General features: G+C 38.7%; 64 protein-coding genes, 1 other RNA gene and 3 pseudogenes (1 of these 68 running past the window's edge). 57 read left to right on the forward strand and 11 right to left on the reverse strand.

Annotated features, from left to right (window positions below; translation table 11 throughout):
- The 5 genes from lysA to ffs all read left to right on the forward strand — a co-directional run.
- On the forward strand, positions 1–547 hold the final stretch of the coding sequence (gene lysA / locus RU93_RS06450) for a diaminopimelate decarboxylase (protein WP_071874793.1). It extends 752 nt beyond the left edge of the window; 547 of the gene's 1299 nt are visible here — the last part of the coding sequence; the start codon falls outside the window, past its left edge; it ends in the stop codon at positions 545–547.
- Positions 548–634: 87 nt separating this feature from the next.
- Positions 635–1345, forward strand: a complete 711-nt coding sequence (locus RU93_RS06455) for a zinc metallopeptidase (RefSeq protein WP_071874851.1) — start codon at positions 635–637, stop codon at positions 1343–1345.
- Between the two features lie 105 nt (positions 1346–1450).
- Positions 1451–1786, forward strand: a complete 336-nt coding sequence (locus RU93_RS06460) for a hypothetical protein (protein ID WP_071874794.1) — start codon at positions 1451–1453, stop codon at positions 1784–1786.
- A gap of 72 nt (positions 1787–1858) precedes the next feature.
- On the forward strand, positions 1859–2383 hold the full coding sequence (gene tadA / locus RU93_RS06465) for a tRNA adenosine(34) deaminase TadA (protein WP_071874795.1): 525 nt from the start codon (positions 1859–1861) through the stop codon (positions 2381–2383).
- A gap of 40 nt (positions 2384–2423) precedes the next feature.
- Positions 2424–2508, forward strand: an RNA gene (gene ffs, locus RU93_RS06470) — signal recognition particle sRNA small type.
- A gap of 106 nt (positions 2509–2614) precedes the next feature.
- On the opposite strand, the gene RU93_RS06475 is transcribed toward ffs, so the two are convergent.
- From RU93_RS06475 to RU93_RS06490, 4 genes are all read right to left on the reverse strand, one after another.
- A complete protein-coding gene (locus RU93_RS06475; RefSeq protein WP_071874796.1) occupies positions 2615–3760 on the reverse strand; it encodes a tyrosine-type recombinase/integrase in 1146 nt (381 codons plus the stop codon).
- A gap of 106 nt (positions 3761–3866) precedes the next feature.
- Positions 3867–4508 carry a YajG family lipoprotein gene (locus tag RU93_RS06480; RefSeq protein WP_071874797.1) on the reverse strand — a complete coding sequence of 214 codons (642 nt, stop codon included), beginning with the start codon at positions 4506–4508 and terminating at the stop codon, positions 3867–3869.
- 92 nt (positions 4509–4600) lie between these two features.
- Positions 4601–4948 carry an ImmA/IrrE family metallo-endopeptidase gene (locus RU93_RS06485; RefSeq protein WP_071874798.1) on the reverse strand — a complete coding sequence of 116 codons (348 nt, stop codon included), beginning with the start codon at positions 4946–4948 and terminating at the stop codon, positions 4601–4603.
- Positions 4949–4959: 11 nt separating this feature from the next.
- Positions 4960–5280, reverse strand: coding sequence for a helix-turn-helix domain-containing protein (locus RU93_RS06490; protein ID WP_071874799.1), 321 nt, complete (start codon positions 5278–5280; stop codon positions 4960–4962).
- A 293-nt stretch (positions 5281–5573) separates the two neighbouring features.
- Between RU93_RS06490 and RU93_RS06495 the strand changes: the two genes are divergently transcribed.
- Genes RU93_RS06495 through RU93_RS12080 form a run of 12 tightly spaced genes read left to right on the forward strand, consistent with a single transcriptional unit; the run spans position 5574 to position 12034 of the window.
- Entirely contained in the window at positions 5574–5777 is a 204-nt protein-coding gene (locus tag RU93_RS06495; RefSeq protein ID WP_071874800.1) for a hypothetical protein, read from the forward strand.
- Between the two features lie 11 nt (positions 5778–5788).
- A complete protein-coding gene (locus RU93_RS06500) occupies positions 5789–6037 on the forward strand; it encodes a hypothetical protein (protein WP_071874801.1) in 249 nt (82 codons plus the stop codon).
- Between the two features lie 2 nt (positions 6038–6039).
- The gene (locus RU93_RS06505) at positions 6040–6231 is read left to right on the forward strand and encodes a hypothetical protein (RefSeq protein WP_084131245.1); all 192 of its coding nucleotides are present in this window, start codon (positions 6040–6042) and stop codon (positions 6229–6231) included.
- Between the two features lie 10 nt (positions 6232–6241).
- On the forward strand, positions 6242–6475 hold the full coding sequence (locus tag RU93_RS06510; protein ID WP_071874803.1) for a hypothetical protein: 234 nt from the start codon (positions 6242–6244) through the stop codon (positions 6473–6475).
- A 3-nt stretch (positions 6476–6478) separates the two neighbouring features.
- Positions 6479–6643 carry a hypothetical protein gene (locus RU93_RS12075; RefSeq protein ID WP_169818096.1) on the forward strand — a complete coding sequence of 55 codons (165 nt, stop codon included), beginning with the start codon at positions 6479–6481 and terminating at the stop codon, positions 6641–6643.
- 4 nt (positions 6644–6647) lie between these two features.
- A complete protein-coding gene (locus tag RU93_RS11965; RefSeq protein ID WP_143139421.1) occupies positions 6648–6821 on the forward strand; it encodes a HypC/HybG/HupF family hydrogenase formation chaperone in 174 nt (57 codons plus the stop codon).
- A gap of 14 nt (positions 6822–6835) precedes the next feature.
- Positions 6836–7222 carry a YopX family protein gene (locus RU93_RS06515; RefSeq protein ID WP_071874804.1) on the forward strand — a complete coding sequence of 129 codons (387 nt, stop codon included), beginning with the start codon at positions 6836–6838 and terminating at the stop codon, positions 7220–7222.
- Between the two features lie 56 nt (positions 7223–7278).
- Complete coding sequence (locus RU93_RS06520; RefSeq protein ID WP_071874805.1) at positions 7279–8634, forward strand: AAA family ATPase; 1356 nt, start codon at positions 7279–7281, stop codon at positions 8632–8634.
- On the forward strand, positions 8634–9662 hold the full coding sequence (locus RU93_RS06525) for an ATP-binding protein (RefSeq protein WP_071874806.1): 1029 nt from the start codon (positions 8634–8636) through the stop codon (positions 9660–9662). Before RU93_RS06520 ends, RU93_RS06525 begins: the two co-directional genes overlap by 1 nt.
- 14 nt (positions 9663–9676) lie before the next feature.
- Positions 9677–10264 (forward strand): hypothetical protein, encoded by a 588-nt coding sequence (locus RU93_RS06530; RefSeq protein ID WP_071874807.1) that lies wholly within the window; start codon positions 9677–9679, stop codon positions 10262–10264.
- Between the two features lie 15 nt (positions 10265–10279).
- The gene (locus RU93_RS06535; RefSeq protein WP_071874808.1) at positions 10280–11869 is read left to right on the forward strand and encodes a DEAD/DEAH box helicase; all 1590 of its coding nucleotides are present in this window, start codon (positions 10280–10282) and stop codon (positions 11867–11869) included.
- A 15-nt stretch (positions 11870–11884) separates the two neighbouring features.
- Complete coding sequence (locus tag RU93_RS12080; RefSeq protein ID WP_169818097.1) at positions 11885–12034, forward strand: hypothetical protein; 150 nt, start codon at positions 11885–11887, stop codon at positions 12032–12034.
- Here RU93_RS12080 and RU93_RS06540 read toward each other — a convergent pair.
- The gene (locus RU93_RS06540) at positions 12018–12719 is read right to left on the reverse strand and encodes a DUF4145 domain-containing protein (protein ID WP_071874809.1); all 702 of its coding nucleotides are present in this window, start codon (positions 12717–12719) and stop codon (positions 12018–12020) included. The genes RU93_RS12080 and RU93_RS06540 overlap by 17 nt on opposite strands.
- 57 nt (positions 12720–12776) lie before the next feature.
- Here RU93_RS06540 and RU93_RS06545 point away from each other — a divergent pair, with 57 nt between their 5' ends.
- The 32 genes and pseudogenes from RU93_RS06545 to RU93_RS12255 form a co-directional block, all read left to right on the forward strand.
- The gene (locus RU93_RS06545) at positions 12777–15014 is read left to right on the forward strand and encodes an AAA family ATPase (RefSeq protein ID WP_071874810.1); all 2238 of its coding nucleotides are present in this window, start codon (positions 12777–12779) and stop codon (positions 15012–15014) included.
- A gap of 245 nt (positions 15015–15259) precedes the next feature.
- Positions 15260–15532 carry a hypothetical protein gene (locus RU93_RS06550; RefSeq protein WP_071874811.1) on the forward strand — a complete coding sequence of 91 codons (273 nt, stop codon included), beginning with the start codon at positions 15260–15262 and terminating at the stop codon, positions 15530–15532.
- Entirely contained in the window at positions 15525–15935 is a 411-nt protein-coding gene (locus RU93_RS06555) for a RusA family crossover junction endodeoxyribonuclease (RefSeq protein ID WP_071874812.1), read from the forward strand. Before RU93_RS06550 ends, RU93_RS06555 begins: the two co-directional genes overlap by 8 nt.
- Positions 15936–15939: 4 nt before the next feature.
- Complete coding sequence (locus RU93_RS06560; RefSeq protein WP_071874813.1) at positions 15940–16182, forward strand: hypothetical protein; 243 nt, start codon at positions 15940–15942, stop codon at positions 16180–16182.
- Complete coding sequence (locus tag RU93_RS06565; RefSeq protein WP_071874814.1) at positions 16183–16401, forward strand: hypothetical protein; 219 nt, start codon at positions 16183–16185, stop codon at positions 16399–16401. It abuts the gene before it with no gap.
- Positions 16398–16811: a sigma-70 RNA polymerase sigma factor region 4 domain-containing protein gene (locus RU93_RS06570; RefSeq protein ID WP_211272568.1), complete on the forward strand. Its 414-nt coding sequence runs from the start codon at positions 16398–16400 to the stop codon at positions 16809–16811. The genes RU93_RS06565 and RU93_RS06570 overlap by 4 nt, the downstream gene beginning before the upstream one ends.
- Positions 16812–16814: 3 nt before the next feature.
- The gene (locus RU93_RS06575; RefSeq protein ID WP_071874815.1) at positions 16815–17129 is read left to right on the forward strand and encodes a hypothetical protein; all 315 of its coding nucleotides are present in this window, start codon (positions 16815–16817) and stop codon (positions 17127–17129) included.
- Positions 17130–17276: 147 nt separating this feature from the next.
- Positions 17277–17618 carry an HNH endonuclease gene (locus RU93_RS06580; protein WP_010050491.1) on the forward strand — a complete coding sequence of 114 codons (342 nt, stop codon included), beginning with the start codon at positions 17277–17279 and terminating at the stop codon, positions 17616–17618.
- Between the two features lie 151 nt (positions 17619–17769).
- The gene (locus RU93_RS06585; RefSeq protein ID WP_071874816.1) at positions 17770–18996 is read left to right on the forward strand and encodes a phage portal protein; all 1227 of its coding nucleotides are present in this window, start codon (positions 17770–17772) and stop codon (positions 18994–18996) included.
- Positions 18997–18998: 2 nt separating this feature from the next.
- Complete coding sequence (locus RU93_RS06590; RefSeq protein WP_071874817.1) at positions 18999–19778, forward strand: hypothetical protein; 780 nt, start codon at positions 18999–19001, stop codon at positions 19776–19778.
- A gap of 5 nt (positions 19779–19783) precedes the next feature.
- Positions 19784–19966: a hypothetical protein gene (locus RU93_RS06595; protein ID WP_084131248.1), complete on the forward strand. Its 183-nt coding sequence runs from the start codon at positions 19784–19786 to the stop codon at positions 19964–19966.
- A gap of 14 nt (positions 19967–19980) precedes the next feature.
- Positions 19981–20253 carry a DUF2829 domain-containing protein gene (locus RU93_RS06600; protein ID WP_071874818.1) on the forward strand — a complete coding sequence of 91 codons (273 nt, stop codon included), beginning with the start codon at positions 19981–19983 and terminating at the stop codon, positions 20251–20253.
- Positions 20254–20267: 14 nt separating this feature from the next.
- On the forward strand, positions 20268–20432 hold the full coding sequence (locus RU93_RS12085) for a hypothetical protein (RefSeq protein WP_169818098.1): 165 nt from the start codon (positions 20268–20270) through the stop codon (positions 20430–20432).
- A gap of 125 nt (positions 20433–20557) precedes the next feature.
- Positions 20558–21967, forward strand: coding sequence for a DEAD/DEAH box helicase family protein (locus RU93_RS06605; protein WP_071874819.1), 1410 nt, complete (start codon positions 20558–20560; stop codon positions 21965–21967).
- Positions 21968–22048: 81 nt separating this feature from the next.
- On the forward strand, positions 22049–22513 hold the full coding sequence (locus RU93_RS06610; protein ID WP_071874820.1) for a capsid assembly scaffolding protein Gp46 family protein: 465 nt from the start codon (positions 22049–22051) through the stop codon (positions 22511–22513).
- Positions 22514–22519: 6 nt separating this feature from the next.
- The gene (locus RU93_RS06615) at positions 22520–23419 is read left to right on the forward strand and encodes a phage major capsid protein (RefSeq protein ID WP_071874821.1); all 900 of its coding nucleotides are present in this window, start codon (positions 22520–22522) and stop codon (positions 23417–23419) included.
- 16 nt (positions 23420–23435) lie between these two features.
- Positions 23436–23735 (forward strand): hypothetical protein, encoded by a 300-nt coding sequence (locus RU93_RS06620; protein ID WP_071874822.1) that lies wholly within the window; start codon positions 23436–23438, stop codon positions 23733–23735.
- Between the two features lie 4 nt (positions 23736–23739).
- On the forward strand, positions 23740–24159 hold the full coding sequence (locus tag RU93_RS06625; protein ID WP_071874823.1) for a phage Gp19/Gp15/Gp42 family protein: 420 nt from the start codon (positions 23740–23742) through the stop codon (positions 24157–24159).
- Positions 24122–24460: a hypothetical protein gene (locus tag RU93_RS06630; protein WP_071874824.1), complete on the forward strand. Its 339-nt coding sequence runs from the start codon at positions 24122–24124 to the stop codon at positions 24458–24460. Before RU93_RS06625 ends, RU93_RS06630 begins: the two co-directional genes overlap by 38 nt.
- Positions 24453–24692, forward strand: coding sequence for a hypothetical protein (locus tag RU93_RS06635; RefSeq protein ID WP_010050511.1), 240 nt, complete (start codon positions 24453–24455; stop codon positions 24690–24692). Before RU93_RS06630 ends, RU93_RS06635 begins: the two co-directional genes overlap by 8 nt.
- Entirely contained in the window at positions 24692–25033 is a 342-nt protein-coding gene (locus tag RU93_RS06640; protein ID WP_071874825.1) for a hypothetical protein, read from the forward strand. The genes RU93_RS06635 and RU93_RS06640 overlap by 1 nt, the downstream gene beginning before the upstream one ends.
- Before the next feature lie 13 nt (positions 25034–25046).
- Complete coding sequence (locus RU93_RS06645; protein WP_071874826.1) at positions 25047–25622, forward strand: phage tail tube protein; 576 nt, start codon at positions 25047–25049, stop codon at positions 25620–25622.
- Positions 25622–25891 carry a hypothetical protein gene (locus RU93_RS06650; RefSeq protein WP_071874827.1) on the forward strand — a complete coding sequence of 90 codons (270 nt, stop codon included), beginning with the start codon at positions 25622–25624 and terminating at the stop codon, positions 25889–25891. The genes RU93_RS06645 and RU93_RS06650 overlap by 1 nt, the downstream gene beginning before the upstream one ends.
- An 11-nt stretch (positions 25892–25902) precedes the next feature.
- The gene (locus RU93_RS06655) at positions 25903–26283 is read left to right on the forward strand and encodes a DUF5361 domain-containing protein (RefSeq protein ID WP_071874828.1); all 381 of its coding nucleotides are present in this window, start codon (positions 25903–25905) and stop codon (positions 26281–26283) included.
- Positions 26283–28799, forward strand: a complete 2517-nt coding sequence (locus tag RU93_RS06660) for a phage tail protein (protein WP_071874829.1) — start codon at positions 26283–26285, stop codon at positions 28797–28799. Before RU93_RS06655 ends, RU93_RS06660 begins: the two co-directional genes overlap by 1 nt.
- Positions 28796–29500 (forward strand): hypothetical protein, encoded by a 705-nt coding sequence (locus RU93_RS06665; RefSeq protein WP_071874830.1) that lies wholly within the window; start codon positions 28796–28798, stop codon positions 29498–29500. Before RU93_RS06660 ends, RU93_RS06665 begins: the two co-directional genes overlap by 4 nt.
- Before the next feature lies 1 nt (position 29501).
- Positions 29502–31073 (forward strand): phage tail spike protein, encoded by a 1572-nt coding sequence (locus RU93_RS06670; RefSeq protein WP_071874831.1) that lies wholly within the window; start codon positions 29502–29504, stop codon positions 31071–31073.
- A 6-nt stretch (positions 31074–31079) separates the two neighbouring features.
- Positions 31080–32831 carry an SGNH/GDSL hydrolase family protein gene (locus RU93_RS06675; RefSeq protein ID WP_071874832.1) on the forward strand — a complete coding sequence of 584 codons (1752 nt, stop codon included), beginning with the start codon at positions 31080–31082 and terminating at the stop codon, positions 32829–32831.
- Positions 32832–32914: 83 nt separating this feature from the next.
- Positions 32915–33181: a hypothetical protein gene (locus tag RU93_RS06680; protein WP_071874833.1), complete on the forward strand. Its 267-nt coding sequence runs from the start codon at positions 32915–32917 to the stop codon at positions 33179–33181.
- A gap of 36 nt (positions 33182–33217) precedes the next feature.
- On the forward strand, positions 33218–33538 hold the full coding sequence (locus RU93_RS06685) for a holin (RefSeq protein WP_071874834.1): 321 nt from the start codon (positions 33218–33220) through the stop codon (positions 33536–33538).
- 1 nt (position 33539) lies between these two features.
- A pseudogene (locus RU93_RS06690) lies at positions 33540–34331 on the forward strand (N-acetylmuramoyl-L-alanine amidase); the annotation flags it as partial.
- A gap of 51 nt (positions 34332–34382) precedes the next feature.
- Positions 34383–34571: pseudogene (locus RU93_RS12255) on the forward strand (N-acetylmuramoyl-L-alanine amidase); the annotation flags it as partial.
- 50 nt (positions 34572–34621) lie between these two features.
- Here the strand turns inward: RU93_RS12255 and RU93_RS06695 are convergent.
- From RU93_RS06695 to RU93_RS06710, 3 genes are all read right to left on the reverse strand, one after another.
- Complete coding sequence (locus RU93_RS06695; RefSeq protein WP_071874836.1) at positions 34622–35176, reverse strand: hypothetical protein; 555 nt, start codon at positions 35174–35176, stop codon at positions 34622–34624.
- A gap of 330 nt (positions 35177–35506) precedes the next feature.
- On the reverse strand, positions 35507–35794 hold the full coding sequence (locus RU93_RS06705) for a DUF5960 family protein (RefSeq protein ID WP_071874838.1): 288 nt from the start codon (positions 35792–35794) through the stop codon (positions 35507–35509).
- A 120-nt stretch (positions 35795–35914) separates the two neighbouring features.
- Positions 35915–36214 (reverse strand): hypothetical protein, encoded by a 300-nt coding sequence (locus RU93_RS06710; protein ID WP_071874839.1) that lies wholly within the window; start codon positions 36212–36214, stop codon positions 35915–35917.
- 580 nt (positions 36215–36794) lie between these two features.
- On the opposite strand from RU93_RS06710, the gene RU93_RS06715 reads away from it, so the two are divergent.
- The 4 genes from RU93_RS06715 (at position 36795) to RU93_RS06730 (ending at position 40237) form a co-directional block, all read left to right on the forward strand.
- Complete coding sequence (locus RU93_RS06715) at positions 36795–38183, forward strand: bifunctional metallophosphatase/5'-nucleotidase (RefSeq protein ID WP_071874854.1); 1389 nt, start codon at positions 36795–36797, stop codon at positions 38181–38183.
- A 68-nt stretch (positions 38184–38251) separates the two neighbouring features.
- A complete protein-coding gene (locus RU93_RS06720) occupies positions 38252–38836 on the forward strand; it encodes a YutD family protein (protein ID WP_071874840.1) in 585 nt (194 codons plus the stop codon).
- Complete coding sequence (locus RU93_RS06725) at positions 38836–39600, forward strand: TIGR01457 family HAD-type hydrolase (protein WP_071874841.1); 765 nt, start codon at positions 38836–38838, stop codon at positions 39598–39600. The genes RU93_RS06720 and RU93_RS06725 overlap by 1 nt, the downstream gene beginning before the upstream one ends.
- A gap of 4 nt (positions 39601–39604) precedes the next feature.
- Complete coding sequence (locus tag RU93_RS06730) at positions 39605–40237, forward strand: TIGR01906 family membrane protein (protein ID WP_071874855.1); 633 nt, start codon at positions 39605–39607, stop codon at positions 40235–40237.
- Between the two features lie 49 nt (positions 40238–40286).
- Here the strand turns inward: RU93_RS06730 and RU93_RS06735 are convergent, their stop codons facing one another.
- Positions 40287–40781, reverse strand: coding sequence for a phosphatidylglycerophosphatase A family protein (locus RU93_RS06735; protein WP_071874842.1), 495 nt, complete (start codon positions 40779–40781; stop codon positions 40287–40289).
- An 87-nt stretch (positions 40782–40868) separates the two neighbouring features.
- Here RU93_RS06735 and RU93_RS06740 point away from each other — a divergent pair, with 87 nt between their 5' ends.
- The gene (locus RU93_RS06740; RefSeq protein ID WP_071874843.1) at positions 40869–41111 is read left to right on the forward strand and encodes a DUF1450 domain-containing protein; all 243 of its coding nucleotides are present in this window, start codon (positions 40869–40871) and stop codon (positions 41109–41111) included.
- Between the two features lie 47 nt (positions 41112–41158).
- Here the strand turns inward: RU93_RS06740 and RU93_RS06745 are convergent, their stop codons facing one another.
- On the reverse strand, positions 41159–42139 hold the full coding sequence (locus RU93_RS06745; protein WP_071874844.1) for an NAD(P)/FAD-dependent oxidoreductase: 981 nt from the start codon (positions 42137–42139) through the stop codon (positions 41159–41161).
- A gap of 120 nt (positions 42140–42259) precedes the next feature.
- Here RU93_RS06745 and RU93_RS06750 point away from each other — a divergent pair, with 120 nt between their 5' ends.
- Entirely contained in the window at positions 42260–42850 is a 591-nt protein-coding gene (locus tag RU93_RS06750; RefSeq protein ID WP_071874845.1) for a peptidylprolyl isomerase, read from the forward strand.
- A gap of 74 nt (positions 42851–42924) precedes the next feature.
- Here RU93_RS06750 and RU93_RS06755 read toward each other — a convergent pair.
- Positions 42925–44099 (reverse strand): annotated as a pseudogene (locus tag RU93_RS06755) (MalY/PatB family protein).
- Positions 44100–44184: 85 nt separating this feature from the next.
- On the opposite strand from RU93_RS06755, the gene RU93_RS06760 reads away from it, so the two are divergent.
- Entirely contained in the window at positions 44185–44571 is a 387-nt protein-coding gene (locus RU93_RS06760) for a CvfD/Ygs/GSP13 family RNA-binding post-transcriptional regulator (protein ID WP_071874846.1), read from the forward strand.
- A gap of 55 nt (positions 44572–44626) precedes the next feature.
- Positions 44627–44992, forward strand: a complete 366-nt coding sequence (locus RU93_RS06765) for a hypothetical protein (RefSeq protein WP_071874847.1) — start codon at positions 44627–44629, stop codon at positions 44990–44992.
- Positions 44993–45328 lie beyond the last annotated feature (336 nt).

The following is a 45328-nucleotide window of genomic DNA, read 5'->3' on the forward strand; positions in this document are numbered from 1 at the left end:
AGATATTCGCCAACCGTATCGCTACTTTTTAGATCCTTTAATGGCATTGACAGAAAAATTTTGTCAGACCCACCAGTTACGTCGTCCAACGATTGTGATTGAACCAGGTCGTAGTTTAATTGCGGAAGCGGGTATCACATTGCACCGGATTGGAAGCATCAAGGAAGTTCCTGGTATTCGTAAGTACGTGGCGATTGATGGCGGGATGACCGATAATATTCGTCCAGGGTTGTATCAAGCAAACTATACTGGAGTGTTAGCGAACAAAGCGTCAGAAAAAGCCACAGAAATCGTGACAATCGCAGGAAAAGCTTGCGAGAGTACCGATATTCTCGTTAAAGATCTTGCCCTACCAAAAGTCGAAACCGATGATCTATTTGCGACTTTTTCAACCGGGGCTTACGGATATGCGATGGCGAGTAACTATAATAAGCTCTTGATACCGGCTGTTGTCTTGGTGAAAGACGGTCAAGCAGACGTGATTGTCAAACGTCAATCTTATCAACAATTGTTACAAAATGAAGTGCTTCCGAATCATTTGCACTAAACGACTTTATTATTTCAAACTTCATTCTTTTGTCATATAATGAAGGTATAATAGAAATAGAAATTAGGAGGAGGAATCGCCAATATGATGTACGGTTATGGATTATTTTTTGATTCAACGTTTATTTTAGTCATTATCGGAATGGTTATTTCGATGGCGGCATCAGCTTATGTCAAAAGTACCTTTAACAAATATGATAAGATACTGAGTAAAAATCAAGTGACGGGTACGCGAGCCGCACAATTTATTTTAGAAAAACAAGGCATTCATGATGTCGGGGTGCAAGGGATTTCCGGAAATTTGACGGATAATTACAACTCTCGCACGAAAATATTGAGTTTATCCCAATCAACTGCTCAATCGACTTCCGTAGCAGCGATTGGTGTCGCTGCCCATGAGTGTGGCCATGCCGTTCAAGATGCTGTTGGTTATAGCCCGTTAAAATTGCGTGCTGCGATTGTGCCGGTAGCAAATATCGGTTCTAGTTTAGCGATGCCGTTAATTTTAATTGGATTGTTAATTAGCGGGGATAGTGGCAGTATGATTATTAATTTAGGGTTATTGGCATTTTCAATGGCTTTTGTTTTCCAATTAGTCACGTTGCCGGTTGAATTTAATGCTTCAAGAAGAGCACTCACTATTTTGAGTGAGGGTGGTCTGTTAACAAAAGAAGAAGTTCCAATGGCTAGACGGGTCTTGTTCGCAGCGGCACTCACTTATGTTGCTGCAGCAATTGCGACATTGTTACAACTTTTACGCTTAGTTATATTATTTGGAAACAATAATCGCCGTCAGTAAAAAATGATTTAATCTGCAGGAAAAGAACGTGGGAGTGTATCGGTATTCTTATTGAGATAATCATGTTATCATAGTAGTAGATTAATTAAAGGAGCTGATTTTTAAATGAAAACATCAACAAAAGTTACAGTAGGTTTAAGTGTTGCTGCCATTGCGGGAATTGCGACAACTGTGATTGTGACTGATCAGGTCGTTAAAAAAGTTCTTCAGTTATCCAATCGCCGTAAAGTTAAAAATTTTGTGAAAGTAAAACTTAAAGGCAATGAAAAATTACTTGATCTCGTAGATCATCTTGACGATGACGATATTTCAAACCTGATCAAAACAGGCGAGAAAATCGGCAAAAGTTATGATCGTGTGACGCATTATGGTGAGAATGTCAAAGAAAATACCGTTCAAGCGAAAGAAAAATTAACGGATATTGTGACATCAATCTTTTAAATCGTGTAAAATAAGGTGCAGAGTCGAGATACTCTCGCCTTATTTTTTTATGAATTTTTTTGAGGTGGAAAAGTGGAAAAGAAAAGTACGTTAACAAACGAAGAAAAAGAAACCTTTATGCGAGCAGCGATAGAAGAAGCCAAAAAAGCACAGGCACTTGATGAAGTCCCCATTGGTGCGGTGGTTGTTTGGAATAAAAAAATCATTGGTCGTGGTTATAATTTACGTGAAACGACCCAAGATGCGACGACGCATGCCGAAATGATGGCGATTCAAGAAGCGTGTAGGCAAGTCAATAATTTTCGTTTGGAAGAGGCGCAGCTATTTGTGACTTTGGAACCTTGTCCGATGTGTAGTGGCGCGATTTTACTTTCGCGAATTGAAGAAGTTTATTTTGGCGCCTATGATCCAAAAGCAGGAGCTGCAGGCAGTTTGATGAATCTGCTTGAGGACCAACGGTTTAATCATTGGTGTTATCTTGAATCTCGCATCTTACAAGAAGAATGCGGGCAATTGCTTACGACTTTTTTCCGTGAATTACGCCAACGAAAAAAAGAAGAAAAAGCAAAAAGAAAAGAAAATAACAAAAAAGACTAGCACTCAATCTGAAAATGAGGTATACTAAGTTTTGCCGAAAGGCTAGGACAATGGGGACGTTGTGAAGCGTGTCAGATCTGGAAGGAAGCAGCACTAAACAGCGGTTCTCATGTGTCTGAATAAAACACTATAACACTAGTAGTTACAGAGTTTTCATAACTCAAATAACAGTCTAGTGGGGCAAAAGTGGGGAAATACTACATTTTTATAACTCAAATCAAACCTGGGAAATCACATTCCGAGGTTATTTAATTTTTCTATGACATCTGTCTTTTGACCTTCCGTCACGTGCGTGTAAATTTGGAGTGTCGTTTTTTCGTCCGCATGGCCCACACGTTGCATGATAGCTTTGATAGGTACATTTAGTTCAGCTAGTAGTGAAATGTGGCTGTGGCGGAATATGTGAGACGTTAAACGCTTGTTTATCCTTTGTTTGCCTAATTTCTCGTTATTGTAAGCAAGTGAGTTGTTAACGGTATTAACTTGAATAGGTAAACCCGTTTTTCCTACAAAAATATAACTGTCTTGTGAGTAGTCATCGAATTTCAATTCGTTTTCGACAATCACCTGATCCAAAATAAACATAGCGCGTTTTGACAATCCAATTTCTCGAAACGAGGCGTTTGTTTTTGTCATTTCTTTTTCAGCGTTTTTATATCCAGCGGAGTAATCTAACGTTCCATGGATATTTAGTTGTGCGGAGTGTTTTTGGTAATCATGTACCTTCAAACTAATTGCTTCTCCAACTCTTAATCCAGTTAAGTACATAAATTCAATCAGATAGCCCATTCGCACTGATTGGTGAGCGCTGTAGTAGCATTTAAGCAATCGGTCAACTTCTTCCTTCTCTAAGTAGCTTTCCTCGATTCTGGCGTACGTCTCAAGCGTTACGGGTGGCTTTGGTATCTTTGTCTTAACCAAAGGGTTATCAGCTAAATAACCCATGCTAACAGCATAATCAAACGCCATTTTTAACACTGATTTATATTTTTGATTTTGACTATACGAAAATTGCAAGCTATTAAGATAACGCTGAAAAAATTGAGGGTCCGTTTTACTAATTTTAGAATTAAGATTGATATTATCGCTTCTTTGCATATATTTTATGACGTTTGAATAGTTTCGTTTCGTGTTGTTTCTGACGGTCTTTTCATGCATCGTCCACCATTCGTCAATTAATTCACCTAGCGTATGATCCGACATCTTTTTAGTGCTTAGTATTCGTTCGATTTTTTCGTTTAATTCTTTTTGAGCCTGTTTCTTCGCTTGGTTTGATTGGCTCGTTAGTGTGATGCTGGTTGTTTTTCTTTCGTCAGTATAAGGGTCGTGGTAATGTTCCCTAAACACAAAATTCTTACCTCTTTTTTCTATCCACATGGTAAACCCTCCTATTAATTGGTATAATAGGCATAGCTAAATAAGGCTATGCTTGTTTAGTCCGACACGCTTTCTTTTTCGAGGGGAGAGCGTGTTGTTTTTTGTTTTATTTTAGGGAGAAAAAGACAGAAGTGTTAAAGTCGGCACCAGTATATTCAAGGATTGTTTCGTCATCGATTTTCGTCAAGAAACCGAATTTACCGGTAGTGTTAGCACCTTCATATAAATCAACGTTACCAAAAGCTTCACCGTTAGCAAAACTTGGGTATTCAGCTTGGGAAACTTCTTCACCACTTGATGAGATAGGTGTAAATATTCCCATTTCGTAATAAGGGACGTCCGCATCTCCTTTGTTGACAACTAAAGCAACGTCCACAATAACCCATTCTTGGCCTTCTGGTGGTGCAGCATTAAATTCATTAGCCGCCATTAAATAATCAAGTGCTTCTTGTCCACGGATTACATTTGATAGCGTGATAGATAAATTGGCATCTAATGGATCACCATCATTGTTGTAGTAAGTCGTGTCAAAGGTAGCCGTTTCGCCTAATTTGACAGGATTTGAGCGTTTCCCAACTTCTGATGTTTTTTCCTTTTCTTCTTTTGGTTCCGCAACGGTGCTTTCAACTACTTCCGATTGTTCCGGTGCAGTGCTACTTGATACGGTCACATTGTTGTCACTAGAGTCACAAGCGCTTAATAACAATGCGCAAGCAAAACCGATTCCTAAAACTTTTAATTTCTTCATACTTTAATACCTCTTTTCTGATATAATAGTTTTAACTGTTAATATATTATTAAAACCTCAAACGGAGTTGTCGCTCCGCTTGGGGTATTTTTTTATTTAGCAAAACGCGTTTCCAGCCCCATCCCTAATCCGAACTCTTCTATAAGATAACTGTAATTGTAAAAGCCTTCATTTTCTTTGATGATATTATCAAGCATGAATAAGTTCGCTTCACTTTCCATTTTTGCTTTGAAAATAGGAAGTTTATAGAGACTAATATAGTCTTCATGATCTAATACGTGCTTTAATTCATGCAGCAACACCAACTTCATTTTCTTTTCACTTAAATTTTCATTTATAAAAATAGTTTTCCATTCTGAGATATAGCAGCCTTCTTTTTCCATATGCATAACCACTAGCTTTATTCCTAATTCTTTTAACTTCGATTTCAGCCCTTTCAAGTAACCTCACCTCATTTACCTTTTCTTCCCATCATATAAGCAATAAGAGCATCCTTATCATTTTCAGTTAATTCTTCACCGTCGAACGAAACTGCATTTTCCAGAGCTTTTCTTAAATCTGTTTCTTTTTGAACTTTAGGTTCTTCACGGTCGAGCAGGTAATCTAGTGAAACATTAAAATAATCTGCTACTTTTTGAACGTTCTCTACTTTAGGAGACGAAGAGTCCCATCTTCTAATTTGACCGTTCGAGATACCTGTTTTTCTTTCTATTTCAGCAAAAGTGGTCTTTTTAGCATCAGCTAAAGATTTAATTTTCTGTGTTAAAGTCAATGTTATCAACCTTTCTTGACCACACACATAACTAAATAGCGTAAAAGTTAAAATACTGTTTGACAAATAGCAAATACGCTATTATACTATGAGTGTAAGTTAATTTGATAGACGAAAGCAAACTAAAAACAAACCTTTATAGCATGAAGTTTGGCGACCCAGTGCAATTTATAGGCGTTTCGTAGGCTTATTTATCTATGAATTGATAATAGCATTTACGCTAATTTAAGTCAACGATTTTAGCTAATTCTATCACTTTAACTTACATATTATGAAGAGAGGTGATGTAACAGATGTCAAACTTAGAAAATGGACGTGCAGCCATTAAGGCGTACATGAAGGAAAATAATATTGTCATGGAAGATTTAGCGACTGCTTATGGAGTTTCACGGGTGAGAATGCAACAAATATTGGACGGTCATTGGAGCGGACCAACTGCTAATCAAACGATTTTAGAAATTATTCGTGATTATCGGATTAGAGCGCCGAAAGAATAGGAGGGCTAACCATGAATCTGGCTATTGCAAAGACAGTTCCTGTTGAAAAAAAGTGGATGCGAAAAGACAACGCGATGAAACATTTTGATTTCGCTGGGAATCAAGTACGTTCGTTTGGTGTGTTACTCAGCGAGTTCAAAAGTCATCCGGATTTTTCCCAAGGCTATTTAAACCCGACATACAAATTAGTGCTAATAGACATTGACTTGTTCGAACAGTTTTTAATCTGGAAGCATGATAACAAATTTAAAGGAGAATGACCTTGAAATACAACATAGCGGAAGAAATCAAAATCGATGGACTGATCAAAGCGAAAATCAGCGAGTTACACAATGAGATTCATCATAGCATTTTATCAGACAGACAAAAGGAAATGTTACGCCAGGAGTTAAAAGAGTATCAAGATTTGCAGCATAAGAATCGGATGATTCGTCAAGTAGATTTATTAGGTTAGGAGGGAAGGTATGAAACGTAAAACGATAGGATTGTACTTAGTCTTGCTAATAGGCTTATCCACAATTAACTGGCGTGGTGCCATTGGGATTGTGGTTCTGATATTGCTGTACGATTGGTTATTTGAGCTTGAGGATAATCAGGAGCAGGAAGAGAATCAGCGGTACTATCATTATTTACAAGAGTGGGAAGCCGAGAAAAGACGGGATGAGCGAATTAAGAAATTCATGGAAGAGGAGTGGTGATAAGTGAATGAGAACTTAATCGAATGGTTGGAAGAACGCATTCAAAACCTTGAAGAACTGGCAGAATTCTTACCGAATGGTGAACGTGGTGAAGTACAAAGAATCGAATACGAAGGCATGAAACAAGCTTATCGATTGACCATTATGAAATTGAAGATTGAGGGGTGAGTAAATGATAAAAGTAAATGACACAGTAAGAGTGATTGATAGCAAGGCGTTTTTATTCCAAGCGGTTGGCAAGGTGATAGAAATTACTGGCGAGTTTGCGACAGTTCAATTTGGAAATTTAAGATGCAAAGCTAATTTATCTCAACTCAAAGCAATTATGGCTATTAAACGACGTTGAAAGGCGGTGAGGAAATGAGAGAGATTAAATACAGAGCTTGGGATATACAAACAGAATCAATGAGAGATGTGTTGGTGATTGATTGGGTCAACGAATTGATTGACTTATCCGGCGGAATCACCGAAAGACGTCCGCACGAAGTGATATTAATGCAATTCACTGGATTGGAAGAAAAGAACGGCGTTGAGATTTTCGAAGGAGATGTAGTTAAAGCTTGGAGCCAAGGCGTAAAAGCAACTGGTGAAGTTATAAAAAGAATTGACGGATTATTTATTATCTACCCAGCTTATCAAAGTGGCGAAATGTGGGGATTATGTCCTAACCCTTGTGGAGAAACAACAGTTGAAATTGTCGGAAATATCTACGAAAACCCAGAACTATTAGAATCAAAAAAAGACTGACCGCCGGCAAGCAAAGTCAGTCAAAAAAAAAGATGAATATAAGGAGAGTGTAGCACATGTCAGTCAAAATTAACAACCTAGAAATTGAAAACGTCAAACGTGTTAAGGCAGTAGTAATCGAACCAACGCAAAACGGCTTGACTATTTTAGGAGGGAATAACAATCAAGGTAAGACAAGCGTACTAGATGCGATTGCATGGGCTTTGGGCGGTAATAAGTATAAACCTTCAAACCCACACCGTGAAGGCTCTGTAACTCCACCAAACTTACGAATTACCATGTCAAACGGACTCATCGTAGAACGTAAAGGCAAAAATAGTTCCTTAACTGTTTTGGATCCACAAGGGAACAAAGGTGGTCAGCAACTCCTCAATAGTTTTGTGGAAGAGTTAGCCATTGATTTACCAAAGTTCATGGAATCAACAAGCAAAGAAAAAGCGAATACCTTACTGCAAATAATCGGTATTGGTGAAGAACTAATTAAGTTAGACATGGAAGAACAAGCAATCTACAACGAGCGCTATCAAATTGGACGGATTGCGGATCAAAAGAAAAAGTTTGCCGAAGAACAAATCCATTATCATGATGCGCCGAGTGATTTAGTTTCTACGATGGAATTAATTCAGCAGCAACAAATGATTCTAGCAATCAATGGCGAAAATCAACGAAAGCGCGAGAACGCTCAAAGACTACAAACCCAATTTGATTACGAAGCACAAGAAATCGAACGAGTGAAAAATCAATTACAGGAAATGATTGCCAAGCATGAAGTTACTCAAAATGATTTATCCATTGCAAAAACTTCAGCACAGGACTTACAAGACCAATCAACTGCCGAGCTCGAGCATAGTCTTCAAAACGTGGAACAAATCAACTTAAAGGTTCGTGCCAATCTTGATAAAGAAAAAGCTGAACAAGATGCTGAGAACTATCTAAATCAATACAAAGAACTAGACGAAGCGATTAAAGCGATTCGTGAACAACGGATGAAGTTGTTAGATAACGCTGAATTACCATTGCCTGGCTTGTCAGTCAATGAGGGTGAATTGACTTATAACGGTCAAGGATGGACGGATATGAGTGGTTCGGACCAACTAAAAGTCTCAACGGCTATCGTTCGCAAGTTGAAACCAGAATGTGGCTTTGTTCTCCTGGATAAGCTGGAACAAATGGACATGATCACGCTCAACGAGTTTTCGAAGTGGTTAGAACAAGAAGGACTTCAAGCCATTGCCACACGTGTTTCAACAGGGGAGGAGTGCCAAATTATTATCGAAGATGGTTATGTCATTAAAGATGAAACGGCTGCACTAACGCAACAACAAGCACATGCTGATTCATTTGCACCAACAACTAAAACAGATACACCAGTACCACCAATAACACCAACATGGAAAGGGGCAGCATTTTAATGAATATTAGTAGCGGAAAAGTACCAAAAGCACAGAAGGTTGTTTTGTATGGAGTGGAAGGGATTGGAAAATCTACCTTTGCCAGTCAGTTTCCGAATCCACTCTTCATTGATACTGAGGATTCAACGTTACACATGAACGTACAGCGTTTTGATAAGCCTACAAGTTGGACGATGTTACTTCAGCAAGTTGAGTTCGTAAAGCAAAACAAACCTTGTCAGACTCTTGTTATCGACACAATCGACTGGGCTGAAGAAATTTGTAAACGTCATTTAATGGCCCAAGGGAAATGGACGGATAGCTCAAACGATTATGGGGCTAAGTATATCGCCTTATCAAAAGAATTTGGTAACTTGTTGAACAAACTAAGCGATGTGATTGATCAGGGAATTCATGTTGTTGTGACCGCTCATGCTTGGTTACGTAAAAAAGAAGAACCAGATGAAATGGGAGCTTTCGACCGTTACGAGTTGAAACTCGAAAAGAAAACAGCTCCACTTGTAAAAGAATGGGCTGATATGGTTTTATTCGCCAACTACAAAATGATTGTGATTACAGATAGTAAAACCAATAGTAAAAAAGCAACAGGCGGTCAACGTATGATGTTTACTACTCACCGCCCTGCATGGGATGCCAAAAATCGCATGGGATTAGCTGACGAATTACCGTTTGATTATGGGCAAATTGCTCAAATCATCAACGAAGCAACTATGGCCATTAGTCCAGTCCAAACTCAAACAGAACAACCACTCGCAACAGAACCACAAGTAAACACGCAACCAGTGATTGAACCTGATTTTGGACGTGAAGCAATTGTGGAAGTATCTCCACATATCCCGAAATCAATTGCTGATTTAATGCAATTGGATCATGTTACAACCGAAGAAATAATGGCAGTGATTCATACAGGTGGCTTTATGCCAGTTGATACACCAGTGGAAAATGTGCCTAGCGATTTATGGGATTACCTAGTAACGAATTGGTCATCAGCAATGAATTTATTAAATACAAAAATTAGAGCATTTTAAGGAGGAAAATATAAATGAATAACGAAAATGAATTTTTAGGATGGGACACAGGTTTTATTGCAGAGGAAAGTACCTTTGCTTTGTTGCCTGCAGGTGAGTATCAATTTACGGTAACAGGAATGGAACGTAAGATTTACGACGGTCAAAGCGACAAGATCCCGAACGGAGCGCCATACGCCGAATTATCGATTGAAGTTTCAGGTGCAGAAGGGAAAACGACCGTCAAAGAACGTCTTTACATGATGAAGAAATTCCAGTGGAAGTTAACGGAGTTCTTTAGTGCAATCGGACAAACACCAGTCATTGGACAACCATTCAATCCTAACTGGTCGCTTGTCATCGGCTCACAAGGACGCGTGAAACTGGAAATCAATTCTTACATGAGCAAAGGTGAAGAACGTCAAAACAACCGTATCAAAGAATTTTTAAAGGGCTCTGCTAATCAAGGCGTAGTAAATAATACTCCTCCAGTTCAACCGCAACAGAATTTTAATCAAGCACCAGCTCAACCACAACAACCAAGTTTCAATCAACAACAAGGATTTAATCAAGCGCCACAGCAAACACAAAACCCTGGTGGATTTCAAGCCGGAGCATTTTAAGGAGGAGTAATTCAATTGAAACTTAGACCTTACCAGGAAGAAGCAAGGTCTGCAATCCAACAGGAATGGGAAAACGGACGCAAGAAAACTTTGCTAGTCCTTCCCACGGGTTGCGGTAAAACAATTGTGTTCAGTAAGGTCATTGAAGACCGTGTGAGACTAGGCGAGCGTGTGCTCGTCTTAGCTCATCGGGGCGAATTACTGGACCAAGCTTCTGAAAAATTAGAAAAGTCTACTGGACTAAAAACGGCATTAGAAAAAGCAGAAAATACAAGCTTAGGAAGTTTTTTCAGAGTAGTCGTTGGTTCTGTTCAAACGATGCAACGAGAAAAAAGACTAAGACAATTTCCACCAGATTATTTTGACACAATTATTGTAGATGAAGCCCATCATTGTATTAGTGCCGGTTATCAATTCGTATTAAAGCACTTTGAAAAATCAAATGTATTAGGAGTAACTGCCACGCCAGATCGTGGAGATATGCAAAATCTAGGCACTTACTTTGAATCACTTGCCTATGAGTATTCATTACCTGCTGCAATTAAATCAGGTTACCTTTCACCAATCACAGCTTTAACCATTCCATTACAACTCGATTTAACTTCAGTAGCCCAACAAGCAGGAGATTTTAGTACAAAAGATTTAGGGACTGCCTTAGATCCGTACTTGCATCAAATTGCGGACGAAATGGTGAAACATTGTTCTGATAGAAAATCAGTAGTGTTTCTTCCATTAGTTAAGACTTCCAAAAAGTTCCGAGATATTTTAAACGAAAAAGGCATGAGAGCAGCAGAAGTGAATGGCGAATCGAAAGACCGCGCTGAAATCTTAGAAGACTTTGAAAGCGATAAATACAATGTACTTTGCAACTCGATGTTACTTACCGAAGGTTGGGATTGTCCATCTGTTGATTGCATTGTGGTATTAAGACCAACGAAGGTCCGTAGCTTATACAGTCAAATGGTCGGACGTGGAACACGATTGTTTCCGGGGAAAGAAAACTTATTACTATTAGATTTTCTTTGGCATGTGGAACGTCATGAGTTATGTCATCCAGCTCATCTAATTGCAAGTAGCGACGATGTGGCCAAGAAAATGACTGAGAATATTGAGGAAGCTGGACTTGATGGCTTAGCAGTGGATATTGAACAAGCAGAAGTTCAAGCAGAAAAAGATGTCATTTCTGAACGAGAAGAAGCATTAGCTAAACAATTGGCTGAAATGAGAAAAAGAAAACAACGTCTTGTGGATCCATTGCAATTTGAAATGTCCATTCAAGCGGAAGATTTAACAAGCTACGTACCTAGCTTCGGTTGGGAAATGGGACCACCATCAGAAAAGCAAGTTAGTGCCTTAGAAAAATTAGGTATCATGCCGGATGCAATTGATAACGCAGGAAAAGCCAGTCTCATGCTTGACCGTCTACAAAAACGGAAAGAAGCAGGACTAGCTACGCCAAAGCAGATTCGATTGTTAGAACAACGTGGCTTTAAAAATGTTGGAACATGGCCATTCGAAGGTGCAAGTAAGATGATTAATCGTATTGCAGCGAATGGATGGCGATTGCCTGTAGGTGTTAGACCTATGGAATATGTGCCGGAATAGAAAGGAAGATATTGAATGGAACAAGAAATTAAAGAATTAAAAGAGAGAATTGTATTTTTAGAAGCATTGCTAGAACTAAATTCTCATGGTTTGGAAAAATCTATTGAGACAAACAGAGTGCTAATAGAATATTTGAAAAACAGAAAAATTAATTCTGCTGAGTAAATTCTAAAGCATCGTCAGCATCTAAATCGGCTGATATAAACGTAGCGGCTGATTTAATGAACTTTTTCATACTTGTAATATCTTTATCTTCATGCTTTCTTACAAAATGAGTTTCATCATTCCCTATCCATGTCGCTGCTTTAGCTAAAGTCTGTAGTTTAGGGAATGCACATAGTCGATTCATTATTGTATTATTCAATGTTTCTTTTTTCACCCTATCTTCTTCATCAGGAAATAGATGGATAGCATATTGTTTAATAAGAAATTCAAGTGATTTTCTATACCCAACACCGGCAATTTGATCAAGTCCATACGATTCAGCTTGTAGTGATTGACTATAGATTGCATTAAATTCTGGGAATTTTTCGTTTACTTCGGTAGGTAAATCATTTTTTAATATTGGTTTATAAACATATTCTAAGCGATTAGTTTGCTTAATAGATTCGTACTGACCTATTTTCACATTAAACCAATCCAAAAAAAATTGAGAACAGTCTGAAGAAGGACAAAGTAAAACTATAGCAACTTTAACAATAGAATCACTAGCGTATCTTGAATCTGAATGAGCTGATTTTACTATTGGGTCTATGGGGCGGTTGCAGTGTGGGCATAAATCTGAAATATTAAAGTTTCCCTCAAGACTCCCTTGTCTATCAGGGAAATTTACTAATAATTTTTTTTGCATAAAACAACCTCATTTCATTTTACCTAAATCATACCAAAAGAAAGCAGGTGATACTACTTGGAAAACAAATTAGATTTAATTGAGCTGTTGGAATTCGTAGATCCAGCAGCTCTCGATTATCAAGAATGGGTTAACGTCGGAATGGCCCTTAAACATGAAGGTTACACCGCTAACGATTGGGAAGAGTGGAGTCAAAAAGATTCTTCTCGTTATCATGATGGCGAGTGTGAGAAAAAATGGAATTCGTTTCAAGGGACAGGTTCTCCAGTCACAGGCGCTACGATTACGCAATTAGCAAAAGAAAATGGGTGGCGTAGCCAATGGGAAGATGCCGACGATTCTTTCTTGGACTGGAACGATAGTTTTATCGCTACTGACGTAAATAAAGGTTACAAATTAATCAATACTGATTGGGTAATGGGTCAAGATATCCATGAGCCAAAGTTTTGGAATCCATCACAACAAATCATTGATTACCTTGAAGCAGTATTTAACCCTGGTGACATCATCGGCTACGTGAATGATGGCTATCTCCACACGAATGGTGAAGTTGAAAAATGGATTCCTAAATCAACGGGAGTTTATACGAAAACTGCAGGTGATATTATCCAAGGGTTACGTAATACCAACGGTGATATTGGGGCCGTGATGGGTGATCCAAATATCAATACAGGAGCTTGGATTCGTTTCAATCCACTTGATGGCGAAGGTGTTAAAAATACCAACGTCACTGAATTTAAATATGCTTTAGTCGAATCAGACAATATGAGCATTGAGCAACAGAATGAAATCATTCGAGAATTGGAATTACCGGTTGTCGCTTTAACCTACAGTGGAAGTAAAAGTTTGCACGCTATCGTAAAAGTAGATGCAGTCAATTATCCGCAGTATCAAGAGCGTGTGGATTACCTTTACAAAATTGTTGAAAAAAATGGTCTGAAAGTGGATAAGCAAAATAAAAATCCATCAAGATTAAGTCGGTTGCCCGGGTTTATGCGTGGAGATAAAAAGCAATTCTTAATTGATACAAATATCGGTAAATCAAGTTGGGAAGAATGGGAAGAATACATCGAAGACATGAACGATAATCTTCCTGATCCAGAAAATCTTTCTGATTTATTCGATAAACCGATTGAGTTAGCTCCCGAATTAATCAAAGGTATGTTACGACAAGGACATAAGATGTTAATCGCTGGTCCATCAAAAGCCGGTAAGTCATTCAGTTTAATTCAACTGGCCATTGCTATTGCTGAAGGTCGTAAGTGGTTCGGTTTTGATTGTGTGAAAGGCAAAGTTTTATACGTCAACTTAGAACTTGATGCCAATTCTGCTAAAATGCGATTCGCTGAAATTTATAACAAATTAGGCCAAGGTCATGCAAATGTACATAATATTGATGTTTGGAATTTACGTGGTAAAACCAGTCCGATGGATAAGTTAGCACCTAAATTAATTAGACGGTCACAAAAAGAAGGATACATTGCAGTAATCATTGACCCAATTTACAAAGTGTTAACAGGTGATGAAAACAGTGCGCATGAGATGGCCAATTTTACAAATCAGTTCGATAAAATCGCAACAGAATTAAATTGTTCAGTGATTTATTGTCATCACCATTCAAAAGGTTCTCAAAGTGGGAAAAATTCAATGGACCGCTCTTCTGGTTCCGGGGTGTTCGCACGAGATCCAGATGCGATTTTAGATTTGATTGAATTACCGATTACTGAAGACAGATACGTGCAACTGGAAAATCAAGCAGTTTGTGATACGTACAACGCTGCAATCAAAACTTATAATCCGACATATAAAGACGTTAGTTCAGATGATACTTTCAGTGTTAAACAAATGAGTTACCACTTAATGAGTGCCATCAAGTCACAGGAAGTTTTAAGTATTATTGAAAACAATCGTAAAAAAGCAGTCGAATTAGCACGACAAGCGAGTGCCTGGAGACTAGAAGGCACGTTGCGAGAGTTCCCGAAAATGAAATCAATCAATGCTTGGTTCAAATATCCGATTCATGTGTTAGATGACTCATTAGGAGATATTTCTTTGGAAGATGATCCGAAAGAAAAATGGAAAAAGGGCGTTCAAAAATCAAACGAGTCACGGTCTGAAAAAGTAAGTAAGGAACTGGAAGAAGCGTTTAATATTTTAGTGGCAGGTGAAACCTCAATTGATGTTGGTCAGGTAGCTGATTATCTAGACATCTCAAAAAGTGCTCTTTACAAACGAATTAAAAAACATGAAAAGTTTGAAGTAGTTGATGGAATAATGACAAAAAAAGAAGATTGATATTCGTGTCTCTCTATTTAGAAAGACATAGCGCTCAATGATAAATAGTGTCCGTGAAATCTAAATAGCAAGACATAGTGTTCCACAACGCTCAAACCCTTGTCTGGCTTGTGTCCCGTTCCCTATGTCTCTCTCCCTTTCAGGGAAAGAGAGACATAAAGGGAAGACGGAGACATGAAGTTGGCGGAAAAAGAAAATAAAAAATGGTCAAAAAATGAAATTAAAATAACACAGGAGTGATCAAAATGAAAAATGATTTAACATCAGCGGAATGGGAAGCGTTAGCTAGCTTCTTACATTTTCTGAATCCATTACTTATTACAAATGTCAGTCCAATGATTTCTACAGACGAAAATAAACAAATAGCACTACTTGCTGAATCCGGAAAAGAAAAGTTCATTAATATAGCGAAATCATTAAATCCTGTTCCTATTGATTGGCCAGATGGACATTATATTAATGGCTACTATGTTAGTAATGTTCCAGATGATGAAAGGTGGGCTGGTGATCTTGATTGAATTTTTTATGCCAATGATTCCACCAGAAACAACGCATCAGCAAAAGAAAGTCCGTGTCGTTTTTGATAAGAAAAAAAATAAACACGTTCCAATTTTTTATGAACCAGAAAGCTTAGCGGCTGCTCGATCTAAATTAACGGCTCATTTGTCAAAGCATGTTCCTCCTGAAAAAGTAACTGGTCCAGTCCGAATGGTAACGAAGTGGATATTTCCATTAATCAATGGTCATCAAAATGGCGATTGGAAATACACTAAACCAGATAACGGTAACATGAATAAATTACTTGAGGATTGCATGGAGGAATTAGGATTCTATAAAAATGATGCGCAAATTTCTAGCTTAATTGTCGAGAAGTTTTGGGGAGAGGTGCCAGGGATTTATATCAAAATAGAGGAGTTGTAAAGTTTTGAGTAAAGAATCAGAAGACTTAAGAGAGTGGTTGATTAATAATTTTGATGCAGTTGAAGATTCAATAAAAAATGAATGTAAAAAGTGGTCAGAAGAACATGGCATTAAAGAATGTAAAACTATTAAATCTAATGAATTAGATATTATCGACGTTGATAATTTGGGTGATAATATTGCAGCAGCTTTGAAAGTAGGATTGTTAAATGTAATTTCAACATATCAAGATGATGGAGTTGATTAGATGGATTACCATGCTTTTTATCAAGATGTCATTAAGTGGATGGATGCCAATAATCAAATAGTCGCTAAATACACGATTCAAGGTGACAACTACTGGAATTGGGTTATTCAGTCGGTTGGCCACATGTGTAATAAGTATGGTAATCATCCACTCGTAATCAAACAGATGGCAATGTTTCTAGATCATCTGGAGACTAGTTACAAAGAAGTTGTGGGGTGATTGAAATTTATGAATGGGTTTGTTCGATAATAGCTATCGATGAAGAATTGTGTGAATTAGAGATTTCACTTGAATTAAATAAAAAAGAATTAAGTCGTTGGGATAGTTATGCCGGAGGTGACTTGGCCAAGCATCAAAACTTCCTGACGACTCTTAGAAAACAAATCAGATTGAAGGAAGTGATTGAAGAATTGACAACTAGACAAGAGGAATTAACAAAGCAGCGAGATGAGATTATTGAATTAATCAGTAAATTTCAAGGACTGGAACAACAAATTTTAAAGATGAAATACATTGATAACTTAACTCTAGAATCAATCGCTACTGAGACTGGTTACAGTTACTCTTACATTAAAAGTAAACATGCGGAGTTGATGCGGATAATACGATTTAACCGAAAGGGTGATTAGTTTATGAAGGATGATTTTTTAGCTCAAATTTGGTCGAATATCGAATACTATAGGAAAGTTAAAGGATTGAAACAGCAAGATATTTATCGATTGGAACGATACGGAAAAGGAATTAGCATTAATAGTTTGATTCAAATTTCTGAAATATTAGATATTCCTGTAATTCTACTTTTTGAATCATACGAATCAAAAGAAATTACACGTGAAGTTGCATGGTCCATTGTCTGCAGTGAATTAAAACTTACTCCAAAAGAAATCATCAACATGAAAATACTTGTTAAAAGCATTGAGAAACTCATCAACAAAAGTAAGAAATAAGTCGCTAAAAAGTATAGTACGTACAGCACCAACATAGTACCGACACCTTGATTTTTATGTGGTATTCTAATATTGTGAAATAATATGAACAGACATTTTCCGTTTTTGGAAGGTGTCTTTTTTAATACCCAAAAGGAGTTGATAGTGTTGACCAGAGCAGACAGACAAGGACCACACCGCGTGGCTTATGATAAGAATCGTAAGAAGATACTGATGACTCAGAATGTCTGTGGTATCTGTGGTAAGCCAGTTGATGTAAAGCTTAAGCCGCCTAATCCATTAGCGCCAACCGTTGACCATATCATTCCAGTAAACAAAGGTGGACATCCAAGTGCAATGGAGAACTTACAACTAGCACACGCCACTTGCAACCGACAGAAGTCTGACAAGCTATTCAATGCAAAGACAAACAAGATTGATGTTAAAACAATAGGCAATCGCAACCTTCCCAAAAGCTTAGATTGGACGTTATACAAGAGTTCGCAGTGAGTAATATAAAACCCTTAGGACATTAAAACAAAGGCGTTAGAGCGAAAGAGATGGGGGGAGGGGAACCCTTGCCTTGTTTTCTCCGTAGTTCATGCCGTCACTGTACATATTTTCTCGCGCGAACGTTTATTATTGAAAGGAGTTGAAAAAATTGAGCGAAAAAGGCATTGAATATCTACGTAAAAAGCTAGAGAAACACAAACCTCGTGTGGATTTACGCTACCAGCATTACGACATCAAGCACCACGAACGGAACATCGGAATCACCATTCCACCAGAAATTCGCAATCGTTATCGGTCGGTTTTGGGGTGGTGTGCAAAAGGTGTCGATAGCTTAGCAGACCGTTTAGTTTTCAGAGAATTTGAAAACGATAATTTTGAAGTAATGGAGATTTTCGAACAAAACAATCCAGACATCTTTTTTGATAGCGTGGTGTTATCAGCAATGATTGCATCGTGTGCCTTTGTTTATATTTCAAGAGGTGATAACGATGAAGTAAGATTACAAGTTGTTGAAGCAAGTAATGCAACGGGTGTCATTGACCCAATCACAGGATTGTTGACAGAAGGTTATGCAGTCTTAAGTCGTGATGAATACGGCAAACCAGAAACAGAAGCGTATTTCTTGCCATATCGAACTGATTTTTATTTTGGTGGCAGTTACGTTAAAAGTATTGAAAGTAATGTCGCCTATCCGTTGCTCGTTCCAGTAGTTCACCGTCCAGATGCGGTTCGTCCGTTTGGGCGTTCGAGAATCACACGTTCCGGAATTTATTATCAAAGCTATGCAAAAAGAACATTAGAGCGTGCAGACATTACCGCGGAATTTTATTCATTCCCACAAAAATATGTCTTGGGTACTGATCCAGACTCAGAACCGCTAGATGGTTGGAAAGCGACAATCTCAACAATGCTCGAATTTACAAAAGGCGATGGCGGTGACAAACCAACAATCGGACAATTCACTACACCATCGATGACACCATTTACAGAGCAACTGAAAACCGCAGCCGCTGGATTTGCCGGAGAAACGGGATTGACATTAGATGATTTAGGATTCGTTTCTGAAAATCCATCAAGCGTTGAAGCTATTAAAGCCAGTCATGAAAACTTACGACTTGCCGGAAGAAAAGCGCAACGAAGTTTAGGTGCTGGCTTGTTAAATGTGGCATATCTATCCGCTTGCTTGCGTGATGATTTTTCTTATTTACGCAGTCAATTCGTTTTGACAAAACCGAAGTGGGAGCCATTGTTCGAAGCTGACGCAAACATGCTAACGATGATTGGCGATGGAGCTATTAAGTTAAATCAAGCAATTCCTGGTTACATTACAGGAGAAACAATTCGAGATTTGACAGGCATTGAAGGCGGTGAATAAAAATGGAACCGGACATTTTACCAGATTTATTAGCTAAAATTCAAAAAGATTTCGATGAACGAACGTACAATAGCGAAACATTAAAAAAAGCCATTCAATCCCTTGCGGGCAAAAAAGCAACATATTTGGACGTCAACGAGTTTGCGATTGAAATTGGTAAGATTTTATCTGAGGTGTTCAAGTTACACGTAAGAGCGGATATTCTTCCGGACGGCAAAATGTATTTTAACATTGCGGATCGTTTGCTTAATGCCACACTCAAAAAAAATCATGAATTAATTACAAGTTTTGGCGTGGACGTGCAAACTTTATTAAATCAAGCGGTTGGTATACGTATCAAAGCACAAGCACCAACAATCAATAAAAACAGGGTGGACGGCTTAGTCAATAAGATAAGCAGTGCACCTATTTTTGACGATGTTAAATGGGTGCTGGAAGAACCAATCATTAATTTTAGCCAAAACGTTGCAGATGCCATGTTGAAATCGAATGTGGAATTTCATGCCGAAGCTGGATTAGACCCGAAAATTAAACGAACCGTTAGCGGTCATAAGCCATGTGATTTTTGTAAGAGATTAGCTGGATTGCATGATTACGATACAGGAAATGGCGATGACATTTACACAAGGCATGAGCGTTGTAGATGCACCATCGAATATATTCCAGAGCGTGGCAAAAGAGAATTAGTTTCATCGTCCAAGTACAAGCAAAACAAAATTGCTGAAAAAGAACGTGAAAAAATTGAAGCTAGGAAGAAGATTGGCATTAAGGAAAAGGAGTGAACATCGTGAAACAAAAATCATTAGTTATTTGGTTATTAAAAGGCGAGACGTTGAAATTTGAATGTGTTGAAAATATCGAAAACAACGACACTGAACTGAAATTCGATTACTTTGGCGTTAGTACACAAGTAAAACGTTCAGCGGTATTCAATCAAATTAACATTGCTGGATTTGCATTGGAACAATAAAAGGAGTGATAAAAATGAATTTTGAAGAAGTATTACCATTATTAAAACAAGGAAAAAAAGCGTTAAGAAGCGGTTGGAATGGCAAAGGAATGTTCGTTGTGCGGCAAAAGGGTTATCCAGAAGGGATTAAATGCAACAAGCAAACAGCGGAAGCGTGGAATCTCAACGAGGGCGATTTATTTAAAGTTCATCCATATTTGCAAATCAAAAACGCCGATGGAACTCATGCAATGTGGGTGCCTAGCATCGGCGATATTTTTGCAGAGGATTGGGAAATCGTAGAATAAAAGGAGTGAACATCATGGAAAACATTAACCGCAATGATGCACTCAAATTTTTCGAAAGCATGACAGAAAAAGAACAAAACAAAGCAATTCGCTACCTACAAAAAATCATTAAAAAACCGCCTGATTGCGATTCACAAAAATCACAGGAGGTGGCGTCCAATGAAAAAAGTCCCGCTTAATCATGTATTGCTAATGTTTTATAACATAGCTTACAAACTTCAAAAATTGGAGGAGCAAGAAGGGAAGTGATCCATCATCTCGCAACTATGCGTTAAATAGTGCAGGAGGTTGGAGGAGGTAGTTTATGACTGTTAAAAAAAGATTTGGCAATCAAACTCCTACTCAATCCATCATATTGCCCTACACAAAAACGGCGTATCAAGAAGCAATTGACATCTACCACAAAACCGGTTTAAAAAGCTACGATTGGCAAGCTAATTTGGTTGCATCGGTCATGGCGATTGATGATGAAGGTTTGTGGGTCCATCAGAAATTTGGTTTTTCCATCCCACGCCGAAACGGTAAAACAGAAATTGTTTACATCGTGGAGCTTTGGGCTTTGGAGCATGGGTTAAACGTTTTGCACACCGCCCATCGAATAAGCACGTCTCACTCGTCATTTGAAAAGATGAAAAAATACCTTGAGAAAATGGGGTACAAAGAAGGCACTGATTTTAATTCCATCAAGGCAAAAGGTCAAGAACGTTTAGAGCTTTACAAGACTGGTGGGGTTATCCAATTCAGAACCCGAACATCAAGCGGTGGGTTAGGTGAAGGATTTGACTTACTGATTATCGACGAGGCGCAAGAGTACACCACGGAACAAGAATCAGCGTTGAAATACACCGTTACCGATAGTAATAACCCGATGACAATCATGTGTGGAACGCCACCAACGCCCGTTTCAAGCGGAACTGTTTTTGCGAATTATCGTGAAAGTGTGTTGTTTGGACAATCGAAGTATTCCGGCTGGGCTGAATGGTCCGTTAACGAAATGACGGATATTAACGATGTTGAAGCGTGGTATAACTCGAATCCATCGATGGGCTATCACCTCAACGAACGCAAAATCGAAGCGGAACTTGGGGAAGATGAGTTAGACCACAACGTGCAGCGGTTGGGTTATTGGCCTAAGTACAATCAAAAATCAGCCATCAGCGAAAAAGAGTGGCTAGATTTGAAGGTCAATGCTTTACCAGTCTTAACAGGTCCATTACACGTTGGGATTAAATACGGTAATGACGGTTCCAATGTTGCGATGAGTATCGCGGTCAAAACGTTATCTGGAAAAGTATTTGTCGAGACGATGGATTGTTTATCAGTCAGAAAAGGGAATCAGTGGATTATCAATTTCTTGCGTGATGCCAATGTTGCGAACGTCGCAATTGATGGGGCAAGCGGTCAAAACTTACTAGCTTCTGAAATGTCGGAATTTAGACTCAAAGCACCGACTCTACCAACCGTGAAAGAAATCATTACGGCAAACAATATGTGGGAGCAAGGAATTTACCAAAAAAACATTTGTCATGCGGATCAACCATCGTTAACAACCGTTGTAACAAATTGCGAAAAACGCAATATCGGTTCTGGTGGCGGATTTGGCTATCGGTCACAATTTGACGATATGGACATTAGTTTGATGGATAGTGCGTTATTAGCCTATTGGTCGTGTAGCAGTGTTAAACCGAAGAAAAAACAACAAGTTAGGTATTAAACGATTCTATTTTTTAGAGTCGTTTTTTTAATACAAAAAATTACCGTACTGCCGGGCAAAGCAGGGGAGAGGGAGATTTATATGTCATTCAAAACAATTGAAACACAAGAGGAACTGGACCGTATTATCCAGGATAGAATCGCACGGGAACGTGATAAGTTTGCAGACTACGATGAGTTAAAAACAAAGGTTACAGACTACGAAACGCAAGTGGCAACGTTGCAAAAAGCGATTGACGAATCGAACACAACCATCAAGTCACACGATGACACAGTAGCCGAATTAAATTCAAAAATTGCAAGTTATGAAACTTCAAGTTTGCGTACAAGAATCGCCATCCAAAACGGATTACCGCTTGATTTAGCGGAACGATTAGTTGGAAACGATGAAGAAAGCATTAAAGCCGATGCTGAACGTTTAGCGTCTTTTGTCACTAAACCAAAAGCGCCGTCAGCACCACTAAAAGATTTAGAACCGCCTTTAGGCGATGACAAAGAAGATGCATACAAATCATTACTAAAAAACTTAAACATTGAAGGAGAGTAAAATATTATGACAACATTATCAAGAGGGAATTTATTTGATCCAACATTAGTAACAGACTTAGTAAACAAAGTAACTGGGAAGAGTTCTTTAGCCCGTTTATCAACTCAAAAAGCGATTCCGTTCAACGGCGAAAAAGAGTTCACATTTACCATGGATTCTGAAATTGATGTCGTTGCTGAAAACGGCAAAAAAACACACGGTGGGATTTCATTAGCTCCACGAAGAATTGTTCCATTAAAAATCGAGTATGGCGCACGTGTTTCTGACGAATTTATGTATGCTGCAGCAGAAGAAAAAATCGCGATTTTAAAAGCCTTTAACGATGGGTTTGCGAAGAAGGTTGCGCGCGGTATTGATTTAATGGCTTTTCACGGCGTTAATCCACGAACAGCTGCACCATCTACTGTAATTGGTAATAATAACTTTGATAGCGCAGTAACGCAAAAAGTTCCGATGGCCAAAGGGATGGCAAATCCAAATGATGCTGTTGAAACGGCAATCGCTATGGTTGGTGGTGCTGATGGGGATATCACAGGAATGGCAATCAATCCATCATTCCGTTCGGCTTTATCTCAACAAAAAGACCAACAAGGGAATCCAATGTTCCCAGAATTATCTTGGGGTAATGCACCAGCTACAATCAAAGGATTAGCGGTGGACGTTAATAAGACCGTTTCTGACATGACTGAAAATGGCGATCGCGCGATTGTTGGGAATTTTGCAGAGTCATTCAAATGGGGATATGCAAAAAATGTACCTTTTGAAATTATTGAATTTGGGGATCCTGATAATTCGGGGTTTGACTTAAAAGGATACAACCAAGTCTACTTGCGTTCTGAAATGTACTTAGGTTGGGCTATCTTAGAGCCAACTCACTTTGCGATTATCACCGAATCCGCAGAATAAGAAAGGGGACTATAAAATGCGATACATTAATACTAAAACAGGGGCTGTCATTGACAGTCCTTTTAATATCAGTGGCGGAGATTGGAAACTTAGCGAAGACATCGATAATAAAATTGATGAAACAAAAGTAAAAGAGTCTCCAAAAATCGAAGTGGAAAAAGAAGTTCCCGCTGATGATCCATTAGAAAATGATGCCCAATTTAAAAACATCAACATCGAACAAATCAAACAAGAATTAGATGCTTTTGGCGTGAAGTATGACCCGAAAGCCAAAAAGAAAGAATTATATGATTTAATGCTCGCACAAGGGAAGTGATGAAATGCAACCTTTTGCAACGGTCGAAGAATTGCAGATGTTATGGCGTGAGTTAAAAAATTCCGAATTGGAAAGGGCAATGAAATTGCTTGAAGTCGTGTCCGATACGCTACGAGTTGAAGCAAACCGGACGGGTAAAAACATTGACAATATGATGTTGGAAAATCCGTCTTATACCAACGTGGTTAAATCTGTCACAGTCGATGTGGTCGCACGTACGTTGATGACGTCCACAGACCAAGAGCCAATGACTCAATATTCTGAAGGCGCACTCGGCTATCAAGTTTCCGGGTCCTATTTGGTGCCCGGCGGTGGTTTGTTTATCAAAAATGCCGAACTAGCCCGATTAGGTCTTAGACGGCAACGGATTGGGGGGCTTGATTTTTATGGCGAAACTGAAAGGAATCACAGTTACTTTAGTTGATACCGTGGAAGTTGGGCGTGATCCGTTTAACAATCCGATTTACGAAGAACAAGAAATCGAAGTCGAAGATGTTTTAGTCGCCCCAACGTCATCTGATGATGTTGTCAACGAAATGAGTCTGTCCGGTCGCAAAGCCGTTTACACTTTAGCAATTCCTAAAGGCGACATGCATGACTGGGAAGAAAAAGAAGTCTTGTTTTTTGGTAAACGTTGGAAAGCTTTTGGAATCCCACTCGAAGGAATGGACCACCTTATCCCGTTAAAATGGAATAAGAAAGTGATGGTGGAACGTTATGAGTAGTAAAGTAAAGGTGAAATTAAATCGGTCGGGCGTTAGAAGTTTGTTGCGCTCGTCCGAAATGCAAGAAATGCTATCTGAACGTGCCAAAGAAATTCAACAGCGTGCGGGCGACGGCTACGAACAAGATGTTTTCGTGGGAACCAATCGGGCAAACGCCATGGTGAGTGCCGCAACGTATCAAGCAAAATCGGATAACATGAAAAATAATACATTGCTCAAGGCGGTGAAATGATGATTGAGATTGTCATTATGGACCACTTAAAAATTCATTTAGATAGCAAGATTGGTGTTGGTCTCGAACGTCCAACAACCACACCAGATTCATTTATTATTTTTGAAAAAACGAGTAGCGGAGAGGACAATCAAATCCATTCCGCTACTTTTGCGTTTCAATCCTACTCAAAAAAATCACTGTATGAAGCAGCGAAATTAAACGAGGATTTGAAAGCAATCATCAAAAAAATGGATGAATTACCAAGTATTTTAAGTGTGAAATTAAACACTGATTACAATTTTACAGATACAAGTACCAAAGAATATCGCTATCAAGCCGTATTCGATTTTAAATATTAGGAGGGTTTATATTATGTCAAAAGCAGATGCAAAAAATGTATCAACCGCAAAACCAAAGGTGGGCGGAGCGATTTTTACGGCACCACTTGGAACGACTTTACCAACCGATGCGACAACCGCGTTAAACGTGGCTTTTAAGGGTTTAGGCTACGTGTCAGAAGACGGCCTTACAAACAGCAATAGTGTATCAACCGAAACTATCAAAGCATGGGGTGGTCAAGTCGTTGATGTCGTGGAAACAGAAAAAGAAGATACGTTTAAATACAAATTAATCGAATCATTAAACGTGGAAGTGTTGAAAGAAGTGTACGGACCAGATAATGTAACCGGAACGCTTGAAACAGGGATTGAAATTAAATCCAATAGCAAAGAACTTGAAGCGCATGTTTTAGTTGTAGATATGGTCTTAAAGAATGATACGTTTAAACGGATTGTTATTCCGAACGCTAAAGTTTCAGAAGTCGGGGAAATTTCTTATCTTAAAGGCGAGGCAATTGGATACGAAACGACTATCACGGCCATTATGGATGCAGACGAAAATACGCATTACGAATATATTAAACAAGTTGTTGCTGGAGGTGGCGATTAATGTTGCAAGGGAAAACAAAATCAGGTTTTGAATTTACACTAGACGAAGAACGTCTTGACAACTACGAACTACTCGAAGCTTTAGGAGAATTAGAAGAAAATGTTTATCAGTTGCCGAGAATCATCAAACTTCTTTTGGGCAAAGAACAAGAAAAAGCGTTGAAAGAACACTTGAAAACCGAAAAAGGGATTGTTCCTTCAAAAATAATGGAAGCCGAATTGAAAGAAATTTTCGAGTCAGTTCCAACTTTAAATTTAAAAAACTCATAACCCTCTCTAGGATGATAGCAATCGACGAGGACGCACTGATTTGTGACCTTGCTGAAATTTATCACATATACGACTATAAACAGTTACCTCCCTCGAAGGTAGCTGTTTTTTCGATTGGTTTGAAAGAAGAGTCCAGAATCAAGATGGCCATGAGCAACCAAAGAGTGCCACTCAATACGTTGTTGCTTGCTGGAATCAGTGATCACTTGGCAACGGCGAATTGGCTGAATTCAAAAGAAGGCCAAGAAGGTACTAATAGACCAGAATCAATCTTGATGAAATTATTGGAAATCGAACCAGCAGAAAAAGAAAATGTAGCATTTGAATCTGGAGAGGATTTTGAAAGGACAAGAAATGAAATGCTCGAAGAAATGAAAAGAGGTGAGAATTAATGGCTACTGAAATCGCACAAGCATACGTCCAGATACTACCATCAGCAAGAGGATTTTCCGATGCAATTAAAGGAGAGATTGATCCCGGAGCCGAAGCGGCCGGAAAAAGTGCCGGTTCAAAAATAGGTACTGGAATTAAACTTGCAGCAGCAGCCGCAGTTGCAGCCGCTGGAGTGGCGCTCGGCAAAGTCATCTCATCTTCTTTAGCTGAGGGCGCGAATTTACAACAATCCATTGGCGGTATCGAGACACTTTTTAAAGGCAGTGCCAATAAAGTTATCGATTATGCAAACATTGCTTACAAAACGGCAGGGTTATCAGCTAACGATTACATGGAAAGCGTGACTGGATTTAGTGCTAGTTTACTCCAATCAATGGGCGGAGATACGGCTAAAGCAGCCGAAACAGCCAACATGGCTTTAATCGATATGTCCGATAATGCGAATAAGATGGGTTCAAGCATGGAGAGTATTCAAAATGCTTATCAAGGATTCGCGAAACAAAACTACACCATGCTCGACAACTTAAAACTTGGGTACGGAGGAACTAAAGAAGAAATGGGTCGCTTACTAGCCGACGCTACAAAATTAACTGGTGTGGAATATGACATCAGTAATTTAGCGGACGTTTACGACGCAATCCATGCGGTACAGCAAGAACTCGGAATTACTGGAACAACGGCTAAAGAATCAGCGGAAACATTCAGTGGATCACTAGCATCAATGAAAGCTTCATTTTCTAACGTGTTAGGCGGTCTTTCACTTGGTCAAGATATTCAACCGGCTTTAAATGCGTTAGCAGACACCACCGCAACATTCTTTTTCGGCAACTTTATCCCAATGGTAAAAAATATCTTACAAGCATTACCTGGCGCAATCGTCACATTCTTTCAAGCGGCCGCTCCACAATTTATTGCTGGAGGTAAAGCGTTGCTTGAAAGTTTAGGTGTCGGAATCGGCGAAGGGACTTCTGGAATATTTGCAAAAGTCCAAGGAGTAGTTCAACCGATTTTGTCATCTTTTAAAACGGCATTTGGTCAATTGCCAGCATTGTTTCAAACGGTGGTTGGTGCAGTAACGCCGATCATCGGGTCCATAGCGACGGCTTTTACAAAATTAGACTTTAGCGGAATCGCTGCAGTCATTTCAAAAATTATTCCAGCGGTGACCAACGGTTTTAGTGTCATGATGGCTATCGTTAGCCCGGCGATTGATACCGTGATTAATTCCGTCGTCAATTTGTGGAATACCTTGCAACCTTTGCTATCAATTTTAGCTGATGCTTTGATGCCAGTTTTTCAAGTGGTCGGGGCGTTCTTAGGTGGCGTGTTTAAAGGTGTATTGCTTGGACTATCCTCAACATTTGACACAGTGACTACTGTCATTAGTTATCTCACGCCAGTCGTGGCTTGGTTAGTTGATGCGTTTAAAGCATGCGTTCCAGCGCTCACAAAAGTCGCGGAGTGGGTCGGACTTGTCATTGGTTATTTTGGTAACTTAGGTGGAGCCGGTACCTCACTCAAATCGCTATTAACAAGCGCTTGGACTAACATCAAATCTATGATTTCGATTGCTGGTGCTGGAATTGGCTCAGTGATCAATGTGATTAAGTCCATTTTCAGTAGTTTGGGTAGTTCGGGTGGTGTGCTTAAAAATATCTTATCCGTGGCATGGAACGGCATTAAATCAGCGATTTCGCTTGTCGGTTCTGGGATTTCAGCCATCATAAGTGGAATCAAATCTGTATTTTCCGGACTTGGTAGCTCCGGTGGAATTTTAAGAAATACATTAAGCGGTGCTTGGAATGGCATCAAATCCGTAATATCCGCAGTCGGAAACGGCATAAAAAGTGTTATCAACGCTATCAAATCAGTGTTTAGCAGTTTAGGCAGTGCAGGGAATTCCGTGCGTTCCGCTATTTCATCCGCTTTTAATGGCATGAGAAGTGTCGTTTCAAGCGTAGCTGGAAGCATCAGCGGAATCATCGGGAATATCAAAAATGTATTTTCAAGCCTTAGAAATATCAATATTTCGGGTGCGGGTTCCGCGATTATGAATGGGTTCCTGGGCGGATTGAAATCAGCTTACAGCGGAGTACAAAACTTTGTCAGTGGTATCGCTGGTTGGATTAAGAACAACAAAGGCCCAATCGAATACGATAGAAAGCTATTGATCCCGGCAGGTAATGCCATTATGGAAGGTTTCGATTATGCTTTAATCGATAAGTTTAAAGACGTACAAAAAACAGTTGGTGGGATGACAGGTGCTTTGTTTGATGCGGTTAGCGTAAATACACCAACGCTAGAAGCAACAAGTAACGTCGTGTCCGGAATGACAGTTAATCAAGCGCGGTCACAAGAGTTAAGTAGCAATAACAATGACGTGTTGCAATTGCTACGAGAATTAAAAAACCTAACAATCGTGTTAGATGATGGCACTGTTGTTGGAAAATTAGGTCCACAATTTAATCAATATTTTGGTAACGAGGCAACTTTAGATAGGAGGTATGGCAGATGAGCGGATTTAGCATAAACGGTAAACATATTAATGACGTGTTCCCGACTTTAAAATTGGTTGAACGCTCTACGCCACCTCCTAACGAATTGCCGATTAAAGAATCAGTTGTAGGTATGCAAGGCGATTATGATTTCACGATTGCTTTGTTTGGCGAAAGGTTATTCGATAACCGAGAATTGACCTATGTGTTTAATGGGAAAGAAACAAACGAAATCATGAGGAATATGAATCGTAGAATGTTAGAAAATTGGTTGCTAAGTGGTAGCTATATGCCGTTGTACGATGATAAAGAACCTTTTTATTATTACTTGGCAAGGTGCGTTAGTGTGACGCTGGGGAATGACAACGGGATAGCAAAAACACCGTACACTATCAAATTTGACGCGTATCCATTTAAGATTAAAATCGCCGAAGAAAATTCGTTGAAGTGGGATGATTATGACATTACGGATTATTATCAACCACATATTTTTTCAATTAGTGGTTCAAAAATTATGAAAATCATGAACATTGGCAGTGCAGGCGTTGCACCAAAAATCACACTAAACGCTCCAATGACAATTCAAAAAAATAATCTTGTTTTTAATCTATCGGCAGGATCATACACCGTTGATGATTTTCGCTTTGAAGTTGGTATGAACACTTTTACAGTGACCGGAAATGGAACGATTGCCTTTGAATGGCGTAAGGAAGTGATTTGATATGTATCGCGTGACAATCCACAGCGGAATAAATGATGTTAACGGCACAGTGATTCATTCGCCTTACGTCAGCGGTCAAAAATTAACAGCTGGAAGTATCAAGCAAGTTATTGATGGTATTGACTCCATGAGTTTTGAAATTAATTTGCGTAATGCTGGGTGGGGTGTCATTAAACCGTTAACCACACTCATCAAAGTGATAAACGTTAAAACGGGAATCGTTGAGTTTGATGGCCGTATTTTAAAACCAAAACAAAGTATGTCAAGTGGTGGGGATTTCGCAACGCAGTACGATTGCGAATCTGTCTTAGCTTATCTTTTGGACTCGTCTCAACGTCATGGCGAATATCGCAATATGACAATCGCCCAATTTTTACAAGTGATTTTAAATAATCACAATGCACAAGTCGAGTCTCACAAACGGTTTAAACTTGGGCAAGTGACGGTCACAAACTCAACGGATAACGTTTATCGCTATCTGGGTTACGAAAATACGTATGACACCATCAAAGATAAGTTGTTAAATCGATTGGGTGGTTACCTGGTCGTGAGACGAGAATCAGACGGCCTGTACCTCGATTACTTAGCTGAGATTGGCAAAACGTCTGCTACTGAAATTAAATTGAGGCGAAATTTAAAAGATATGTCAAGAGAGATTGACCCAACTGAGGTTGTCACAAGATTGGTGCCCTTAGGTGCTGAAATTCAAAGCGAGGACGAAACAGCCACTGATGCAAGTAAGGCTAGAGTTAACATCAAATCTGTTAACAATAATCTCGATTATCTTGACGATGTTAGATTGATTGCAGAATTTGGGATTATTGAAAAGTCGGTTGTCTTTAATGATGTCAATCAACCCAATATTTTAAAAACACGTGGACAACAATATTTAACCGCTCAAAAAACCGCACGTAATAGTTTCGATTTAACTTTTTTAGATTTGAGCTTAAATAACTTAGATCCCGAAAGTGTCAATCGTGGCGACAAGTACAACGTGTATAATCCGATTTTCGGAATCAACGAAACACTGCAAGTTATCCAAAAAGAAATTAACATTGTCAATCCGCTTGATGTCAAAGCGAATTTTGGCGATAAGTTTAAGACGTTGACCCAATATCAAAACGAATTGAATAAAGGAATGAGCCGATACGAGGATTTAGAAAAGTCGGTGTCCAATCAAATTCAAACGATTGGTGCTTTGAAAACTCAGATAGATAACGTATCACAAAGCGTTGCTGATATTAATACAGAAATTAACGAGTCGGATATTCCGGGGTTAGTCGAAGCTATCGCGGATTTAAACGATGTTGTGGATCAGTTAAATATTGCCATTGGGAATATTCCAAACTATACACCAGCAACACAAACAAAAGACGGCTTGATGTCCTCGATTGATAAAACGAAATTAGATGAAATTCAACTTGCAACAGGCACCACTAACGGACTATTGGCCAAAGAGGATAAGCAAAAATTAAACCGAATTACCGCAAACACTAGTATCGATTTAGACCAATTTATGTTGGACTTTTTAGCGTTAAAAGAAGTCGTTGAAAATATGCAACCACAGGAGTGATAGAAATTGACAGAATCAACAAGTGAGTACAAAAAACGAATTGAAGAAATAAAGCAAAGTATTGAAAATGAGCCTTATATGGCGAAAATGCGTGAAGATATCGCAGAAGGAATTTCCAAAACAGGGATTAGACAAGCTACTGTCGAAGAACAATTTCAAGCCGTCATAGACGAAACAACAGGCAAAGACGTGATTAGCGCTCCAGAAGTTATTGTGGCACGTGATGGGGCGCAGACGCTTGGGGAGAGGCTGGATAGCGAGAAGGCTGAGGTTAGCGCGCAATTGGCACAAAAGGCGAGCAAAGACGAACTGAACGCACTAGGTGAATTGAAGTTTTCTGGCGAATATAACACTTTATCAGATTTGCAGAACGCTTATCCGACAGGTTCGGAAGGTGTCTTTCTAGTTATTGCTGACGGCTTTGTCTACCGTTGGGATGGAAGCACATGGATTCAAACGGTCAAATTCCAAAGTGACGGAATCGCGGATAACTCGGTAACACCGGACAAGGTTTACAAAGATGCTGTATCTGTACTGAGTGAAGATTTATCCGAAGGCAATCTTATAGTTGGGAAGTATGTCATTAATGGTGGGGAGAATACTTATCAAGAAGGAATATTGCATGGCGTGACTGATTATATACCAGTGTATGCAGGTGAAACTATTAAATATTGGGCATATACTACAAGGAGTAATGATATTGGCGCTCTTTATGATGTAGACAAGGTATATACGGAACTATTAAACCCTCCTGATACAGCGCCGGGCGATGCTGAAATAATTATACCGTCAGATGGTTTTATTCGAGTTAACTTCAATAATGGTCAACTTGACCAATTTTATGTGAGACGAGTAATCGATTCGTTTGCACTAGAATGGCTAGAATTGAAGAAGAGTAATTTTTCTAATTATTCAGTTGAATTATCCGTCTTGGCACAAGAAGTGCTAGATGAAATAAATAAACCAGCAGACACTTTGGCTGATGGTGTTGTCACTTTACCTAAATTATCTCAGTCGGTTCTTGATTTTATAGCGCAACCAACGTCAGACCCATATAATCCTTTTGATGATTTAACATCAACTTTTGTTGGCGACAGTATTACGCAAGGCGTTGGAACAACATCAATCGAAAAAAGGTACTCACGGGTAATTGCTGCAACTCTATCAATGGCGACACCGCAAACACTAGGCACAAGTGGTTCAACGATTGCTAAAAGAGTCGATGAAACAATTAAATCTTTTGTGACAAGAGTGTGCGATGAAAATCAGATTACATCCGGACAAGATTTTATTTTCAATTTTGGCGGATTAAACGATTTTGCAAATGATATTCCTTTAACTAGTATGAACGAGTCATTGGAGTATTATGTGACAAATGGTTCGTGGAATGAATATGAGTTTTTTGGTTCTTTGCATCGGATTATTACGTATATCAGAGATAACCACCCATTGTCTAACTTAATCTTTATAACTCCAATACATTACGAAAAGGAAAACAACCATCCAAATCAAACGCAAGGGTTGAAGCTACTTGATTATGTTAAAGCAATACGCGAAGTGTGTGAGTATTATGGTGTACCAATCATTGATTTGTTCGCAGATTTGCCTTTAGATCCTAAAAATGCAACACACAAAGCGGTGTATACAAGAGGTGGAAATGGAGAACCGGACGGTACACATCCAAGTGATGCTGGGAACGATTTGATTGCCCGAAAGGTAATTAACTATCTTAAGTACCAATATGTTATAACTAGTTGAAGCAAACTGTGCGATAAAACGAAATATGGTAACGAAAGTAAAAGAGTGGCGCACGCGTTGCTCTTTAATTCAGGAGGGTAGCTATGCACTTAATAAAAGAATGGTGGTTTCTAATCGCCTTTACCATCGGCATATTTGGCGGACTATACAAAATGTCGCAAACACTAAATGAGACACTGTTAAAATTAAAATTCGAAATCACACGATTAAGCGAGAGTTTAACAGACTCGAAAAATGACCGCGTGAGGTTGCATTCACGTATTGACGACACGGAAAAAGAAATTGATGGGCATGAGACGCGCATTGCAGTGCTTGAGGATTGGCGAAGTGAAAGAGTTGGCAAAAGCTAGCTCTTTTTTTAATACGAAAAAACAGGAGGCTTTAACATGAATGAAATTTTAATAGCAACACCAATTATCGGAGCAGTAATTTTGGCATCTACACAAATGATTAAACAAGTGGTGAGAGATAATAAATGGTTGCCAATCGTCAATGTTTTGGTGGGTATCGGCATTGGCGTTGTTTACGCGTTAACTATCGTTAATGGCGAAGTGGCGGTTTATGCTTGGGCGGGTGCTATTAGCGGACTTGGTGCCGGTGGGTTTTACGACTTGCAAGCAAATATTAAAGGGTTAAACAACCAGCGCAAGTCTACCAATTTAATTGAGCAAGGCAAAGGCGAACAGGACGCACAAGGAGGCGAATAACATGGCTACTCACTTGATTGTATACGGTCACGGCGCTGGGGATCCTGGCGCTGTTGGCAATGGAACAAATGAGCGTGATTTCAACCGCAAAGTATTACATCCTCATATTAAAAAGTGGGCGGATAAATCAAAGCATACTTTTGCGTTTTACGACATCACAGGCAACAAAGACTTGTACAAAGACACTGCAAACGGTTGGGGCATATACGGCATGACAGCGAAGCGGTATGCCTCGATTACTGAAATCCATGAAGACGCAGCAAGTTCTAGCGCCACCGGTGGGCACGTTATCATTAATAAGGCTTTTAAGCCCGATAGCAACGACTTAGGCTTGGCTGGTATAATCAATCGAATTGTTGGTTGGTGGGGGAGCGCTAAGAGTTCTAAGGGCATTAGCTACCGCGACAATCTATTAAACCTAAACGTGTGCAAGATTAGAGGTATTAATTACCGCTTGATGGAGTTAGGCTTTATCACTAACAAGAGCGACATGGACAAGATCAAAGCAAACCTGGATGCATGCGCGCGTGGTATTATCGAGGGTATCACAGGAGAAACATTAACAGTGACAGTCACGCCACCGGCTAACTCTTTTAACATCAAAAACTATCACACTACGAAGTTCGCGATGATTAAGTTAATCAAAGACGATTACGCCTATAAAGAGGTATCATTAAAAACTAAAGTCGGTGCTATCGTCAAGAAAGGCACAGTCCTGACAGTAGTAGGCATTGAGTACAGCGGACAATATCCGCGCTTTAAGCTTAAATCAGGCTTGTATATTACTACTCGTAAAGATACAGTCGAGGAGTACAAACAACCTGTTGCAACAGGTTATCCACTACGTAAAGTAGGCGATACGGTCACGGTTAAAAAGACAGCAACAAGCTATCAGACAGGTCAAAAAATGGCTAGTTTTGTCAAAGGTAGCAAGTACAAAATTAAGCAAGTTAAAAACGTGAGTCAATCAAACTCTAAACGCGCTTACTTATTGGATAATATTGATAGTTGGGTGTTAGAGCAAGACGTACAATAAAAAAAGCCGGTCGTCCTTAATTGGATTGACCGGCTTTTTTACTTTGTTCACTCATTTAGAATTCTATTCTTTATTTTCTCATAGTCTGAGTTACCAGTTCCATATTTTGACATAAATTCATCAAATTCTAAAATCTCTACAAGAGTGGATTTATCCATAGGAGCTACTACTTCGAATTCATTGAATCCACCATTATGAAATTCAGATATATTTATGCCTTTTAAAGGCTTTATTACAATAACGAAGCCTCGAAGATTTTTTCTGGAGAAATAGTTTGAACCTATTACGTCGGGTGTATTAGTAAAGGATAACCAATTATTTGTCCATCTAATTTTATCAATCGCTAAACTATCCTCCCATTTTTGATAATACACACGGAAAATCTCTTCATAGTTTTCTCCCATGTCATCAAACGTTTCGAGTTCAGGCTTCTCTAAGCCGCCTTCATGAACTCGATAAAGTAAAGTCCCTTCTGGGATTCTTAATTCTTTTTCATTCTCATATATCAATTCCCAAAATTCATCCGTTTTATCAAGTTTTTCCCTTCCGGAGGTCCTCATTGAATGTTTCTTCCACTTTAAAATAATATCTACCGGATTCATATTATCACCTCATTATTATTATTGTTAATAAGACTATATCAAGAATTATTACGAAAATCTCGAAATGTTCTAAAATGATATATTGTTTTTCTTACGCATAACTCTTTGCCATCACACAAAACTTGCGCACAACAAGCTGGTTCCTACTATTATATTTCCCGCACACAACTAATTCCGAATCTTCCTCCACCTGGTACAAAAAATTAAGACTATGTCTCGCAATCAAACAACTAACGCCATCAACACTAAAACGGACAAGAGGGGACTCTGATAGTTTTAACACTTTAATTTTGCTAACAGTACCTTTGATTGTATGCATTGGATCACTCCTCAATATTTTTGCACTTCGATAAATTCAAACATCGTAATCTTATTTTCTTCGCTGCGTTTAAAAACAAATGCGATATCATGGCCAACGAGTGTTTTATTCTTCGGGACTCTAAAATAATCAATACCATTTTTGTACATTAATTTTAGTAAGTCGTTCTCGATGAAGCAAACTGGTGTATTGGATTTTACGTAGTGATAGTATTCGTCGGTAAATCGATTATACGACTCGCCATATTTAAATAAGAGTTTTCGGCCATCAACAACAACTCCAAATAAATCATCAGACATAAAATCACCTCTTTTTTAATTACATTATACGAACGTTCGTTCGATTCGTAAAGGCGAACAAGAGATTAAATATAAAAAAACGATCATCCATTTAGGACAATCGTAGTTTTGCAATTAAGCTTATTTAAAATTTTCTAACCAATCTTGTGTCTCTTGCAGTAACGCTTTAACACTAACGCGATAAATTTTGCAGCCATTAGATCTCATTTCTTCCCGTTCTTCTTTCGGAAAATCTGTCAAAACATACCAATCAATAATAGGGCAGTAGTCGTCTAAGAAAAAATCAGGATCTCTCACAATAAAAACATCTGTATCCATCATAAATATTTTTAATTTGAGATACTGATCAATCCAGTCGGTAGTTTCGGAATATTCCCATTTGTAAAAAAATAAATTCTTTTCATCGTTAGTTAGATCCATCGAATTAACTCCTTCATCTATAATTAGATAGAGCATATCATAAAATAGAGTAAAGCACATCCAATATTAGAGTGTTCTATATACACAGAAAACTACTTGGCCGTCGAAGCATAAAAGCATTTCGCGCGTTTATCAAACAGCGTAGAGTGCTTTCGGAATTCTAGTTTTGTTCCCGATTTAAGTCTTAATGATTTATAATTAATTTTTTTGTTATTTTATAAAACTATATAAAAGTGGGGAAATATTGGGGAATTTAACGACAACATTCAACTATATCCAAACATCAATAATATGTTATAATATAGTAGGAAACTTATTATTCATCATTCAACTATAACAAAACATGTTGAAATAGCCGTAAACAGCGGTTCTCATGTGTCTGAATAAATAAAATAATACGTCAAAACCTAAGAGGAAGAATCTTAGGTTTTTTTTTGAGCAATTCACAGCTTTCAAAAGCACGAAAAGTGGCTGGATTTGCCCATATATCGGAATCATTTCCGTTATTTTCTGAGATTTTCTAGTGTTATCTTGTTTCCATTCACAGTATAATGAAACTAAGAAAGGACCGGTGGAAAAAATGGAGCAAATTCGGATTATCCATACGAATGATCTGCATTCTCACTTAGATAAATGGCCCAAAATCCGCCGTTTTATAAAAGAGCGCCAACAACCGGCTGAGAATGAAAGTATTATAACCGTTGATTTAGGTGATTTCGCGGATCGTTGGCATCCATTAACGGAAGCAAGTGATGGAAAAGAAAATATCGTTTTAATGAACCAAGTCGACTATGATTATGTCACGATTGGTAATAATGAAGGTACTGGAAATAGTAAAGTACAACTGGACGGTTTGTATGAGGATGCTCAATTTGAGGTTCTTTTAGCAAATCTCTTTGATAAATCAACGTTGCAACGACCAAAGTGGGTAAAACCCTATGCGATCAAGACGACCCCCGAGGGAATAAAAGTGGGAATCATTGCATTGACAGCCTATTTTCCACTAACATACGAACCAAATGGCTGGGATATTCGTACTTGGCAAGAAATTCTTCCCCATTTAGTGGCGACTTTACGACCACAAGTCGACGTTTTAGTCTTACTGAGTCACCTTGGAATTGAAGAGGATCGAGTCATCGCCCAAGAATGTTCGGAACTGGATGTGATTATCGGTTCGCATACGCATCATCTTTTTCAAAAAGGAGAGCGGATGAATGGCGTGCTCGTCGCAGCTGCCGGAAAATTTGGGTTATACGTGGGAGAAGTCGTGATTCAACTGGCGCAACAAAACGGTGTCCGAACAATCACGCACAAAGAAGCGCGCACCTTTGAAACGGATCAAATGTTAAGTTTCCCCGAAGATCAAGCGGAGATTGACAGTTATGTTAAGAAAGGTCAAGCGGCGTTACGTGCATCAGTGGTCACAACAATTGAACAACCGTTACCCATCAAGCAAGCCGATGGTCCAAATCTCATCGATGAAGCACTGGAAGCGTTGAAATTCCGAGCGAAAACAGAAGTGGCACTTTTAAACACCGGGTTATTTTTACGTCCCTTACAAGCAGGGGTTGTGACGCAAGAAGACTTGCATCAACTCTTGCCGCATCCGATGCATCTCGTTCGCGTGACATTAACCGGGCAGGAGATGATCCGCTTTGTGAAAGAAATCGAAAAAAATCGCAGCTTTTTACGCCGATTTCCGATTGTGGGAATGGGATTTCGAGGCAAAATTTTTGGCGATATCGTAATGGCGGGCATTCATTATGATGAGATAAATGATACGGTATTATGGCAAGGCAAAGCACTTGAAGAAGCGCAAGAATATACTTTTGCGACGGTTGATCATTGGGTCTTTATTCCTTTTTTCCCGACTTTAGAAATTGCTGGGGAAATTGAATTCTTATTTCCTGAATTTATTCGGACGGTATTAGGGAATTATTTAAACCGGAAGAATCAAATATGCGAGTGAGATAGATCTTCTGCAGAACTACCCAAGGAATCAAAAACAAGGTATAATAAAACGTAGGTGGTGAAAAGATGAGCGGAAAACAAAAAGACTTGACTGAAGAACTAACAGCTGTTTTAGAAGAAATTATTGAAGAACCGGTTGTGAAAGAAACAAAAAAAGGGGAAGCAGTCATTGCGTTGAGTGAAACAGAAATAATGATTGGCAACCGTCAATATAAAGTCGTGACCAATTATCGAGAAGGTTTTGTTCTGGAAAAAATCGGGGAACGCTATAGTGAAGTATTAGCTCGCTATGATTATATTGTGGGTGATTGGGGCTATGAGCAATTGCGTCTACGTGGATTCTTTGAGGCGAGTAATCGTAAAGCACCTCCTGAACAGCGCATTGATGCATTAGAAGATTATTTATATGAATATTGTAATTTTGGTTGTGCGTATTTTGTGATTCAACGAGTTGGTGGAAAGCGTGAAAAGACCAATCAACGCCGCCGCAAACCAAAAGCTGTTAATAAACAAGCACATATTGAAGAAAAAAAAGAAGTCGTAAAACCAACCAAAACAAAAGTGAAACCCCAATCGAAACAAACAAAGGTAGCTGTTAGCGAAAAGAAAGAAAAAACTAAGAGTTTTACGATAAGGAAAAGAGAAGATTGATGACATATAATGGGTATTTAATTGATTTAGATGGCACGATTTACTTGGGATCAGAAATTATTCCTGCGGGTAAGCGGTTTGTTGAAAGCTTGCAAAAAAAAGATATTCCCTTTTTATTTGTAACTAACAATACCACCAAAACACCCGAAACGGTTGCGATGCGTTTGCGAGAAGAATTTTCTTTAACTGTCGAACCAACCACGATTTATACGGCGGCTTTGGCAACGGTTGATTATATGAAAGATGCCAAAAAAGGATCAAAAGTCTATGTTATTGGGGAGGCAGGCTTAATTCAATTAATTTTAAAAGCAGGGTTTATTTGGGAGGAAAAACAGCCGGATTATGTAGTAGTCGGTCTTGATTCCGAAGTGACGTATGAGAAATTAATGAAAGCCACTCTGGCAATTCGTGAAGGTGCCATGTTTATTGGGACGAATCCAGATAAAAATATCCCGACGGAAAAAGGTCTGATTCCTGGCGCAGGTTCTTTGATTGCCTTAATTGAGACCGCAACGCAGCAAAAACCTGTTTTTATCGGTAAGCCAGAAGCGATTATTATGGAAAAAGCACTCGGTCAAATCCAGTTGGAAAAGTCAGAAGTGTTAATGGTCGGAGATAATTACGAAACGGATATTCAATCGGGCATTAAAAATGGGATTGATTCGTTGTTAGTGCTATCCGGCTTTACGCCAAAAGAGGCGGTCCCACACTTACCAGAAGCGCCGACGTATATTATTGATAGTCTAGACGAATGGATGTTTTAGCATGATGAAATCAAAAGAGAAATGGTTCGAAAGAGGCGGTTTTTTAAGTTTATTTTTAACATTGATTACATTTTCGATTACCGTGACGATTAATTTTGTTCCTCTTTTTAGCTGGAGTATTCAACGCTATGACTTAGTTGGAATTTCCGGTTTAACAAAAGAAACACTGTTAGAAAACTATCGTCTGTTATTGCGCTTTTTGAATTATCCGTGGGTTAGCGAATTGAAGTTACCGGATTTTCCGATGTCAGAAGCAGGTCTAGGTCATTTTTATGATGTGAAACAATTGTTTTTATTGAATTACGGGATATTGATTGTGACGTTGTTACCAAGTCTGTTCTTTCTTTACTCCTTAGTTAAAAAGCAACGGTTATGGCGACTTGTTCGTCCCTTTCAGTGGGCGATGATTATTCCTGTAGGCTTGCTGTTTGTGATGGCGATTGGCTTTGAGACATTCTTTATAAAATTCCACGAACTGTTTTTTAGTAACGATGATTGGTTATTTAATCCAGTAACCGATCCGATTATTACGGTCTTACCGGAACAATTTTTTATGTGGTGTTTTATTTTATTCTTTGTCATTCTAGAAAGTCTCTTTGCACTGGGCTTAATCATGGGAAAAAAATCATTAAAATAAAAAAGGAGGAGTCGACAAACGATTCCTCCTTTTTTATTTTTCTTGACGATTAAATTTCAGAAGAATAACTATGCGCTAGGCGACTAGCAGCAGCGGCAGCAATCGCGCCAACAATATCATCTAAAAAGGTATGGACACGTGGGCCACCTTTTTCATTAAGCCTTTGTAAAATACCAGGTTTTACTTTATCGATGTAGCCATAATTGGTGAAGCCAATTGAACCATAAACGTTGACAATCGAAAGGGCTAGTACTTCGTCAATGCCGTAAAGACCTTCATCGCCTTCGACAATACTTTGTAACGGTTGAAGGAGTTTGTCTTCTTCGGCTAAAATATCGAGTTGAATCCCTGTTAAAATTGTATTATGGACTTCTCGCTTCGTTAACACCGCATTGACACTATCAACGCAGGTTTCTAACGTCAATTCCGGGATATATTCTTTTTGTAAAAAGATCACTAATTCCGCGATATCAACGACGGAAACGCCGCGATCCCCTAATAATTGCCGCGCTTTTGCTTCGAGTGTTTTTGTTTCGAATACCATAAAAAAACCTCCAATCAAATATTTTTTCGCCTCTATTATTTCATGGTATACTATTTCTAGCGTTCAAGCAAAGGAAAGTGATGAAAAATGTTTCCCCTCGTAGAATTTTGTCAAACGAACTTATCTCAAGGTACTCAACTCGTTTTAGAAGCGGTTGAAGCGATGGATGAGGTTGATGTGATGGTTAGTAGTTGCTTAAGTGAATGTCGATTCTGTGAACAACAGCCGTTTTGTTTATTCGAAGGTGAACGATTAGGCGCCAAAGAACCGGAAGAACTACTTGCCTTAATTGAGAAAAATATTCGTGAGTGGCATGAAGAATATAGTTAAAAAAAGAACTCTGACAATGTAGTTGTCAGAGTTCTTTTTGCCAAATATTAGTGGTCAAAGACACTCGTGCTATGCGCAGGTTGTGTCCGGTTTTTAGGATTAATATAATGCAAGGCATTATTGACGGCAGTCGGTGCTTCACCAAAACCGGTCGCAATTAGTTTGACTTTGCCTTCGTATTGGACAATGTCGCCACAAGCATAAACGCCTTCCATCGAAGTACGCATATCTGAATGAACCGCAATTCCTTGACGCGTACTATTTAAGCCCCATTCTTTTAAGTTTAATGTGGAAGAAAAGCCGTAATTGACGATGAGATAATCAATACTTAAGTCGATCGTTTCTTCTTCTTTCACTTTTTGTAAATGGATAGCATCTAAAGTGCGATCGCCTGAAATTTCGGTTAATAAATACGGTGTTAAGACATTGACAGATGATTTCTTTAAGAGTTCGACGCTGTGTTCATGCGCACGAAAATCTGGTCGACGATGGATGAGTGTCACTTCTTTGGCAATCGGCTCTAACATTAAGGCCCAATCGATTGCGGAATCGCCGCCACCGGCAATCGCCACTTTTTTTCCTGCGTATTTCATAAGGTCAGATACGTAATAGTCAATGCCGTAACCTTCGTACATTTCGGCATTTTCTAAGGCTAATTTTCGCGGTTGGAAAGACCCATTTCCTAACGCAAGAATCACAGCTCGTGAGTAGTGTACCCGCTGATTGGTCGTGATTTCGATAATGCCATCTTCTTGACGCTCGATTTTTAAGACTTCTTCTTCTAAACAGTAGCGTTGATTAAAGGTCGTAATCTGTTTTTCCAGATTTTGGACCAGTTCTCCAGCTTTAATTTTAGGGTAGCCTGGGATGTCGTAAATATATTTTTCAGGATACAAAGTTGCTAACTGCCCGCCAAGTTGTGGCAAGGTATCAATAATCTTTGTTTTAGCCTGGCGCATTCCCGCGTAAAAGGCTGCAAACATCCCTGCTGGACCAGCCCCAATAATCGTAATATCATAAATGTCCATTGTGTTCCTCCTTAAATTCGCAATCACTTTGCGATATATTATAACAAAGAAATTAAAGTGTAGCATTTTTATTGTTTTTTAGCTATGATATGAATATAAAAATAGAAGGAGGAGATTTTTTTGTCTCAATTGCCACAAATCGATTTAGCCAGTCAAAAAGGTCCAAAAGCGTTAATTAAAACCAACCGTGGAGAAATTTTAATTCAATTATTTCCAGAACAAGCACCAAGAACCGTTGAAAATTTTATTGGTCTTGCGAAAAAAGGATATTATGATGGCGTGATTTTCCACCGCGTTATTCCTGATTTCATGATTCAAGGTGGTGACCCAACAGGTACTGGTATGGGTGGCGAAAGTATTTTTGGTGAAAAATTCGAAGATGAGTTTTCAAAAGAACTCTTTAACTTACGTGGAGCATTGTCAATGGCAAATGCTGGCCCAAATACCAACGGCAGTCAATTCTTTATTGTAAACAACCAAAATGTTCCTGCGAACATGATTAGCCAAATGGCAAGTGCAGGATATCCTGAAGAAATCATTGATGTTTATAAACAAGGCGGTACACCTTGGTTAGATTTCCGTCATAGCGTTTTTGGTCATGTTGCAAAAGGCATGGATGTTGTGGATGAAATTGGTGCTGTTCAAAGAGGCCCACAAGATCGTCCTGTTCATGATGTTGTAATTGAAACTATTGAGATTATTGAAGATTAATCAAACAAAAAAGCTTAGAGCTCGCACAGTGTTGTGAGTCTCTAAGCTTTTTTACTTGTTTTAAATCAATGCTCTTACGCCAAACGAAGAAAAGCTTCTTTGATTTGTGTTAGGCCTTTTTTGAGTAGACGATTCGAACAAGCGACATTCATCCGCACATGTTGTTTCCCGTTAGAGCCAAATGTCGCTCCTTTATTTAAAACAACCCCTGCTTCATAAATGAGTTGATGGTGTAATTCTTTATCCGTTAGTCCATAAGCAGAAAAATCTAACCAAATCAGATAGGTTCCTTCAGGTTGCATCACTGTTACTTTTGGCAAAGATTCACTAAAAAAAGTACAGGTTTCTTCGACATTCATTTTTAGATAGACTAATAATTCTTCTAACCAAGCCTCTGCGTGATCATAAGCGGCTTGCGTGGCGATGATGCCAAACGTATTCACTTCATCTTGCCGTGTGGCTTGTTGTAGCGACTTGATTTTTTCTCTAAGTTCCCGGTTTTTGACAAAAATCATGGCCAGTTTTATCCCAGCCAGATTAAAGGTTTTCGTAGCTGAAGTCAGAATCACTGAAAATTCAGCGAAACTTTTATCGACGGTTTGAAAAGAAGTGAAAAGATTGGGTCAAGAATAAGATCTTGGTGGATTTCGTCACTGATCACTAGCACGTGATGCTTTTGACAAAGAAGCCCCACTTGTTTCAATTCCTCATTTGACCAAACACGTCCACCAGGGTTTTGGGGATTACACAGAATGAATAGTTTAATCTGATGTTCGATAATCAGGGCTTCCATCTCATGAAAATCCATCTGAAACTTCCCCTCACGCTTCAATAAAGAAGAACGGACTAATTTTCGATGATTGCTTTCAACCACTTCGGCAAAAGGTGGATAGACCGGATCATGAATTAAAATCGTGTCCCCAGGTCTTGTCAATGCCTCGATACACATTACCAAACTAGGAACGACACCTGAACTAAATAAAATCGCTTCTTTTTGGATTTCATACTCGTGTCTGCGTTTTTGCCAAGAGATAATAGCCTCGTATAAAGAATCGGGTAACAAATGGTACCCATATATTCCTGTAGCCACGTATTCACTGAGCGCTTGTTGAATCGCAGGTGCCACTTGAAAATCCATATCGGCTACCCAAAAAGCAGATAAGTCTCTTACCTGATAATCTTTTTCGAGTGTATCCCACTTGATACTATTAGTCTGTAAGCGGTTATGTAATTGATCGAATCGTGCCATCTTCTTCCTCCTCGAAAATATTTCCTTCATTTTCATCTCACTTACTAGTATAATCAAAAATACAGGAATGAAAAGAGGGATAAAAATGGACTGTAAAATTGGAGATATCGTTGATGGGCATGTCACTGGCATTCAACCTTATGGCGCGTTTGTCTCATTAGATGAAGAGACGCAAGGGTTGATTCATGTATCTGAGATTCAATCGGGTTATACAAAAAATATACAAGATGTGCTAAAAATTGGCGAAAAAGTTCAAGTGCAAATTATTGATATTGATGAATATAGTCAAAAAATTAGCCTTTCTAGGAGAACGCTTGAAGGACAATTTATTCAGACAGGTATTCGCAAAAAAAGATATTTTACAAACAAGTATAAGAAGATTGGCTTTACAACAATCAAGGAAGCGTTACCGTGCTGGGTCAAGGAAGCAATGGATGCGTTGCTTGAAAATAAATCCAGAAAAATACAGTAGCATGATGAAAAAAATATGATATGATGGAGCAGTTAGATTAAAACACGAGGTGATAATGTTGAATACAAAAAGAGTTGCTGGGACGGTTATTTTACATTTGGAAGACGGAACAAAACGGTTTTTACTTCACAACTTAGGAAATGAGAAAAAATTTCTATCAGTTGAATTATCTAATGAGCGAACAGGCTTAGCTTGTGTCTTGCAATTATTGAAAGAAAAAGCTCACCTTGATGTTTCAACACTTCAATTAGTCGAACTAACGAGTGGAGTGGAGAACGATCAAAAAATTCCCTTATTTGTTTTTGAAATGTCCGCTAATGATCATTCACAGCAATTACCTGAAGCTGTTTATTGGGAAAATGCGAAGCAGTTTAGCGAAACGATTCAAGCATTTAAAATTGACGGCATGCCTTTTTTTTAAAAAAGTAGGAGTGGCACGATGAAAAAGCGGGTTGTTTATGTTGATTGATCTTAATAGTTGCAATTGAAACAAATAGCTTTAAATCACATTTGAAAACGAAGTCCATAAACTAGTAGCTTAGTAGGCTATATGTTGTGTATTCATCTGAATGATACTTTAGTAAAAAAAGTGAAAAAAGAAGTTGACAGATAGTGGTATGATTTGTTAAGATGTTCTAGTCGCTGTTTCACAACTAACTTGATTGTTTTATTAAGTGAATGAGGTTGTTGAAAATAGTTTTAAAAAATAGTTGACACTGAATAGTTAATCTGATATGATATAAAAGTTGCTAACGCG

The organism is Enterococcus aquimarinus (assembly GCF_001885765.1).
GTDB classification, from domain to species: Bacteria; Bacillota; Bacilli; order Lactobacillales; family Enterococcaceae; genus Enterococcus_I; species Enterococcus_I aquimarinus.

Bases quoted from the DNA above. Each gene is read 5' to 3' on its own strand.
- RU93_RS06735 (WP_071874842.1), bottom strand. From the start codon at position 40,781: ATGGTATTCGAAACAAAAACACTCGAAGCAAAAGCGCGGCAATTATTA.
- RU93_RS06590 (WP_071874817.1), top strand. From the start codon at position 18,999: ATGGAACCGGACATTTTACCAGATTTATTAGCTAAAATTCAAAAAGAT.
- RU93_RS06705 (WP_071874838.1), bottom strand. From the start codon at position 35,794: ATGTCTGATGATTTATTTGGAGTTGTTGTTGATGGCCGAAAACTCTTA.
- RU93_RS06575 (WP_071874815.1), top strand. From the start codon at position 16,815: ATGAAGGATGATTTTTTAGCTCAAATTTGGTCGAATATCGAATACTAT.
- RU93_RS06620 (WP_071874822.1), top strand. From the start codon at position 23,436: ATGCGATACATTAATACTAAAACAGGGGCTGTCATTGACAGTCCTTTT.
- RU93_RS06725 (WP_071874841.1), top strand. From the start codon at position 38,836: ATGACATATAATGGGTATTTAATTGATTTAGATGGCACGATTTACTTG.
- RU93_RS06650 (WP_071874827.1), top strand. From the start codon at position 25,622: ATGTTGCAAGGGAAAACAAAATCAGGTTTTGAATTTACACTAGACGAA.
- RU93_RS06550 (WP_071874811.1), top strand. From the start codon at position 15,260: ATGAAAAATGATTTAACATCAGCGGAATGGGAAGCGTTAGCTAGCTTC.
- RU93_RS06670 (WP_071874831.1), top strand. From the start codon at position 29,502: ATGTATCGCGTGACAATCCACAGCGGAATAAATGATGTTAACGGCACA.
- RU93_RS06630 (WP_071874824.1), top strand. From the start codon at position 24,122: ATGGCGAAACTGAAAGGAATCACAGTTACTTTAGTTGATACCGTGGAA.
- RU93_RS06665 (WP_071874830.1), top strand. From the start codon at position 28,796: ATGAGCGGATTTAGCATAAACGGTAAACATATTAATGACGTGTTCCCG.
- RU93_RS06480 (WP_071874797.1), bottom strand. From the start codon at position 4,508: ATGAAGAAATTAAAAGTTTTAGGAATCGGTTTTGCTTGCGCATTGTTA.
- RU93_RS06500 (WP_071874801.1), top strand. From the start codon at position 5,789: ATGAATCTGGCTATTGCAAAGACAGTTCCTGTTGAAAAAAAGTGGATG.
- RU93_RS06715 (WP_071874854.1), top strand. From the start codon at position 36,795: ATGGAGCAAATTCGGATTATCCATACGAATGATCTGCATTCTCACTTA.
- RU93_RS06730 (WP_071874855.1), top strand. From the start codon at position 39,605: ATGAAATCAAAAGAGAAATGGTTCGAAAGAGGCGGTTTTTTAAGTTTA.
- RU93_RS06695 (WP_071874836.1), bottom strand. From the start codon at position 35,176: ATGAATCCGGTAGATATTATTTTAAAGTGGAAGAAACATTCAATGAGG.
- RU93_RS12085 (WP_169818098.1), top strand. From the start codon at position 20,268: ATGGAAAACATTAACCGCAATGATGCACTCAAATTTTTCGAAAGCATG.
- RU93_RS06655 (WP_071874828.1), top strand. From the start codon at position 25,903: ATGATAGCAATCGACGAGGACGCACTGATTTGTGACCTTGCTGAAATT.
- RU93_RS06720 (WP_071874840.1), top strand. From the start codon at position 38,252: ATGAGCGGAAAACAAAAAGACTTGACTGAAGAACTAACAGCTGTTTTA.
- RU93_RS06520 (WP_071874805.1), top strand. From the start codon at position 7,279: ATGTCAGTCAAAATTAACAACCTAGAAATTGAAAACGTCAAACGTGTT.
- RU93_RS06540 (WP_071874809.1), bottom strand. From the start codon at position 12,719: ATGCAAAAAAAATTATTAGTAAATTTCCCTGATAGACAAGGGAGTCTT.
- RU93_RS06530 (WP_071874807.1), top strand. From the start codon at position 9,677: ATGAATAACGAAAATGAATTTTTAGGATGGGACACAGGTTTTATTGCA.
- RU93_RS06760 (WP_071874846.1), top strand. From the start codon at position 44,185: ATGGACTGTAAAATTGGAGATATCGTTGATGGGCATGTCACTGGCATT.
- RU93_RS06615 (WP_071874821.1), top strand. From the start codon at position 22,520: ATGACAACATTATCAAGAGGGAATTTATTTGATCCAACATTAGTAACA.
- RU93_RS06610 (WP_071874820.1), top strand. From the start codon at position 22,049: ATGTCATTCAAAACAATTGAAACACAAGAGGAACTGGACCGTATTATC.
- RU93_RS06625 (WP_071874823.1), top strand. From the start codon at position 23,740: ATGCAACCTTTTGCAACGGTCGAAGAATTGCAGATGTTATGGCGTGAG.
- RU93_RS06740 (WP_071874843.1), top strand. From the start codon at position 40,869: ATGTTTCCCCTCGTAGAATTTTGTCAAACGAACTTATCTCAAGGTACT.
- RU93_RS06605 (WP_071874819.1), top strand. From the start codon at position 20,558: ATGACTGTTAAAAAAAGATTTGGCAATCAAACTCCTACTCAATCCATC.
- RU93_RS06640 (WP_071874825.1), top strand. From the start codon at position 24,692: ATGATTGAGATTGTCATTATGGACCACTTAAAAATTCATTTAGATAGC.
- RU93_RS06460 (WP_071874794.1), top strand. From the start codon at position 1,451: ATGAAAACATCAACAAAAGTTACAGTAGGTTTAAGTGTTGCTGCCATT.
- RU93_RS06685 (WP_071874834.1), top strand. From the start codon at position 33,218: ATGAATGAAATTTTAATAGCAACACCAATTATCGGAGCAGTAATTTTG.
- RU93_RS11965 (WP_143139421.1), top strand. From the start codon at position 6,648: ATGATAAAAGTAAATGACACAGTAAGAGTGATTGATAGCAAGGCGTTT.
- RU93_RS06515 (WP_071874804.1), top strand. From the start codon at position 6,836: ATGAGAGAGATTAAATACAGAGCTTGGGATATACAAACAGAATCAATG.
- RU93_RS06510 (WP_071874803.1), top strand. From the start codon at position 6,242: ATGAAACGTAAAACGATAGGATTGTACTTAGTCTTGCTAATAGGCTTA.
- RU93_RS06680 (WP_071874833.1), top strand. From the start codon at position 32,915: ATGCACTTAATAAAAGAATGGTGGTTTCTAATCGCCTTTACCATCGGC.
- RU93_RS06475 (WP_071874796.1), bottom strand. From the start codon at position 3,760: ATGTGGATAGAAAAAAGAGGTAAGAATTTTGTGTTTAGGGAACATTAC.
- RU93_RS06495 (WP_071874800.1), top strand. From the start codon at position 5,574: ATGTCAAACTTAGAAAATGGACGTGCAGCCATTAAGGCGTACATGAAG.
- RU93_RS06660 (WP_071874829.1), top strand. From the start codon at position 26,283: ATGGCTACTGAAATCGCACAAGCATACGTCCAGATACTACCATCAGCA.
- RU93_RS06635 (WP_010050511.1), top strand. From the start codon at position 24,453: ATGAGTAGTAAAGTAAAGGTGAAATTAAATCGGTCGGGCGTTAGAAGT.
- RU93_RS12080 (WP_169818097.1), top strand. From the start codon at position 11,885: ATGGAACAAGAAATTAAAGAATTAAAAGAGAGAATTGTATTTTTAGAA.
- RU93_RS06455 (WP_071874851.1), top strand. From the start codon at position 635: ATGTACGGTTATGGATTATTTTTTGATTCAACGTTTATTTTAGTCATT.
- RU93_RS06710 (WP_071874839.1), bottom strand. From the start codon at position 36,214: ATGGATCTAACTAACGATGAAAAGAATTTATTTTTTTACAAATGGGAA.
- RU93_RS06565 (WP_071874814.1), top strand. From the start codon at position 16,183: ATGGATTACCATGCTTTTTATCAAGATGTCATTAAGTGGATGGATGCC.
- RU93_RS06765 (WP_071874847.1), top strand. From the start codon at position 44,627: ATGTTGAATACAAAAAGAGTTGCTGGGACGGTTATTTTACATTTGGAA.
- RU93_RS06525 (WP_071874806.1), top strand. From the start codon at position 8,634: ATGAATATTAGTAGCGGAAAAGTACCAAAAGCACAGAAGGTTGTTTTG.
- RU93_RS06600 (WP_071874818.1), top strand. From the start codon at position 19,981: ATGAATTTTGAAGAAGTATTACCATTATTAAAACAAGGAAAAAAAGCG.
- RU93_RS06645 (WP_071874826.1), top strand. From the start codon at position 25,047: ATGTCAAAAGCAGATGCAAAAAATGTATCAACCGCAAAACCAAAGGTG.
- RU93_RS06745 (WP_071874844.1), bottom strand. From the start codon at position 42,139: ATGGACATTTATGATATTACGATTATTGGGGCTGGTCCAGCAGGGATG.